Raw genomic sequence first — 57,671 nt, 5'->3', positions numbered from 1 at the left:
TGCGAAAAAGCTCAGGTGGTATGTAAAACCTTTTGCAGGGTGTCTTTGAACTTCCCGAAGCACGGTTCCACCACTCCAATTCAACTCAGGAATATTTACTATGACTGAGGTGCTGTTAACACGAGCTTGTTTAAGTAAACGCTCAACAACCTTGGCATCAACAACCAAGGAAATTGACTCACTACCATTGTGACCGTACAAATTTGCAGGGATTAAACCAGAACGACGCAAAGCATTGGGCTTGCTGCCATCGGGACGCTGCTTACATTCAACTGTGATTGCCATACTTCCACGCTTCAAAAATTAAAAATACGAAATCCCAATCATGGGCAAAACTCCCATTCTACACCTATACACTCAATAATGAAACAGGTGTGCCGTCTGCATGTAATAATGCCCGTTTCGGTCCATGAATTGGATCTTCTAAGATGATAGTCTGATCGCGGCTAGCACCTAGGGAAACGATGGCGATGGGGACTTCCATCAACTCGGCTAGATATTTCAAGTAGTCTTGGGCTTGATGGGGTAACTCTTCCCAGGAACGACAACCAGTGGTTGGTGTCCCCCAGCCGGGTACAGTTTTGTAAATTGGTTGACATTGTTTAAACTTACGGGAACTGGTGGGGAAATGTTCGCATTTTTCTCCATCGATTTCGTAAGCTACACAAACTTGGATTTCGTCTAAGTCATCGAGAACGTCAAGCTTTGTAATTGCCAAACAGTCTAAGCCGTTGATGCGGACTGCATAGCGACCAATTACAGCATCAAACCACCCACAACGCCGTTTACGTCCGGTTGTTGTGCCAAATTCTGCACCTTTGTCGCATAATAACTCACCAATTTCGCCATCTAACTCGGTGGGGAAGGGTCCTTCTCCAACACGGGTTGTATAGGCTTTGGCAACGCCAATTACTCTATCGATCATGGTTGGTCCCAAGCCACTACCTACACAAGCACCACCTGCTACGGGGTTGGAGGATGTGACAAATGGATAGGTTCCATGATCTAAATCTAGTAGGGTTCCCTGTGCGCCTTCAAAGAGGATGTTACGTCGCCGTTGAATGGCATCATAGATTCTGAGTGATGCGTCAACAATATGGGGTCGTAACCTTTCGGCATATCCTAAGTATTCTTGAATTACCTCTTCAGGATTCAGTGGCGGCAGATTATAGAGTTTTTCTAAAATGACATTTTTATAGTTAATAGTCCACTCAACTTGATCGCGCAAGCCTTGGGGATCCATTAAATCTAGGATTCGGATTCCTGTGCGCTCAGATTTATCAGCATAGGTGGGACCGATTCCTCTGCCAGTTGTGCCAATTTTACGGCTGCCCCGACGCTCTTCTGATGCAATGTCAATCAACCGATGGTAGGGCATTGTGACATGCGCTGTTTCCGAGATATATAGATTAGCGGTGGAAATTCCCAGTTGTTCGAGTTGATCGAGTTCGCCGATCAAAACTTGTGGGTCAATTACCGTTCCGGATCCAACAATGCATTCGGTATCTGGATACAAAATACCAGATGGAATCAAATGTAGCTTAAATGTTTGTCCTTTAACTACAATTGTATGCCCAGCATTGACACCCCCTTGGTAGCGAACTACCACATCTGCGGAGCGGCTGAGTAAATCTGTTATCTTACCTTTTCCTTCATCGCCCCATTGGGCACCTATAACAATAACGTTAGCCAAGTTTTTATTTTAAAAAGCTAAGGTTTCCACAAACAAATATTATTTGCAGATAGGGTGACTATTGTCAAGATTATTGAATCAAATTATTAAGAAAATTGGAAGAGTTAAATCTGGAAGTTATTGAATCCTGTGGAGTTGGGGATGAACTTGGAGACTTGAGGCTGGATTATTTAACGATTTGCACAAAAGTGATTTTTATTTTTTGTTCTAGAAAGGTTAGGTAGTGCCCATAATAACATTATCCCATCATTTATAAAGATGCAAGTTTGGAGGATAAATAATTTACGTTTTGGACTAATTGAGTAAATCGATACAGTATGTCTGGACTTGAGTGGTTATTGTTGACTTCCCTGCATTTTTTAGCCAAATCAAATCAAAATATTTTGGCGGATTTAATATTCTCAATGAAGAACTTCTATTTATTGGGGTAGCAACTAGCATCTCATGCGAAAATCCCAAGGAAGATTATGAGACTGTCTTTTACAAAAAAGCTGACGGTGATTTTTTGGTTGATATTGATTGTGATTGTGATGAATGGGATGATTTCCTACGGAAATACAATTACACTAATGCATAATCAGCATTGGGTAATTCGTTCATTGCAAGTGATGACGCAGTTGGAGCGAACTTTATCAGCATTTAATAATACTGAAACTGCACAAAGAGGTTACTTAATTACCACAGGTCAAGTTTATTTGGATGCCTATCTCAAAGGTTTGAAACAGACTGAGAATAATCTCCACGAATTGCAGAATATTACAGATAACCATCCAAAAGAACAAAAGTATATTAAGCTACTTAGTAGTCAAATTTATCAGAGTTTTAAATTATTTCAGCAAGAGGTAGAATCTAGGAAAAAGCAAAATTTACGAGATGCTGCGAATTTGTTTTTATCAGAACCTCAAAGATTAGTAACTGATGATATTCAAAAATTAGTCCAAAAATTTGAAGCTAAAGAACAAAAGCTACTGGAACAAAAAATACGGCAGTCAAAAACTAGTTTTCAGACTGCAATGACAACTTCAAGTATTGCCACATGTGGGGATTTGGGGTTAATTTCGGTGTTGTATTATGTGTTGAGAAATTATTTGACTCGGATTAAGTTGACACAACAACGGTTATCCCATAGTGAGAATAGATTACGGGCAATAATTGATGCTGAACCTGAGTGTATTCAGTTAATTGCCCAAGATGGGACTTTGTTAGAAATTAATGCTTCTGGGTTGATGATGCTGGAGGTAGATACGGTAGAACAGGTTGTAGGTAAAAGCGCGATCGCATTAATTGTACAGGACTATCACAGCGCGTTTTTGTCTTTTCATGACAGCATTTGTCGAGGGTATCGAGGAACTTTAGAGTATGAGGTTGTGGGGTATCGAGGAACTAGAAGATGGATGGAAACCTCTGCGGTTCCTTTGGTAAATGAGTCGGATGGGACTTTTTTACATTTAGCTGTGACACGGGATATCACCACCCGCAAGCTATCAGAACAAAAGATTCGGGAACAAGCAGCATTATTGGATGTGGCAGTTGATGGAATTTTAGTTCAAGATATTCGAGGTAAAATTCTCTATTGGAATAAGGGTGCAGAACGTCTGTATGGGTGGAGTGGTGAAGAAGTTTTAGAAAAAGATGCTTCATACTTATTATACCAGCCAGGTTCATCGCAACTAGAAAAAACCCTTGCCCATGTGATTCAATATGGTGATTGGAAAGGAGAGTTACAGCAGGTTTGCAGTGATGACACCCAAATTATAGTAGAAAGTCGCTGGACTTTGTTACGTGATGAAAAAGGCAATCCCAAGTCTATTTTGACAGTAAATACCGATATAACTGAGAAAAAACAACTGGAAACTCAGCTGATGCGATCGCAACGGCTAGAAAGTATTGGTACACTGGCAGGAGGTATTGCCCACGATTTAAATAATGTTCTATCTCCAATTCTCATGTCGATACAGTTACTACAAATGAAATTGGGGGAAAAAGAACAGCAAAAACTCCTCAAAACCTTGGAAAATAACGTCAAACGAGGTGCTGATTTAGTTAAACAGGTGTTATCCTTTGCCAGAGGGATGGAAAGTAAGCGAATAGTTGTTGACGTGAAACAACTAATTGCCGAAATTGAGCAAATTGTCACCGAAGCTTTCCCCAAATCAATTGTTTGCCAAGTGAAGATTGCCCCCACATTGAATTATGTCTGCGGTGATACAACCCAATTGCACCAGGTACTGATGAATTTAGTGGTGAATGCCAGGGATGCAATGGAAAATGGTGGATATCTCCGGATTTCTGCCGAAAATTTTCTAGTGGATCAAGAGTATGCAAAGTTAAATCTTAACGCTTGTCAGGGTACTTATCTAAAAATAGTCGTCGAAGATACAGGTATTGGTATACCCCAATCAATCCAAGAACGGATTTTTGAGCCATTTTTCACCACCAAGGATATCGGTAAAGGTACAGGTTTAGGACTTTCTACCACCATAGGAATTATTAAAAGTCATGGTGGTTTTGTCAATGTTCATAGTCAAGTGGGGAAAGGAACTCAGATTCAGGTTTATTTACCTGCTTGTGACTATGGTGATGTTTCTAGCCCAACTCCAGAAGTGGCAATTTCTCCGGGGAATGGGGAGTTAATTTTGGTAGTGGATGATGAATTAGCTATACGTAAAGTTACACAATCGACTTTAGAAGCCTTTAATTATCGGGTTTTAACAGCTAGCGATGGAGTAGAAGCGATGACAGTTTATGCTCAAAACCAACAGGATATAGATTTAATTTTACTCGATATGATGATGCATTCGGTGGAAGGTGCAATACTCCCAGGAAGTCACTCCGTGAATGCTATTCACACTCTCAAGCAAATTAATCCGGATGTGAAAATTATCGCCATCAGTGGTTTGCTATCCAACCACAACGTTAATCAAGCGAAGGAATTAGGTGTAAAAGCCTTTTTGTCTAAACCCTGTACTGCGAATGAGTTACTAGATGTAATTCAGCGTAAATTAGTTGATAGTTAAAGCAAGCTGAATAAATCTAGAAAGTTTTCAGTTAATATCACAATTTGATGGGTGCCACCAGTGCTAATTTTGGCTGTGTTCATGATTTAGATCCTCTTGTTCCGCTTGAGGAATACAGACTGATAGCTGCAATCTTCTTGCTATCTCTAAATTATTGACTTCATAAGGGTACTCCCTTGGTGTCAGAAGTGCATCGTAATTCTGTGAAATAAGGTGCTGCCGTTGTTCTGCTACAAATTCTGAAATATCTTCGATGTTCATAATCCATTCTTGCGAATACTTGATACCAGTTTCACCCTGCAAACCCAACTGAATTGCCCGACGCTCAACTTTTTCACCTGTTGGAGTGTGGTCTGGATCCCATTGTAGACGCACATCAGACCTTTTGACTGCTTGGCTCCATGCTTGCTGATTCTGATAAATCTCAGGAATATACTTTGAGTGAACTGCTTGAGCTAGGATCGTATCAAATGCAGAACGCTGAATACGAATTGCTAACGTCACTTCCTGATCTTTTTTTGTCCCCCACCCAGAACGGTACATCATCCAAAGAAAATTCGGCTTAATCCAAGTCATCCGCGACAATTTAAAGTCTCCACCAAAATAACCATGCTGTGCTGCAAAGTGTCCAATCGAGGGACGATAAGCTTGGTAAACAACGATTGAATCTACATCATACTGAGCCAGAATTACTTTGCCTCTCGGTTGCCAACGCTTTTTTTGATTCAGATATAGCTCAGTTTTTAATTGCATTACTTACAAATCGTTTTTTAAAGTATGGGTATGGGATGTTTTCAAAATAGAGCTACAGCATGACATAACTTCAGGTTTTACCCGTTTGTAGTATAACAAGAGAATTTGAGCGATGAGGGATTGAATTTGAAGAATATAGCCACACTACTTTTCATTAACTTTTCCATTCCCCGATCATCTGTTTTAATTCTTCTAAATCTAAATAATCATAGATAAATGCTTTTCTTAGTAATGGAAAAGGAACAAACTCGTCATATTTGTTAATCTCTGGGGCTTCAGTTTCACTTACTAAATGTTCGGGAATTATTCGCTGATTGCACAAGGCAGTTATCTCAGAATAAACATCATCAATTTTATCTTGGGGCAATTTTAGCAACAAATAGTATGGGTTTGTTCCACCAATACTTTTAATTTGTAATGTGTCACGGCAAAAGCTATTGATTAATCGCTCTAATGTTCGATATGCTACCGTACCCATCCAAGGAAAAATACAACATTTACCTTTTCCTAAATCAAAAATATTCTTTTGAACAAACCCTTTTTCCTGTGCTAAATTACGTACTTCTTGCAAACGCTGCGAAGCTTTTTTACTCAAATATACATATTCAGTTTCCTCACCTAAAATCTGTCTCATTTTTTGTAAAACCTGACTGTGAATCACTCCACTTCCACCACGCCAAGAAATTCCCGCTTGTCCTTCTACTGCTTCTACAGAAACAGCTTTTTTGCGAAAATCAACTTCTAAAACTCGCCATGTTCTCCCAGCTAAACCAAACTGACTGCCAACACTTGGCATCATAGCGATACTTCCAATGTCTTTTCCGGCGTGTTTGACAGCAAACTCTAAATTCTCTGGAAAAACAGCATAAAATTGGAAGCGATTGACAATTTTTTCACCGGCTAAACCTAAAATTAATTTACTTTTATCAGTTTTTTGAATATGGTTAATGTCAATCAAGTAGTTTAAAAATAGTTTAAAATCATCTTGAGAAATAGATGAAAACGTCGATAAAGTTAATATCTGTTTTGCTAATAATGCTGGAGAAATTTCCCCTGTCGCTGCAATTATGCTCATAGTTTGGTGATACAATAAGCTCAACGGATATTTAACTGGTTTAAATGGTTCAACCCAGCGCTCTTCCATATATAGTTGAATAATTGCAATACTTTGTAGTAGTTGCCAAGGTATTTGTTCTGGAAGCGGTGTTTCTGAAGAAAAAACATTTTCTGCACAAACAAATCTCATATCCGCAGCTTCTCCGCGTCTTCCTGTTCTGCCTAATCGCTGGAGAAAACTGGCTACTGACATTGGTGATTCTAGTTGGATAACTCGTTCTAAATTACCAATATCAACTCCCAATTCTAATGTGAGAGTTGCTGCTGTTACGGCTGGTTTATTTTTCTCACGCATAGCACTTTCAGCTGTTTGACGTAAGCTAGGGGAGATACTTCCGTGGTGAACATGATAAATATCTGGTTCCTGTTCATCTGTCGCAATTTGACGCAATGATGAAATTACCGATTCAGTTTTTGATTTATTATTGGCAAATATTAGGCATTTTCTAGCTTTACTAAGATTAAATACATGACGATAATAGGGAGAATCAGAGACTAAGCTATCTTCGGTTTCATAGTCATAAAAATGTTCTATAGATAGCTTGATCTGGCGTTTTTTTGTTTCTACCAGAGGTGTAATCACTCGCTTGTTAGTATCTGAAGATAGCCAAGCTTCTGCTAGGGAATAATCTCCGAGAGTTGCTGATAAACCAATTCGACGGTGTTGCTTCCCGGTAATATTTGCTAATCTAGCCAACTGACAAAGCAGTTGACATCCTCTTTCTGTACCTAAAAAGGTATGAATTTCGTCGATGATGACAAATCGCAAATCACCGAATAGTCTAACTAGATCATGATTTTTATTAATTAAAAAACTTTCTAAAGATTCTGGGGTAATTTGTAAGATTCCTCTGGGACTTTTTAATGCTTTATTTTTGGAACTTTGGGAAATATCACCGTGCCAAGGAAAAACTGGAATATCTGCTTCCTTTAAAAGACCATTTAAACGTTCAAATTGATCATTAATTAATGCTTTAATTGGACCAATATAAATAACACCAATACTTTGGGGTTGCTGTTCCTGTAGTACTGTAATCACCGGTAAAAAAGCCGCTTCAGTTTTACCTTCAGCGGTTGCAGCAGCAATTAACAAGTGGGCATCTGTGTCAAAAATAACTTCACATGCAGCTAATTGAATTGGTCTTAATTCCTGCCAATTATGACTATAGATATACTCTTGGATAAAATTTGCTAGTCGAGAAAAGGTCATACTTGATTAGGCATCGAGGAAAGTATGGGATTATACTTGATTTTGATTTACAGCAATTTTAATGTATTTGAATCACGAATAAATATCAAAACCTTGTCTAGACGTTCCGCCGGAACGTCTCTACGTGTGTCGCGCTGTTCTACTTACACTAATCAATATCAACAAAAACTGTGACTGCTGCCACAGCCATTAACATATCATCGTTTTTATCTGCGAGTTCAGGAATTGCCCTTCCGGCTACTACCATTCCCCCCGATTCTAGTTTTAAGGTTTTGCGACCAAAAGGTAATACTGCTAAGACTTCCTCGCTGCGGACTTGTTCGGGATATGGGACTGCAACCTGGACTTCAATAATCATTTCATCAGGATGACTTAATCCTGCGACTTCCCATATTCCTAATAAAGCATTGTTTGCGATCGCATTCCGCACGGCACGGGCTGCTGCTATGGTGGGTTCTTGTCCATGTTGATCGATACCCATCCCCATCTCGATGATGAAGCGTTTTAGCGCCACGGCTACCTCTAATTAATTACAACACCCCATCTGATTTTACAACTTTTTGGTTGATTTAACTTAAGCAACAGATACCGCACTACCGGACTTTTTAAGAATAATGAAATTAAGAGAGACGCGATATATCGCGTCTCTACATTGGGATACTAGGAATAGGGTGTATTTATGCCGGGTTTAAATTCCCCACCATACGGCTTGATAACTGTTTCCTGATTTAATTGCCAGTAGCTTGCTGTTTGACGGTATCGTTCAAACTATTCCATGTCTTAACTACAACTTGAATGCTACGTGGGAGACTCTCGCGGGAAATATCATTGTACTGAACTGTACCTTTTCCACTTGTGAGAGTATAAGTTATGTAATCTGCGGCACCATTGGGTGCAGGATAGGTGATGTTTTGGAACTTATTATCCTGACGTGCTAACAGCTTTTGAAACTTCTGGACTTCCTCAGGGGAAACACTGAATACTCTGCGTTCGGAGTCATTTGCATCACCTTCAAGTGTTTGAATCAAACGTCCATCCTTGAGTAGTACTACTTGATAAGTTCTACCAGCGAATCCACCACTACTAATTTGTCGGAAGATAACACCATCGGTTAAAGCTTCTGGTAATTGGTTGCTGGGAATTTTTACACCATCTACTGTAGCTACGTTTCCGTTGATTTTACTCGCAGCAATATTTAGCTTCGCTGTGGACTTATCATCGGTATGATAGATTAAGCGATCGCGTCCTGCCGCAACTGTCACTTTCCAACCATCAACTATTTTCTGACCACAGGTTCCCTCTAAACCAAGACACAGGGAACTCCACTGTACTTTTTCTGCGGAAATAATATTTTTGCGAGATAAGGTAATTTTAGCTTGGGTGCGTTGTCGAGCATCTGTCAAAACCGCATCAATGAGCGATTTTGGCATACTTGCCACTGCTGCATATTCAAACCGAGAACCATCTTTAACTAAATTGTAAATCCAATTTTGCCGACCGTTGGATACTGTGACTTGGGAATCAAAATAACCTTGGGGACGGTTACAATTGCTGCCATTTGCACAATCATCAACCCAATAATCTAAACTTTTAATTTCAGTTACGCGCAAACTGGTGAGGGAAGTCTTTTCCCTTAGGCGTTTAACTATATCTTGCTTAATTACTTTTGCTGCGTTAGCTGACAACGCTGGAGTTTTATCGATCACAACGATTTTTTTGTCGCTGCTGACATTATAAACCCAAGGGTTGAGTCCACCATCGACGGTGACAATCCAACCGGGAGTTGGTTGATATTTGCGGTTACAAATCGGACTATAGGTTAATAAACAAGGATTTGTCCAGGTTGCTTTTTCTGCCTTGACAATTTTTAAGCTATTGACATTTAATCCCGACCATTGGGAGGCATCTTTTAATACTACTTGAGTTATGTCTTGAGGAAGATTGACATTTGCAACTGGAATATTACTAATTCCACCTTGAGCTAACTTTAACTGTGAACCATTGCTATCTGTCAAATAAATCCAAGATTTACCACCATTATAAGGTTGTAGAGTTACTTCCCAACCGGAAATATTAGTCGGTTTGCACAAAGCACCCGCAGGAATATTTTCACAACCAAGGTTCCATTCTTGACGCTTGTAACCAACAAGATTCAGGTCTTTTTGGGGTAAACCAGATGCTTGAGAAACTTGGGACAGTACCGCACTATTGACTTTTTGGGGTAAACCTTTGGCAGATAGTTGTAACTTAGTGCCAGTATCATCGCTCCAATATGTCCAGCTAGTTACCTTATCACTAACTGTAACTTCCCAACCATCAATTTGGTTACTGGTAGATAAACAATCAACATCGGGAGGACAATAGGAATAGGAATTCCAAGTTTGGCGTTGATGCTTGATAATAGAAATTCCACGTCGTGGTAAACCTGAGATTTTACTCACTTTCTCAATTACCGCATTACCAACTTTCTGCGGCAAATTCTTGCCTCGGATTTGGCTTTCCCCTTCGTTAAGGCGCAACACCGAACCTGTACCATTAACGTGATAAACTAAAGCTTCTTCCTGGGAACCAACAACTACACGCCAACCAGGGACAATTGCTTGCGAACAGATTTCATTAATATCACCAAGCCCTAAACAACCATCACTCCAACTTTGTGATTCTGATTGAATAATATCGACATTAGTTGGTAGTATGCCAAGATGCTTGGTTGCGGCTTTGAAAACAGCATTTTTGACAGACTGGGGTAAATTTTGAACTTTGCCGCCATTATTGGAGTTAGTACTACTTGCTAACCGTAAAGAACGCCCGTTATTATTACTATGATAAACCCAATTCTGCTTACCATCAGTCGCTACAACCCGCCAACCAGGAATTAAAGCCTGTGTGCAAAGCTCACCTGATTTGGGTAATTCTAAGCAACCGTTGCGCCAATTTTTTTGGGTATATTCAGTAATATCTAGATTATTAGGTAGAATTCCTTGTTGACGCGATATATCTTTAAAAATCGCATTTGTCACCTGTCGAGGTAAACTTCTAGTTCTGCCTCTTAAATTAACTGGATTAGAAATTTGTGAATTTCCATCTAAAGGTAATGCTAATGCACTTTGGATTAGTGTCATTCCACTTCCAACCGACAACACACCAGTTAATAGCAAGGCGGTCAACACTCTCGCTTGGCTTGTGGTAGTATGATATCTGAGAACGTTTTTCATAGTATCAATTACAAAATAGTTATTAGTCAACAGTCGTTAGTCAACAGTTATTAGTACGAGGAGAGATGCTAAGAGCTGTATAACTAAGAACACCAATTACCTTCATCCCCACACTCCAACAATCGGGATGAAGTTTACAGTCTGCCCTGGTAGATGAGCAGATAGACGTAGGTACATCGATTTTTTGTTCCTTCACTTTTACACAGATTTCATCAGCAGCAGTTAAACTTCACCATATCTAAATAACACACAGAAGCCAATTGGTGTAAAAATGCGCTGATAAATCTCCTCCAGGATGAAATCAGGAGTTTTTTGAGCGATTCAAATGCGTCGTTGCGTAGCTTGCGTCTACCTTACGAAGACGCACACGCTTCAGCAGCTTTTCGTAAACTAGTACAGCATCGCGGAAATAAACCTACCATCGCAACCAGACAAAAAGCTTGTTTTATGGGCTTTATTCCTTAGTTTCCTCTCCGCAGTCGCTACAACGGGGGGAACCCCCGCAACACGCTGCTCTCTCTCTGCCTACTTACTTCTGCCTTCTTGTACTAGTAATCTCAGCATGTTGATGGAAAACCACAGTAGCAAATTCACACAGAAGAAAGGCATTAGATTTAAAAGTTTGTGAACCTGATGGTACTAAAATAAACCTAAACTCTTATCTAGCTTCGTGACTGGGAAAGTATTCCCACAGGTTCCATCTGGGATAAATCTTCTGGAGGCACTCAAGATGAAAATTCCTTTCACCGCTTCCTACTCACTGATTTCCAAAGTCTGGTTATGAAATTATGAAACTACAACGAACAACACTGATATTGATATTCCTAGCATTTGGCTTAGGTGGTTCAGTCTATCTTTATGAACAAATCAGCGCTAACCAATCCCAAGAAACAAAACGCAAGGAACAGCAACTTTTCTCATTTCAAAAAGATGATATCCAAGCTTTAAGTATTAAAAAAGGTAATACCACTATTAACTTGGAACGTAACATTAATTCTGAGCAACCAAAATGGCTGTTAAAATCACCAATATCTGCAACAGCTAGTGATGCTTCAGTATCATATTTAACCGATTTATTAGTTCAAGATAAAATTAATCGTTCTATACCCCTAGGAAATAGCCAACTGAATGAATTTGGCTTAGAACCACCCCTAGCAACAATCGAGATTAAATTAAAAAACCAGAAAAGCTATCAATTAAAATTAGGTGCATTGGATTTTAGTAATACTTTTTTGTATGCACAATCAGCATCTCTTTCACAACCCGATACCAACACTAATATATTACTTGTATCCAAAGACTTTACCAATGCGGTGAATCGAGAACTATCGGAGTGGCAAGAAGTAAATACTAGCAGTCCTCAAAAATCATCCCCACTACCTAGTCCCACATTCAATGTTCCTAAACCCCAAAAATAAAGCCTCATTAATCAGCAATTTCCTGCTTTTGGTATGATTTGTTAATTGGTTTCAGTTCGGGAAATTCAATCAGAAGATCAATAACTTCTTTATGCCTTTTATGAAATTTCAATAATTCCAAGTAGGCAAAGGGAATGACAATGGGCCACATAAAGGTAGCAATTATTAAAATTATTCCCGAAAAATAACGCTGATGTAATGACATATCTTGATCTTCAAAAAAGAAATGTAACCATTCAATAAAAACTAATATTGATATTAATAAATAAAATGTAATTAGAAAAATGATCATTGAATTAGTCCGCCATAATTATTATTTAAACAAAGAAAATAAAGCTGATTTTTATTTACCAAATAAAAAAGAAAAATTGAGAATCTATAGTCCATATTTTAGCTGGTTATGATGAATACTCAAACTGTAAATTACTTTATCCTCGACTCAAATTTAGAATCCTAATGTTTAAACTTTACACATCAAATGAACAGTCTGTAGTAAAAAATACTACCTTTTAAAAATAAAATTGTTACTGGCTGTTCAGTTTACAAGAGTCAACTAACTGATTCTGGAAGAAATATTTACAGTAATGGCTTTGTGTATAAAATCAAACAAAATATACAAATTACTTATGTTGTGGTTGCACTCAATAGTTAATACTTATATAGCAGCATCATAAGATTCCTGAGCTTAGTTGTGAGAAAATAGAGAATGTTAACTATCAATTGACTGTTTTGTGTAAGTGAAACTAAGTCTCAGCCTACTTCTTGATAAAACTGTTAGGGAAGATGAATATAAATATTTGATGAATTATATACATAAGTTTTATTATTGATAATTATTAAAAGACATGTTTAATGCTTGTGATTAAAATAAATAATTACTTTAGTAAAAATACCACAATGTTTATCAATAGTAAGGGGTTTAATACCCCTACTGCCTTCTTCAATTAATTTCGACGATAACTGAAATTTTGAATTTTCACAACTGTGAATTCACTTCCAATATGCAGCTTTGTACCTTTTGAATTTGAATATGACAAGCCCTACAGCGACTTTATTAATTTCTTGCCCAGATCAAAAAGGTTTGGTGGCGAAAATAGCTAATTTTCTTTATGCAAATGGAGGAAATATTATTCATGCAGATCAACATACAGATTTTGCTGCTGGCTTATTTTTAACAAGATTGGAATGGCAACTAGCAGGGTTTAATTTACCCAAGGATTTAATCGCACCAGCCTTTAATGCCATAGCGCAACCATTGAATGCCGATTGGAAATTACATTTTTCGGATGCTGTACCTAGAATTGCGATTTGGGTGAGCAAACAAGATCATTGCTTGTATGATTTAATTTGGCGATATCGTGCCCATGAATTTGCCGCAGAAATCCCATTAATTATGAGTAATCATCCCGATTTAAAAGTTGTAGCAGAGCAATTTGGGATTGATTATGTGCATATTCCGATTTCTAAAGAGAATAAAGCAGAACAAGAAGCAAAACAACTAGAAGTGCTACAACAATATAATATTGATTTGGTAGTATTGGCGAAATATATGCAGATTTTGAGCAAGGATTTTGTCCAAAAGTTTCCGCAAATTATTAATATCCATCACTCATTTTTACCTGCTTTTGTGGGTGCAAATCCTTACCACAAAGCATTTGAAAGAGGTGTAAAAATTATTGGTGCTACTGCACATTATGTTACATCCGATTTAGATGCCGGACCAATTATTGAGCAGGATGTGGTGCGGGTGAGTCATCGTGATGAGGTGGAAGATTTAATTAGAAAAGGTAAGGATTTGGAGCGGGTTGTACTGGCTAGGGCAGTGAGGCTACACTTACGGAATCGTGTGTTGGTATATGGCAATCGAACTGTAGTGTTTGAGTAGTAGGGGTAAATGGGAGTATGCGATCGCATATCACCCATAATCATCTATTTTGGCACCATTTAGTTAACCAAATAACTTCGCCAAACTGTTTCACCGTCACCTTTTTCTGGTTGCAGTAAACGCCAAGTTTTACCTTCTTTTTGCAACTGCATATAAATATCAAAAGGCTTTTTTTCGGTGGTTAGCTGACGCTTGGGAAGTTTTAAAACTAGATCATACACACCCTGAACATGATAGGCAGGCAAATTCTGTACAGATTTACTTTGTAGCTGACGAATTGCCAGATGTTTAATTTCAAATCCTTTAATATCTAAATCTAATTGTTGAGTTAACTTTGCCTGAGTTTGTTGAACCTGAATTGCTACCGCTTTCTTTGCTAGGTTATTATTGGGAGTATATATATTGTTAGAACACCCATTCAGGAACAAAAAAAGTACTAAGAGAATAATCACTCGTCCCATCATCAATTTTAACCTCGCTTCAACTCAGCTAATTACCATCCTATTGGCAAAATTGATCAAATGGATATCCTAGGGATTAGCCTAGGGTCAAAATCTACTTTTACTTTGGTTTTCACTTCACTATGAGCGCAGCAGGACTCGAACCTGCGACCGACAGATTAGAAATCTGTTGCTCTATCCAACTGAGCTATGCGCCCGGTCAAGGGCATTCCTATCGTTAGGACATAATTATATCTGCTTTTCCCACAAAATGCAACCATATAGGTAATAATCCCAACAGATTTGTAAATATAATCATCAAAATAAGTTAAAAACTTACCATAAGTGGCAACAATTATGTATATATATTGTGTTGCCTCAAGTCTACATAGGTCAAAAAAACTTAGCCGTTTAGAGTATAAGCTTTCTCTGACTTCGTAAATGTACCAACTTATCGGCAAAATGTTCAACTTAATTGCTTACCACAAGTTAGACTAGGTAATTGGTAACAATACCAATTTTCATGGTGCCCTGTCAGAAGTTATTCTTTGTTTGTCATGTTCATTCTTAAGCGACAGGATGTTGAAATATCGACGATTCAGCACCCAAAGCGAGATCAGCAGTTGCCGATTCTCTATTATCAAGGGCAGAGTTTTCGGTTGATTAGCGTTTTTAAGGCTAGTCAGGAAGAAGAAGCCAAAGCTGTATGGAGAGAACTTACCGATAACAGAGGCAAAGCCTGTGTTTTATTAGAGGAACCGGAACGCTATAGCGTTTGGGGTAAGATTCGTTTGGATCAACTCAGTAGTAGCGATACAGATGGTGGACAACGAACAGAAATCCTCTTACAAGCAGCGATCCTGTTGTTGCAAAATACATATATGGATATTGAAGAATATCTAGGTACTCGACAAGCAAATTTATTTGAAGAGGCTTTAACACAGACTTGTAGCCAAAGACAGTTACCACAGACAAATTCATCAGCAGTAATTAAACATCTACTAAATCTAGATCCGCTTCAAGCATTGCAATTACCGCATTGGCAAGAAAACCATGTGCTTGTGTTTTTGGAAGAATTGCATCGTTTGGGAAAAGAGTACTTCGGAAACAGTAACTTTGCCCGTTCAGTAGCTGATAAATTACAGGATATGCCAGAAGGCGATCGCTCATTTGTAATGATGTGGCTAAAGCAATCATCAGTAAGTAAAATGTGGCATTAATATCTAGTTATTTTACTGACACTGAAGTGATATGTTTTTGTATTCCTATGACTAAAATGTAGTCAAGGATATACTTTAAAGCAGTCAGCAGCTAAAAAAAATAACTAAATTACATTGACACAATAAAATACTATGAGTAACATCTACAACAAATCCTATGATTCTAAACCGCTATTTTCAACTCAAAACCTGGTATTAGCCAACATCAGTTGGGGCGTGCTGGCACTGTTGTACTTTCTGCTGTTTAGTGCAAAAATACCAACGGCAACAACAGAGGGTGTCCAAGAACTACGTGCCCAATGGTATCTCATTGGTACAAACGTTTTTGAAGCAGTAGCCTACCTAGGTGCAGGAATTTTATGTTTGAGAAACTGGCGTAGCTCACAAATTGTTAATAGTCACAACGTTTGGCTGGCAATTGGCGGGGGTATGCTTTCTTATTTTTTTGGAGGGATCATCTTTGGATACATGGAAATTGTCTTGAAGCAGGAACCCTTCCCCTCAGTTGCGGATATATTCTTTGTAATTACTTATTTGTTAATTGTTCCAGGAATGGTTTGGGCAGTAGCATCAAGACGAATCAAACTAGAGATATGGCAATGGATAGTCACTTTAGCAATTGGTATATTTAGTAGTTCCCTGGCATGGTTGATCTCCAATACAACACCATGTGAGGAAGAAGAAATTGCCGCATGGGCAGTCCAACTGGCACGAATTTTGAACTGGTTTTATGTTGTCAGTGATGTACTTTTATTAATCATTGCAACTGCCTTGTTACTAGCTTTTTGGGGAGGACGAGTTTCTCAATCTTGGCGAATGATTGCAGCCGCTGCGTTTTCCCTCTATATCGCAGATATGTGGCAAAAATTTGGCACAACTTTATGTAAATACCAAAGTGGAGGGATACTAGAAGTATTCTTTGTATTGGGTGGAGTGTTATTCGGTATGGGAGCCGTTTTAGAGTATGACGCATCTTGGAATCGTTCGCGCCGCGAACGGGGAAGAAAAAGACCATAGTCAGAGAGATATCGCCGCACAACGACGAGGTTTCCAAGACAGCTTTCTGAGGCAGCTTTCCGGAGGCAACTACCCCCGGAAAGATTGTTTAGTTAATGTCTCTAGGAAATTGCCATTCTGGCTTCGTGAATATATCTGGTGTCTACCGTGAGAAAACTAACCGAATCTGATAAGCAGGAAATACTTCAGTTGTATCGAGAGACTGCCGAAACAACTTCAACTTTGGCAGAACGGTTTGATGTCAGTAACTCGACTATTAGCCGTTTGCTTAAAAGTACCTTAGCTGAGGATGAATACGAGTATCTCGTATCATTGAAGCGGGCAGCTCGAACTCCTGAGGGTAGAGCACAAGTTAGCTATGAACAAAAGCCAGAATTTGTACCAACAGATGTGGCAACTGAAGAAATAGCCCCAGTTGTGAGCTTTCCGGAAGAGAAAGAGCAATTAAAGCCGCAAAAACGAGTTAAAGCACCAATCAAAGCTGCTGACAAGGAGGAAAAACCAAGTTCTGTAGTGCGAAGAGTGCGGAGGCGATCGCTTGATGCCGAAGATGCACCAGAACCCACCGTTCAGCAGTTGGAATTATTGGAGCAAAAACCCCAAGAAGCTGTTCGTATTCCCACTCCTGCGGTGGAAAAAGTTCGACTGAATCCAATTCCTCTGCGAGAACAATCTGCTACCATTGCTGAGTTTTTCGGTGATGATTTACTCGGTGAAGGTGATGATGAACTCGATGATGATCTAGATGATGATGATCTCGATGACCTCGACGACGATGATGATGATGATGATGAATGGGAAGCACCTCGTCCATTAATGACGCGATCGCGTTCTGATGATTCATTAATAAATGTGTTACCGCTGTCGGATGCCAGTCTGCCACGAACCTGTTATTTGGTCATCGACCGTTCGGCTGAACTCATTACTCGTCCCCTCCGGGATTTTGGCGATTTGGGACAAATTCCCAATCCCGAAATCCAGCAGCGAACCCTGCCGATATTTGATAACCATCGTGTGGCAAAGCGCTTTTCGACTAAACGCGATCGCGTCATCAAAGTTCCTGATAGCCGGATGCTGCATAAAGCCCGTTATCATCTCCAAGCTAAGGGAATCACACGATTGTTAATTGATGGTCAAGTGTACTCATTATCTCAGGTTTAACCGTTAGCTTTTAGCGATTGGTATATCAGAGATTATTGGGATGAGCAACATTCTTTAAGGGTTGATCGTGACATCAACGCCGCGATCAACCTAAAAAGGCTTGGGCTGGGCATTTTCCGAACCAGAAAACGCCTTAGTGGGAAGTTACCCTAATTGGAACACTGACCTGCAACTTTTGTTTTATTGACTCGTTCTTAGGCTCTAACTTGTAAGTGAGTAGTAGGAAAATCGCTTACATGCTTGACGGTGAAGAGAACTTTTTTCCATCGTGACTGCCTGGGAAACCTGACTTTGAGGCTCCGCGTTCTATCCGCACTGGAAGCGGAGCCTCCAACTTTCTATTCCTTGCCACAGACAGCTATTTTCAGATAAATAAGACTTGCTGAATAACTATAAAACATTTATTTATCAACACTTTCGGGATTTTTTCTCAGGGGAAAGTGCAAGAAAATAAGGGTTTTAGGTTTAAAAAGCTTGCATTCAGATTCATTGGAATACGAAAAAACAGAAAAAATAAAGGGAAAACTGTTAAGAGTTCCCTACCCCCACTAAAAGACTTTTACAGCTAACGCTGCGCTACGCGTTTCTTGGATGCCCGAAAGGGCTATACAGCAGACCCTAAATAGACCCTACAGATGGGCTAATGTAGTTCAATTAGTTGAAAACTACTGTAACAATAATCAGCATTTCTTAATATGTACTGATTTTAATTGTTACATTTACTAAGCTAGTAGCATTTAAATGTAGTCATTTTTATACGTACAAGTGATCATAAAATTACGTATCAACAATGAATTCCTGGCTTAATTAATTATCTCTGTTCGCGGTTAAATGACACACTTTATTTTTATAAAACACTTAGACATATTATTTTTCAACGAACAATAAATAAATTTGAAACATCTGCATCCCTAAAATAATTATACTTTTAAGGGGTTGTATCCTGTAAAAATTTAATGATCAACTATCGGGAAAAGATACTGTTGTAACTCAAATACTTACAGTATATACACTGACCTATTTTGTAGATTTGTACTTTAATTAATATAAACTTCATAAATATTTCACTGTATTTTTAAAAAATAATGAAATCTTGTCCCGATAGCTATATACACTGTGAATTGAGATTAAAGTGTTCCCTATTAACTCACGACATGAGCATCTGCAATCTTGAAATTTATAAAGACCATGCATAAAAAACAAATTGAAGAAGTTCTCAAAGCAATAATTGCTGGCAAGTACTCCTGGGCTTGTGTGTTGATTCTACGTTTTAATGGATACGAGCCTCATCACTATATTCCCTATCGAACTTATATCCGGTTACTAAAAGAAAACTATCAACTTGATGGAGCAAAACACATTAGCTAAAACACTTTTTAACGAATTATTATCCAATTCAAAAACAAGTTAATCTTCCCCTGAGTCAGTTTAGAGTTTTCAAATATTTCATTTTTTTAATCGTGAATTTTTTTCAGAAAAAGTGAAAAAACATTACGTAGATATTTTCTGAAAGATCATTGTGTCTGAGAGTACAATCACGATATCCTGAAAAGGTGGGCTACAAACCCACCTTTTTTATTGAAGCCGATTCCAGGCAATAACTGACTAAATACCTATGAATTCCAAAGAATCTGCCAAAACTCGGAAAATACCAAATCAAGCAATTGGAGCTAAAATATTTCATTGGATTAATATTGTGAGCTTATTTCTGATGCTCACAAGTGGATTACAAATCTACAATGCAAATCCAGTGTTCGGTGGTAGAGAGGGTTTAAGTATACCTCCCATATTTACGCTTGGTGCTTGGTTAGCTGGTGGTAGACATTGGCATTTTGCAGCAATGTGGTTATTTTCTCTCAACTTACTAGGTTATGGCATTTATATTTTCATAACTCGTCGCTGGAAGCATAGATTTGTTGGTGCTAATGATATTAAAGCCCTACAAAAAAGTCAAAATCCTAAACGTTCGACTTATGCTTGGCACCGCATAATATACACAAGTATCATCCCCATTTTACTGTTAGCAATTTTTACTGGCATAGGAATGTATAAACCCGCGCAATTTCCGCTAATAGTGAGTTTTTTTGGTAGTTGGCAAGCTTTGCGGATTGTTCATTTTTCTTCAGTTCCCTTGGTGATTACATTTGTAATTATGCACTCACTTTTAGGGCGTAAAGCTGGTGGAACAGAATTAACGGAATCAATGTTTTGGTAAATCTCAAGTATTTGCTTTTATGGTTAATTAATAACTAGATAAGTCACAGAATTATGAATCTAAATCGTCGGCAATTATTGCAAATTTCTGGATTGTCCGGAATAAATTTACTCTTAGCTGGATGTGGAACACAAGCATTTGAAGATGTAGTTGGTGTCCTTTCCGAACCGATAAACCAAAAAGTAGAATCCTTAATATTTAACCCTCAAAAGCTAATTCCCGAATTTTCTCTAAGTGATATTCAACCCAAAGAGCTAATTGTAAACAGTTTTAAGGGAATTCCCCAAATTGATATCGACAAATATAGATTAGTGATAGAAGGAGAAGTTAATAATCCCTTGAATCTTAGCTTCAAAGAAATTCAAGCTTTACCATCTACATCCATGATCATCCGTCATGTATGTGTAGAAGGATGGGCAGCAATTGTACAATGGGGAGGTGTACGTTTGCGAGATTTAATTGCCCTTGCTCAACCAAAAGCAAACGTCAAATTTGCTTATTTTGTTTCAGCAGACACCTATTACTCTAGTTGGGATTTAGCCTCATCTGTACATCCGCAAACTTTATTAGCCTATGAAAAAAATGGTGAACCTTTGCCTGTGGAAAATGGCGCACCTTTACGTTTAGCAGCACCAATCAAGTTAGGCTATAAGCAAAGTAAATGGGTAACAAAAATTATCTTGGTTAGTCAGTTGTCACTGGGTAAGGGTTACTGGGAAGATCAGGGTTATGAGTGGTTTGCAGGATTGTGATTATTGGTAAATTAGTCTGAGTGCTTTATTCAGACTATAGATCGGTTTTGTCAATATCACTAATAGTTGTAAGTAACTTTCCCACAAGAGAACCTGTTAATTTTGAATGCTTTCCTCTAGGCTTAGGCATTTCGACAATTACCCCGTCATGCAGTTCGTAGCTTGCTTCTGAGTTTTCTGGATACCATTCGATAAATTCATCAAAGGTGTATAATTTAGTTTCGGTTTGTGCTTGGGTCATAAGTTATCACCTCTCAAGTTAGTTTTGCCGTCTTAGAAAAAAATAAATAATACCTAGATGCACATTTTAGGTTATTACTAATTAAGTGAGTAACCGTCATCGAGAAACGCGAAAATGCCTCGCATACCCACTTTAACTTTCGATCGTGGCACGTTAATTTTGCATCCACCACCACGGGGTAAAGCTTGGACAGATTTTGTGACGTGGGATGATCGTGTGGAAAAATTCCGGATTCCGGCGATTCAATATCGGGCTTTGGTGGAGACATTGCAATCGGAAAATGTCAGCTTTACAGATGAAGCAAAAGCTTTTTACCCAATTGAACTGGTGGCAGCGATGGAAATGGAGCCGTACCAGCATCAGAGTGAGGCACTAGCAGCTTGGAAATTGGCGGGTAGGCAGGGAGTGGTTGTTTTACCGACAGCAGCAGGAAAGACTTATTTGGCGCAGATGGCGATGCAATCTACACCGCGTACAACAATGATTGTGGTACCCACTTTGGATTTGATGCATCAGTGGTATGCACATCTGTTGGCTGCGTTTCCAGATACGGAGGTGGGTTTATTGGGGGGAGGTTCGCGGGATAAAACACCGATTTTGGTGGCAACTTATGATAGTGCCGCAATACATATTGAAACCCTGGGAAGCTTGTACGGGTTGCTGATTTTTGATGAGTGTCACCACCTGCCAACCGATTTTAGCAGGGTGATTGCCGAGTATGCGATCGCGCCCTACAGATTAGGCTTATCTGCTACCCCTGAACGTACTGATGGGAAACATGCTGATTTAAATATCCTTATTGGTAGGGAAGTTTATCGTCAACGTGCCGAAGATTTGGCAGGGAAGGCACTAGCTGAACACGAAATTAGACAAATTAAAGTAAAATTGGCACAGCAAGAACGAGAAAGATATAACGAACTAATTCAAATTCGCAATAACTTCCTCAAGGAATCAAAAATATCTTTGGGTAGCTTAGAAGGGTGGCAAAAATTTGTCCAAATGAGCGCCCGTTCGGGAAATGGTCGTAAGGCGATGCTGGCGCACCGAGAATCAAAAGAGATTGCTTTGGGAACTGATAGCAAGTTAAGGATTTTGGGTGATTTATTGGCACAGCATTATCCCGAAAGAATTTTGATCTTTACAGCAGATAATGCCACTGTTTATAAAATTTCTCAATCATTTCTAATTCCGGCAATTACACACCAAACCCCGGTAAAGGAACGCCATCTCATATTAACTAAGTTTAAAGAAGGTACCTATAAATCTTTGGTAGCATCCCATGTATTGAACGAAGGTGTGGATGTACCAGCCGCTAGCATCGCCATTATTTTATCGGGGACTGGTTCAGCTAGGGAATATATCCAGCGTTTAGGTAGGGTGTTGAGAAAAGGTAATATTCCCAACAAGCAGGCGATTTTGTATGAAGTGATCGCCGAAAATACTAGCGAGGAAGCAACTTCAGCCCGTAGACGAGGAGTGGAAACAGAAAACTCAATCAAGAGAAATGTCAGTTACGGAACTAATCAGCAACGAGGTTATCGAGCGGCAGAACAAATGGAAATAAACTATTCAGTAGATGATTCTGTGAAGAAAACGAATCCTGATAGTCTTTTTTAACATCGACAGTAACAAGCTTCAATTTCCAGAAATATACTGATTTGGGGGAGAAAAACAAGAATGATCAATTTTGAGTCTACTGGTGAACTGCAAAACCCTCAGTTCTAGAAAAATTCACGTTTATCATGAATCTAGCCAATATCTCTCAAGAATAAGTAAAAATATGTCTTAAGAACAGAGCCAAAACGAATTCACTGATAGTATAACTAATAGGTCATGGCAAAGCAGTCAGTCCATAGCTTGTAGTCAGGGAAATTTGGATGGCAGCTTTTGATAAACACATTAATTGGCTTGTGCAATCTCAAAAACCCGAAAAAATCGACTTTAACAATCAGTATCCCTGTCCTTGTCGTCGTCAAGGGCAGCTAGTCCCGATTACTTTAACTGAAGCATTCGGTTGCGATCGCTGTCAACAAATTTTTGTTGTCCCAGAAAACACCAACGTCCTAGAACAGCTTTCAACCACCTATCCCTATAAACGGGCTTGGCGCTGGACAGGCACGACTTGGGTTGTGATCCAACCACGTTTAGCAGAAAATTACTTACCAGTAGCGCTGGGGGTGATTTTCGTGTTAGTCATAGTATGGCTACCACTAGCTTTGCGTTTAGCAGGCGGTCGTAATATTATTGCTTGGGCTGTAGTGGCTGTGCTGTTAGCAATTTTACCAGCACTGATGGTCTGGCTAACCTACAGACGTTAACTCGATGAGTGTTGATGCATTTGATGATACTTCGGAATTGATTGCTATCCCTAGACGAGCTTATGAAGCATCGTTAAGATTGGCAACGACAAAAGGTGTAGATCGTTCTCGCACAGTTTTAGCGATCGCTAAAGCCATAGAAAGCGATTTTGATTTGATTTTGGAGGCAAATACCCTAGATTTGGAAGCCAGCCGCGAAATGGCAATTCCAGATCTAATTTTGGATTGGTTAAAGCTAACTCCTGAACGCTTAGAAATGACTGTAAAAATTTTACAGCGTTTAGGTGAGTTGTCTGATCCTCTACGACGGGTGAGAAATGCCGATTATCAATTGGAAGATTCCCAAACCTATTCCCAATTAATGCCTTTGGGTGTAATTGCTTTTATTTATGAAGCTTTTCCTGAATTAGGTGCAATTGCGGCGGGTTTATGTATTAAAAGTGGCAATAGTATCATCCTCAAAGGAGGTACCGAAGCGAGCCATTCCAATCTTGCCATATTCAACGCGTTACAGAATGCGATCGCAGAAACTGGTTTCCCCCCAGGATGCGTCGAATTAATTACCGCTGAACATGGTGCATCGATTCGTGATTTGGTGACGCAAGACCAATATATAAACTTAGTTATTCCCTATGGACGTTCCAGTTTGACTCAGCAGGTGGTAAGGCAATCGACCCCACCCGTATTAAGGTCGGCAATGGGGAATTGCTATTTGTATTGGTCGCTCAATAGTAGTCTGGAAACAGTACGCTGGATTATTACAGATAGTCACCAAAGCGAACCAGATCCAGTTAATGCCATTGAAAAAGTATTGATCCATCGTCAATCTTTACCCAACTCCCTGCTGACCCTGTGTAATAGTTTGAAGGAAAAAGGCTTCACAATTAAAGGAGACAATGAACTAGTAGAAGCTTTTCCCCAATTGCAGTTAGCCAAAGATAACGAATGGGGAATCCCCTACTTAAATCGGACAATTGCCTTCAAATTAGTGGATAGTTTGGAAGATGCGATCGCTTGGATTAACCAATACAGTAGCGGTCATGCTGATTGCATTGTCACAGAATCATACCAAGAAAGTAGGCAATTTGCCCTAGGTGTCAACAGTGCCTCAACATATATTAATGCTTCTCCCCGCTTTTATCGCATTCCTTCACGGGGTGATGCGGTATTTTTAGGTATGTCAAACCAAAAAGGGCATCGACGCGGTTTAATTAGTTTAGAAGCCCTCACAACAGTCAAACATATTGTTCAGGGAAACGGGCGATTTTAATTCCAATCACCCTAACTATGGATGGGCAATAATCGCAAAAATCGTAATTATTCCTTGACCAGGACCATAATACCAAAAAATTCTCCAAGCACCAGGAGTATGATTTTCCACATAAGCTGTAAATATCTCCTTATTATCAATAGTACGAAGAGATTTATACTTATGAGTTTGCAGGCTGGGATGACGTAGATTATCTTCCATCAATCCTAATATTTTTCGCACTTTTTGGTACTTATCAGGATCTTGACACTTAAGACAAACTAACGTCTGTTCTGCTTCAAGTTGAAATTCCAGCCGGAACTGCACTAATTTCCCATCTCCAACACTGCAAATTAAGAAAAATCACCCAAATAGCTTCCTTTACTAGCTTGTGCTTGTTGCAGTCCACGTTCTAGCGAAGCCCAAACTGCTGAGTTTTGCCATACCCACAGTTCTTCCTCAGGAATCTCCTCTGTAATTTCTACCATGAAACTGGTCTGCCGTCGCAATTGGAACAGAATTTTTCCAATTTCGGTAGATTCTGCATATACTTGTTTGACAAAACCCACCGAATCTTCAGCATTAAAAACCTCAGCAGCAAACTGAGTCAACTTCTCCTCATCAATTTGTGTAGAGTCCAAAACATCGGTAGCTGAAAACCACAAGCGTTCACCTTTATCTTCTAAAGTGTAGCGAGCAGAATGATATTCTTGCTCTAAAGGTGAATATTGTTTGACAACAAAGGCAAGTTTGGTGATATTCTCTAGGAAAGTTTTACCAATTTCATTAATCTGGTTTTGTAAATCAGATGGTAGTGGTTTTTCCAAACGCATCAAGGCAGCTAGGAAAGCTTTGAGAATTACAGTGTCGCTTGAATTCATTGATGTCAGTTTATTATCTTGATTATGTTGTAAATATTGCCCAATTTGACGGTCGATGATTTTATTTTTACTTAGATTGGCGGTTATCATCATACTCACTTTGTGAAGCTATGACTCTACTAACTCAGTAATTCTTAATTCTTTGGATGTTTACTCCAAGTTAAATAAAAAGTCTTTCACAAAGTCACGCTATCTAATATGGATCAGATGAAAATTTAGCGTCACTTGCTAGTGATTTGTATAAACCTCGTCTATCTTGATGAATGTAGTTTTCCATAAAAATTTTAAAATTACTGCCTGACTACTCTTCGTTGCTTGCTTCTGCAAAAGGGTGAAACCGTCCCGCATCTAAACAATGACGCATTTGCATCCCTAAAGAAAAACTCCCAACTTTATCATGGAAGATGTTAAAACAGACAGCTATCGTGTTTTATGCAATCACTGTAGCCATCAGAACCAGATCGAATGATATTTTTTCTTAAGTAAAGTGAATTATAAGTTGCAAATTTCATTGACCATATTAATCTATCCATCAGTAGCCGATATGATAAAAATCGGTTCTTCGTCTTAACGTACAATTTTACCCAGAAAACTAATCTCTCCGAAAAATACCTCAAGCTACTGACTCAACTACCATAGTGAATGAGTAAACAAAATATTTTCATCAAAAAGGGAGGCTACACCTCCCATAATTATTATGTCACTTTCGGGACTATATAAACAATCAAAGCGAACGGTTATTTAATTTCTTTCACTTTAGCATCATATGTATAGGAGACAACTTTGCCTTCATCAGGGACATAATGACATTCTATCGCTGAACGCCAAAGGGATTTCCAAATTGGTTCATCAGACTTCCGGAAGTATTCACCCATCACAGGTTTAATTGCTGCGGTTGCTTTGAGTAAGTTGTAGTGAGGAATATTTAGGAAAATATGGTGGGCAACGTGAGTACCGATATCATGATGAATATGGTTAATCAAACCATAATCCCGGTCAATTGTGGAAATTGCACCTTTAAGAAAAGTCCATTCATCCCCACGATACCAAGGGATACCAGGTTCAGTGTGATGTAGAAATGTTACTAAGTCTAACCAAACAACAAATACCAAATATGGACCCAAATAGTATTTAACAAACCACATCAAACCCCATTCATAGGTTCCAAAAGCCAAGAAAGCTGCCATTGCCCACCAGCAAACTGCACTGGTAATAACATCCCACTTTTCTGATGGCTTAAATAGGGGACTATTGGGATTAAAATGAGACCCTTCTTTTCCTGGAGAACGTTTGAACAAGTATACAGGATAAGCTAACAAGAATAGATAGTGACGACCTATTTTTTGTTCTAAGGGCATCTTTCTATATTCTGATTCACTTACAGGATACCAACTTTCATCGTTCTCCAAACTGGCTGTATTTTTGTGGTGTGTGCGGTGGCTAATCCGCCAACCGTGATAAGGTACAAGAATTGGACTGTGGGATAAATGTCCAACCAAATCATTTAGCCATTTATATTTGGAAAACGATTGGTGTCCGCAATCATGTCCAACTACAAATAAAGCCCAAAACATTGTTCCTTGCATTACCCAAAATATTGGGAAGAATAACCAAGAATCAAAGTGATGGGCAACTGCATATAGTGATGCAATAATTGCAATGTCACGAAAGAAGTAAAATAGTGATTTCACAACACTTGGTTGAAAACATTCTGGGGGGATTGCTGCTTTCAAATCTCCTAAGCTGAAGGGTAGTGTTGTAACTTCATCAGGTGATGCAGTGTTTTGATGGTTGTTGAAACTAATTGTATTCGAGTTCACTTTATTCAGATGTTTTTTAGAATCAATGTATTTTGGCAGTCCAAAATAATAATGAAAGGGAAATCAATATCGACAATGGTAGCTGGCAAATAATTCAAATAAACGACTCATTTTTTTTGCATTTACTTGCATACTAACGATTTTCATATTACCAGAAAAATCAATACATTAAGGCAGAAGATGAAAAAGAGGATTACACAAGCTTTTTAGCATCATGAAATCCTAGATTTATTTCTGCTATCTTGTACTAGTCCAATAAGTATGATTTTCACGACATTACCTATTAGCATAAAATTAGATAATAGGTGTAGGTTTACTTTCAGAAAATTATCATGGGAGATTAATTTACCTTTAGTCTTTGTAACATTAGGCAGGTAAAATTACAAATCAATGGTTTAGATTCATTTTACCTGAGACTAAAATTACCTATTACCTAAACACTGAAAACTTCCTGTTTTTGATTCAAAGTTATCTCAGGAGTTGAACCCAAGACTTTCAAAAGATGGTAGTTCTCATACAGGGCTTCCCCTATGGTTGGATAAAAATTATATTTGATTCCAAACTCTGTACAAACTTCATCTACAATTGGAGCAATTTTAGGATAGTGAATATGGCAGATGTGGGGAAATAAATGGTGAATTACTTGATAATTCAAGCCGCCTAAATACCAGTTGAGAAAGGCATTTTTTGGTGCAAAATCGACTGTTGTTTTAACTTGAGAGATTGCCCATTCATCATCTACAGACTTTGAGATTGGATCTATTTCTATATATTCTGCTGGTTCCATAACGTGAGCCATCATGAAAACATTACAAATTAAAAAGCCATAGGTCATATTTGTAATTGTAAATCCAATGAAGGCTGTAATTGGTGAATAACCAACTGCAATAGGAATACCTAGGAAAATACCTAGCCAAGCTAATTTTCCTGCTAACAGGACTAAGATGTCTTTAGTTTTGACTGGTACGATATGTTCATGATATCTCCGCTTAAACAGGATTATATGAACATCAGCAATAGACCAGTAAAAGGGAATAATTAGATATACAACAGGCATGAACAAATGTTGAAATTTGTGATACCACTTATGTTCCATATATGGACTCATACGAACTAATCCATCTCCATGGATTTCCACATCATGGTCTAAAATATTTGTATAGGTGTGGTGAAGATAGTTATGACGAAATCTCCACAAATAACTAGATAAACCAATAACATCATAAATTAAACCGATGGCACGATTTACTGATGTGCGATTGGAGTAACCTCCATGGTTAGCATCATGTCCAACACTAAAACCAATTCCTGCGATTCCTGCACCGAGTGAGATACAGCCGATAATTTTCATCCATAATATTGATGGACCAAAAACAGTAAAAGTCCAGCTAGAAATTACCCATCCAAGAATAACTGCTGTTTTTAAATACATTGCCGGATTATCACGTTTGGCAAGGTTATTCTCTTGGAAATATGCGTCAACTCGCTGGTTGAGTCGCTTTTTGAAACCAATACTTTTACCAAAGGTGACTTTTGTTGGGGTTTGTGTCATGAAGCTAAATAATTTGGTAAGTTGTTCATAAGAATTTGGAATCCATTACCATTCAGGTGGAAATGAAAACACTAGAAATCTTTCCTGGGTTACAGTTACATAGAAGATTAACTAAAATAACTGTTGCAACGTTGTGAAATCCCAAGCTACAGTAATTGAGAAGCTATTTATAATTTTGAAAGTATTGTTGGGTTAAGCTATCCTAACCCAAATAACAAAACTGCGATCGCTACTGCTTGCTAGCTTCGTATTCTTTAAAGGTCAGATAACCGCTATCTTCTTTGTATAACTGACATTCATCTGTTAGCTGCTTCATTAAAGACCACGAGAAGTTTGATTCATCATGCAGGTATTGCGACCAATTTTCTTTAATGCTGCTGTAGGCTAATCGCAGATTGTAGGAAGGGATTGCTGTAGATATGTGGTGGGGAACATGAACATTGATATCATGGCAAAGAAATTCTACCCAACCTGGATAATTACAGTGAATGGTACCAGACAATTGCGCGATCGCTTCATCCCATTTATTAGCTTTTTTAAAGGGAACGTCTGGTGCTGTGTGGTGAACATAAGTAAATGTACTCATCCAAAAATGGTACACTAACCAGGGTAACAACCAGAATTTCACAAATCCCCAAATCCCAGTTGTGATAATTAAAGTCGGGAAAACAATCGCGGCAAAAATTGCCACTACTGTAATTGACTGTTTGATTTTTGGACGATCTTTTTCTAAAAAATTATTCGGATCAAAATGGATTAATGCCCAATGACCTACTGAACCAACCCACCAAATTTTATTGGTCAGAAAGGTTTTCAAAACCACTTGCCATGTTTTACTACTATTTTCAAACATTTCTGGGCGAATTGGGTGCCAAGCGTTATCATAGTCAAGTTTATTTGTATGCTTATGGTGATAATTGTGACCAACTCGCCAAGCATGAAATGGGTAAATTAACGGTGCAAACACTGCGTGACCCACCAAATCATTGACCCACTGACGCTTGGAAAATGAGCGATGTCCGCAATCATGTCCCACCACAAAAAAACCTGTTAAAGCCGTACCTGTGAAGATCCAGGCAAGAGGTAAAAGATACCAGGGTGAAAAAACTAAGCTCAGATATCCCAATGCCACCATTAAGATATTAACCGCGAGTATTGTCCAGGCTTTGGTGCTATTTCTCTCAAAACACTCCTTTGGCAGTGATTTGATAATATGCTTGAGTTTCAAACCTGAGTCGTTCAAGGTTGTGGAGTAACGACTAGCATCGTCTCCACCTAATTTACTGCTCTTTACTATTGATGTCGTCATGAATATATGAAAAAAACACTCCCCGTAACCAAGTCACCAAAATTTAATAAAACATTTGGTGAGTTTCTGTAAAGTTTCGTAACAAACATTAACGTATCCGCATTATATCAACATTGAGATACCATTCCACATTTAAACTGATATTTACTCAAATAGTGAAATGGCAAATAACATTTATACGGTTATGCTTTTTTTGTCTGGCAGCTTGACATTTGTTGCTAAACCTACTAGTTGCAACAGTTGAATTGTCATCCATGTCAGATCAATTTCCCACCATTTCATGCCATGACGCGCTGAATATTGGAAAGCATGGTGATTATTGTGCCAACCTTCACCGTAAGTTAGTAAAGCTACCCACCAACAATTGGTGGAATGATCCTTAGAATCGTAAGTTTTGTAACCAAATTTATGAGTAGCGCTGTTGACAAACCAGGTACAATGCCAAACGAAAACTAAACGAACAAAAATACCCCAAACGACGCATGACCAGCCACCAAATAGGAGTAAAGCTGCACCTAAAGCAACTTGCAGCAAAACCATATTTTTTTGCAAAAACTTGTAATATGGGTCGTCGTAAATATCTTTGGTATAACGAGGGACTTCAGCAAAAGCTGGTGATTGGTGCAGCATCCAACCAAAGTGACTCCACCAAAAACCACGGTTAGAATCATGTGGGTCTTGTTCTTGGTCAGAGTGTAGGTGGTGGATACGATGTAAACCAACCCAATCAATTGGTCCACCTTGGCAGGCTAAGGTACCACAAGTAGCGAGAAAATATTCTAGCCATTTGGGAGTTTGAAAACTCCGATGGGTAATGAGACGGTGAAATCCGAGGGTAATCCCTAGACCACCAGTAATCCAATAAAGCAGTAGGGCAGCACCTACGGCTTTCCAGCTAAAAAATGCGGGAAATAGGGCAAGTAATGCTCCAAGATGTAATGGTCCGAAGAACCCGATATGAAACCAATTTCTAGTTGGTTTTGCGGGTGTTGTCGCAGTTGTCATGCAATAACCTGAATGAGATTTATTTTGTCGAAATCATTTAGCCTCTAACGAATCCACTGCCAAACATGGGATGCTGACCTAATGAATTCGCATTTTTTTTGTAAACGAGGGAATAGATGGATAGCTTGAAGCAACTGCAAGATGCAGAACAAGCACTGTTACAGATTTTTTCTGGAATTGACGCTCAGGTCAAGCAAAATCTTCAAAGAGTTTTAAATGCCTTTCGTCATTATCGCGTTGGCGCGCACCATTTTGCAGGGGTGAGCGGATACGGACATGATGATTTAGGACGCGAAACCTTGGATCAAGTTTTTGCTGAGGCAATGGGGGCGGAATCCGCAGCTGTACGCGTACAATTTGTTTCTGGGACTCATGCGATCGCTTGTGCTTTGTATGGTATCCTCCGTCCTGGTGATGAGATGTTAGCAGTTGTTGGGGCACCCTATGACACCCTGGAAGAAGTTATCGGTCTAAGGGGTGAAGGACAAGGCTCCCTTATAGAGTTTGGCATAAGTTACAGACAATTGGAGTTGACTGAGGAAGGAAATATTGACTGGGAAAATCTCAGCCATGCGGTTAGGAAAAATACCAAACTGGTATTAATCCAACGTTCTTGTGGGTATTCCTGGCGTTCAAGTTTGTCGGTGGCAGAAATTGAAGAAATTATTAATTTAGTCAAGAAGCAAAATCCCAATACTGTTTGTTTTGTTGATAATTGCTACGGCGAATTTATTGAAACCCGTGAACCTACGCATGTAGGGGCGGATATTATGGCGGGTTCGTTGATTAAGAATCCTGGGGGAACGATTGTGACGGCTGGGGGCTATGTGGCAGGGCGAAAAGATTTGGTGGAGATGGCTTGCTGTCGGTTGACGGCTCCGGGAATTGGGAGTGAAGGGGGGGCGACGTTCGACCAGTTAAGGTTGCTATTTCAGGGTTTATTCCTGGCTCCGCAAATGGTGGGGGAGGCGATGAAGGGAACACACTTGACTGGTTATGTTTTTGACAAGCTGGGATATCCGGTGAATCCGCCACCTTTGGTACCACGTCGAGATGTGATTCAAGCGATTAAGTTGGGTTCGGCTGAGAAATTAATTGCTTTTTGTAAGGCGATTCAACAGAGTTCTCCCATTGGTTCCTATTTAGACCCGGTTCCTGATCAAATGCCGGGGTATGAGAGTCAAGTGGTGATGGCTGGGGGAACGTTTATTGAGGGGAGTACTTTGGAGTTTTCGGCTGATGGTCCTCTGCGGGAGCCTTATGTGGTTTACTGTCAGGGGGGGACGCATTGGACTCATGTGGCGATTGCGTTGGAGAATGCGATAGCTTCGCTGACTTGTTAGTTCGCGCTTTTGGGGGAGGCTGAGAAAAAGACAGAATAAAAGAGTTTTAACGCAGAGTGGAAGAGAGGGAGTTTACTAATAGTCTATCAATTCTTTTCCCCCTGCTCCCTGCTCCCTGCCCCCTTGCCTCTTAAGTGGGGACTAGTTCTCCTGGACGCAGTTTTGCCCATTTTCCAGTTTCTTGTTTGAAGCTGAGGCAACCCACTACATCCCATTCCATTTCGATGGTGTCTTGGTTAGTACGGATGTTGACGTTGATGGAGGGTTCGTTGGGTTCAAAGTCTGGTGTTTCGCTGAGATGGGGTTGTTGATGCTGTGTTTCGACTGCGTTGTAGGTGACGCAGCGGTCTACATAGTGGCAGTTGATACAAACGCACATAGAATCATCTCCATGAACCTTTATTATTAATCTAGCTTAATTTTGGGGTTTGTTAAACGCTCTTTGGGTTGATTTTTATGAATTTTTTGGGCAGAGGATTCAGGCAACGGAAATGATTACTAATTTCATAACTCACCTTAGCTTTGCTAATCACTCATCGATTCAAATATTTATCTTATCCAATTATCAAAAATTTTCTTCGTAGATTTCGCATAAAGTATCATGAAATCCGCATCCCATGTCTGATGTGTCTAACATGATTTTTCGACAACGTTCCCGAAATTCATCTTCTAATCCAGCTTTGATAATAATTATTACAGCCTTTTCGTACATTCCTTCCATGCTCATATAAAAAGACTCATTTATCTCTCCATAGGCATCAGTAAATTTCACTCCCTGTTCTACATAAAACAGCATTGCATCAATCAAATTACTATCTGCTTTACAAAGTTTTTTGTATTCGGCGATAGCTTTCTTGGCTGCTGCAAGTCTGATTTTACCCAAGCCTCTAGATGGAAAAAACTCATGCTCAATACTCTTTTTACACTTAGCAATAAGCTCTTTTTCATTTTCAGGATAAACTTTGATTTGATAATAATCTTTTACTGGTTGAATTTTGCTAAAAAGTTCAGTAATATCTTCGATTAATTCTATAGGAGAGCGATTTTTTAAATATTGTTTGAGACTATGAATGTTGAGTTTCTGCTGTGTCATATAAATGTATCTTGACTATCAAAACTTTTCCGATATTTTCTGTCCACTTGATTACACTCTAGAATACCTTAGCGAAGGTACGCGATCGCATACTCTACCAAAAGTAGATCACAAACGCTATATTTTGACTTGTATCTCCTATCAACCCCATGAATCTCACTGCTTTATCTCCCGAAAATTATCCTTTTGATTTAGATTTACTCCCCGAATCTGCTTATTTGGTTGGGGGTGCGGTGCGGGATGGAATTTTAGGGAGGAAACGGGAATATTTAGATCTTGATTTTGTTATGCCGGGGGATGCTGTGGGGGTAGCACGGAAAATTGCCCAGCATTACCAGGCAGGTTTTGTGTTGCTGGATGGGGAAAGGAATATTGCACGGGTGGTTTTTGCAGAGGGGACTGTTGATATTGCTCAACAAGAAGGTGATGATTTAGAAACGGATCTACACAGAAGGGATTTTACGGTGAATGCGATCGCTTATAATCCTCGTACCCAAAAAATCGTTGATCCTCTCCACGGTTATGCTGATATTCAAGCTGGGATTTTACGGATGGTATCAGCAGCAAACCTCCAAGATGATCCTTTACGGTTACTGCGGGGGTATCGTCAAGCTGCACAGTTAGATTTTAAAATTGATAGTGGTACTCAAAAAACTATTCGGGAATTAGCACCGCTGTTGGGGAATGTTGCTCCTGAAAGGGTGAGAACTGAGTTAAGCTATCTATTGGCAAATTCTGCGGGTACGAAGTGGATTGTTCAAGCTGCTGAAGATGGTTTGTTAAAATGCTTCTTTCAAAGTATCACCGTTGAGAAATGCTTACAGCGAAGCGGTTCTCTTCGAGATCGCTTACTCAAAGTAGACTTGATGATGACTCAAGTTACCACCACTTGGCAACAGTTGGAGGTGGAATTAGGGAAATATATCCGCGATACAATTAAAACTACTTGGTTAGGTATCGCTAAGTTGGCATGTTTGGTAAATCAACAACCAGAAGTCGCAGAAATTGAGTTGTCACAGTTAACTTACAGTCGTGCCGAAATCAAAGCTGTCACCACAACTTTACGCTTGTCTCGGCAACTAGAAAATTTACCAATGAGTTTACGACAACAGTATTTTTTCTTTCAGGAAGCTGAGGCGATTTTTTTAGCGATCGCAATCTACTCTTTAGCCAGTAATGCCAGCATAGATCAGATTGAACCCTTAATCGCCCGCTACCTTAACCCTGATGATCTGGTTGCCCATCCCACTCCACTATTGAATGGGAAGGAAATTATACTAGCATTAAATATTGCTCCATCACCATTAATTGGCGAATTACTTACGGAGATAGCTGTTGCACAGGTTGAAGGCAGAATTTCGACACCAGATGCAGCTATTGAACTGGCACGAGAGATAATTAATAATTGACTGTTAACTGATAACTGATTGTGGATATTGACACTCTTCTCCAACCTTTCGCCCGATTTGGTATCCGTCTAGAATTAGAACGGATGCAAAAACTACTATCTCACCTCAATAATCCTCAAAATCAAGTACCTTTCATCCATGTTGGAGGTACCAATGGGAAAGGTTCTGTTTGCGCTTATTTATCGGCAATCCTCACAGAAGCAGGTTATCGCGTTGGAAGGTATATTTCGCCACACTTGGTTAATTGGAACGAGCGCATTTGCATCAACGAACAGGAGATATCTTCAGAAAAACTAGGGGAATTAATTACCCAAATCCAAGCTGCAATACCTCCAGGAACAGAATCACCGACTCAATTTGAAGTCATTACCGCAGCCGCTTGGTTGTATTTTGCCCAATCTCAGGTTGATATTGCTGTGATGGAAGTGGGTTTGGGAGGGAGATTTGATGCCACCAATGTTGCCGATCCCTTAATATCAGTAATTACATCAATTAGCCGCGAACATTGGCAACTATTGGGAGATACCATTACTGAGATAGCTGGAGAAAAAGCGGGAATAATTAAAGCAGGTCGTCCGGTAGTTGTGGGACAATTACCACTAGAGGCTGAACAAGTTATGCGATCGCGTGCTGAAAAACTTGGCTCTCCTTTGTACTTCCCATCACCCTCCCGTCAACTAGCTGATGGATATGCAGAATACTTGGGAGAAAACCATTCCTTCCAGTATCCCTTACCATTAGCGGGACAAATTCAACTGGCAAATTCAGCTTTAGCAATTGCCACTTTGCAGTTACTTCAGCAGCAGGGATGGGACAAAATCACCATCACAACCATTGTTGATGGTATTGCCAAAACCAAATGGTTGGGAAGAATTCAGTGGACAACTTGGAAAAATAAAAAATTACTGATTGACGGGACACATAACCCAGGTGGAGCGAAAGTTTTCCGCGATTACGTAGATACACTGAATCAAGAAAGTATCACTTGGGTCATGGGAATGATGGCGAAAAAAGACCATGCTGACATCTTCCAAATCCTCCTCAAACCAGGTGACAGAGTACTTCTAGTTCCTGTACCCCATAGCGACAGCACGGAACCCAGTTACCTCGCGCAACTTGCTAAAGAAACCACTCCACAACTCCAACTTTCCCAAGCAGAAGAAGATTTAGAGTCGGCTTTAGATCATGCTTTTTCTGTCTCCGACAACTTAGTAATACTTTGTGGTTCACTGTATTTAATTGGAGACTTCTTAAGTAAAATTAGTATCGAAAAATATAGTACTCATATTTGATTTATGAAACACACGTAGGGGAGTCAGGACTGTTGGTGGGTTCCCCGACATAAGGTGACTGGCGTTGTGTGATCACGAAGTGTAGCGCACCGTCTTCTGGATTTTGGTGCGCTAGGCTAAAGCCATAACACACCCTACATATACTTAAATTTTTAAGTGCAAAGCACAGGCTACACCAACAATAATCAAATCGGATTCCTATAAAGTTTTGATATTTAGAGAAACACACTAAAATACTCGCTACAGAATTTGAGTTAAATCCAAAATAAATCCTGGCAAAACATCTTCCCCAGACAAACTACTGGGATTTTCTAATATTTCCACATCTTGGTGAGGACGATAAATTTCAACTCGTTTATTTTTCCTATCGATTAACCAACCCAAAGCAGCACCATTTTGAATATATTCCTGCATTTTCCCTTGCAATTCCGTCAGGGAGTCGGTTCTGGAACGCAATTCCAACACTAAATCAGGACAAATAGGGGGAAATTTCTCCCTTTCTTCTGGTGTGAGAGCGTTCCACCGTTCAATTTTCACCCAAGAAGCATCAGGAGAACGCTTTGCACCATTAGGAAGCTTGAAACCAGTTGAAGAGTCAAAAGCTTTACCAAGATTATTTTGACGACTCCAGCCTTGGATTTGATAAGCTATTTCAATATTGCTATTACCTGTTTCTCCCCCCGTCGGTGGCATAATTTGCAATTCCCCTGATGCTGTACATTCAAATTGGTAGTCACGATTATTTTGACAAAGCAGCCAAAATTGCTCGTCGGTTAAATCTATTTTTAATTCTACAGTTGAAGTTGTGGTGGTTTCTAATGATTGCATGGTATTATCCCAGCATCAGCAATGATTATTTATTAGTTTAGTTGCTTTATAGCGGTTCCCGGTCTAGTGAAGTACACTTTTAAAGTCTACTCTTTTGCTATTAAAGATTAATCTGTGCCTCACTTGCTTGGGAATGGCTATAAATTTAAATCTCAGTCAAAAGTAGCACCTGACTCGAATGCGATCGCATTCCCTCTAAGATGACTGAAAGAGGCATACTTATTATTTTTCACCTTCGTTGTTAATCTTCCTGCTGTAGCATACCGCATAGTCGCTCATGCCTTCTTCGGCAAAGGCAGCGTCTTCATCCCATGTATTATGTGTTTGCAAAGCCTCGACGATAATCTGGAGCGGTTCGGCAAGAATCGCTGGAAAACCAGCCTCTTCAGAAAACTGAATCTTAAAACTAGGAAAGTCTATACCGCGAAAATTATGAACAAAAAATTTATACTATCACTCTTAGCTAGTCCCACTATTTTTACACCTTTGATGTCAGTAATCGGGATTGTAGCCCCAGTCCAGGCAATTACACCCATCATTCGTTTGAAAAATGGTACTGCTTGCATCAAACATCCTCATGTTAGCTATGACCAATTTGTTTGTACTAAGGTTGCTAGACTAGATCCTCGTTACTCAACTTCATCCAAATTCAACGCAGCTAATACTTCGAGCGACAGGGTTACATCACTGGATTTTTCCGAGAGCGAAAGTAATGAAGCGATCGCAGCTTTTGGTTGCGATTGTCCTTATTGTCAAAATGTTCTAAAAGCTTTACGTAGTCAAGCACCAATGGTTTATTAAATCTCTCTAATCTCAAACCTGTAGGTTGTGCTAACTAACTCAACCTACAGTAGATGACGTACCTCTAAATTAACTAATAAGGTGGATAGGCAAAGTCATCATCATCAGAATAAACATATGAATTAGACACAGTTCCCACCACTGCCATTTTGCTGCTTGTCTCGGTTTTTGGCTGTTCCTTGCCAAATTCCTTATACTCTTCAAAGCTTTTGGCTATGAGTTCAGATTCACGAGAATCCGATGCGATCAAATATTCGGTGAGGGTAGAAACAGTTGGGTGTTTGTAGTCTACCGTTGAAGCTACTAAAACTGTGTTGGGTTGGATTCCCCGTTCTTCACACTCAATGATTGGGCAAAATATGCCGTGAGCATGAAACAAAGCGCCTTTGGGAGTAGATAACTGTTTACGGTAAGCTGCATAGGCACGTTCTAACTCCACAACAAAACCACCTGATGGTCTTCCCTGGCTATATTCGCAATAGGTTTTACTAAAACTTGCGCCAGCAGCACCATGTAAAGTTAACTGTAAGGGAGATTGATGTAGAAACTTTTTATCTTCTCCCACTAGAAAAACTAAGTAACGGGTAAAAGTTTTAAATTTAAGTTTGTCTGCTAAAAAAGCATCATAATTATCTCTGAGGGTGCCAAGCTTAACTCCAGTTTCTCGATCCTTCACCGAGAGAGGACCTCGACGCATAATTGCCAAGCGTGGTGTGGTTGTTATGTACACCGTCTCGACTCCAGAACTAAATTCATGTTCGACTTGCAACCAACTATTATCAGGTTGAAAACCTACTGCTTGGGCATTATCTATTTTGAGCGCCAAACCATAAGATCCAACCCCGTCAGCGCCGTATCGAGGGTTAATCATCTGACACCAAGGGATGACTTGAGAAGGCAGTGCGTTGAACTTTTCGTCTTCAAAGTCGAATTTTGCAGATGCTTTCATCGTTTCTGGCTAAGTTCTATATTGTGTTGTTCAGCAAGGTGAAATGAAAATGAAGGACAGGCAATTTAAAGTCTGTCAGGAGGTTGGTTTTGAGATTTTTCTCTCTGCATATCTTTTGATTAGATTACCTTGAGTTTTTTAAACAGTATTTGGTCATGGATATTCAACAGCATTGAGTAGTATGCTTGTTTCTATTTTTATCATTTCTTGGATGTCATACTCACATTGTGAAGCAGATTTTAATGATTTTTGGTGGCAATCTTTAAATTAGGTCTGGTGGAATATAAATAAAGCCCGCAAAAGCGGGCTTTGGCTGAATTATGAAAAGTAAATATACTTACAATTGGGATAAGCGCTGTTGAAAGCACTCAATAATTTTGTCTGTGACTTGACTAATATTCAAGCCATCAGTTTGTACCTCAATTGCATCATCAGCTTTTTTTAAAGGGGAGACTTTCCGAGTGCTGTCCTTCCAATCGCGTTCGGCAATATCTTTTTCTAGCTGCTCTAGCTCAACTGGGGGTAAGCCTTGTCGTTCAAAATCTTGTTGACGACGACGCGCGCGTTCACCAGTTGAAGCTGTGAGATAGATTTTAACTTCGGCATCGGGAAAAACATGAGTACCGATGTCTCTCCCTTCGGCGACTAAGCCACCTTTTATGCCCCACATTTGCTGTTGTTTTACCAATGCTTGGCGAACTGCGCTTTGGGCGGCAATCGCTGATACTTTGGCTGTGACTTCTGGAGTACGGATTTTTTGGGTAATGTCGTGCCCGTTGATGTAAACCTGAACTGGGGATTCTAGATTTGAACTGGGTGCAAGTTCGAGAATAGACTGTTCGACTAATTCTGCGATCGCGCAATCATCATCAAAGGCAATATTTTTTTGTTGTACCAGCCAGGTTACAGCGCGATACATGGCACCTGTATCTAAATACACTAATCCTAGCTTTGCTGCCACTTGGCGAGCAACGGTTGATTTTCCGGCACCAGCAGGTCCATCAATAGCGATAATAGGCTTGCGATCGCGTAGCAGCGTATTATCAATTAAACGTGTAGACCCAAGACGAGCTGCGATCGCTAACATTCCTTCCTCCTGAATTGTTTCCAATGACATCAAAGTTGTCGGTTCAACTAACTCAATATATTCCACATTCACAGTGTTGACTTTTGCTACTTCCTTTTGTACGAGGTCAATTAGTTTGACTGCATTATATTCGCCAGCACGAAATGCAGATTCTGCTTGCTGTAAACCTCGATATAAAACTGCTGCGTCCTCTCGCTGTTTTGAACTCAAGTACTGGTTACGAGAACTCAAAGCCAGACCAGATGCTTCCCGCACTGTTGGACAAGCAACAATTTCAACTGGCAAACTTAAATCGGCAACTAGCTTTTTGATAATCCCCAGTTGCTGACCGTCTTTTCGCCCGAAGTAGGCTCGGTCGGGCTGCACCAAGTTCAAGAGCTTGGTAACAATTGTTGCCACACCCTGGAAATGACCTAGCCGATCACGACCACACAAGCCTGATATCATAGCAGACGGAGGGATAACCTGTGTAATTTCCGATTCTTGTATATTCTTCGCAGTTATTCCCATTTTTTCCGGAGTCGGTGCAAAAATTGCATCAACTCCTGCTTGCTTGCATAGCTGTCGGTCTTGTGCCAACGTCCGAGGATACTGTTGATAATCCTCGTTAGGACCAAATTGGAGCGGATTCACGAAAATACTCACAATGACTGTAAAGTTTTCGGCTCTCGCTCTTTGAATTAAACTGAGATGCCCTTGATGTAATGCTCCCATCGTTGGCACTAAACCAATAGCCGTCCGGATAGTACCAGTTATCTCAAATTGTAGCGACTCTTCTAACTGTAAAGTCTGATTTTCTAAATGGCGTTTTTTTAAATAGCAACGTAAAGCTGCAACTGTCGTCAGCAGACGCACAAATATCTCCCCTTGTCAATTGAATTCTCCCCGTCAGCTGATCGCCGCAATTGCTAGATCATAGAAAGCCTCTGACTTCGTGAAAGTTAGCTGGGACTAGGGAAGCTGGGGAAGATAATGGTTTAAAATAAGTCGATAATTGCTAATTTTAGGAACTATTACTCAATTAGCACCCTTTAATCAACCATACAACTATAGCAGTCTTGCAAAACAAGATCCCCGACTTTTGTCAAAAGTCAGGGATCTAAATTTGTGAATCGATTTTCAAGTTTGAAATCTACTTTCCTAAAACCTCAACCGTTACCGGAGCAATACCATTACTAATCATGCCAATTACTCTGGCAGCACCGTAGGAAAGGTCAATCACTCGACCTCTAATAAAGGGTCCACGATCGTTGATTCGCACAACGACCGAACGACCATTATTGTTATTAGTAACGCGAACTCGCGTACCAAAAGGTAGGGTACGATGTGCTGCTGTCATTGCCTCTGGGTTAAATCTCTCACCAGTGGCGGTTTTATTGCCAGAACCATCGTAGCCATAAAAAGAAGCTTTTCCCCGCAGGGTAAATGTCACCGGACCAACAGCTACTTTTGTTGGTAGTTTTGGTGATCCAATTCCAGGAATAGTAATTGGTGATCGATTTGGCATATTTTCGATCGTTGTCAGGGGTGATGCATTGCCCACCAAGCGACGTAAGCGATTTGTAGCTTGGAGTGCATCTTGGGCAGGATTATTGGTGGAATCTGGCAGACGGGTATTACCATCAATGCGAAGCAGTTCTTGACCATCAAATTTGATTACGTAGCTACCTTTTGTTGCTGATTGGTCAGATAAGTTCTTATCCTGCCAGGCATTAGCCACTTCAATAGCACCATTGCGTTGCCAACTAACGGTAATTTTCTTGGCATCAACTTTTTGGCGGATTAAATCATTGATGCGAGATGCAGCTACAGTTGCTTTCTGCACTGCCACATCTTCATCAGAATTTGCTGGATTTACAGTTAAATCTCCTTCAATTCCGACTGTTGCTACCTTGGTTGTCTCCATAGCACTAGGGGCATACATTTGTATGCCCCCGACGTTATTGACTGTACCAATCTTGGTTTCACCACTACTTACGGCTTGTTCCTGACCAACAAAAGTCAGCAAAGGAATGTTGCGAAGATAAACCGTTGCCGCCTGTTTTCCTGCCAAGCTGTGAGTGTGAATCTCCGCAGCTGTCACAGAGCTATTTACCTTGTTTTGGTATTCGCCAACTTTTACCGCATCGTTTGCTGGGGATGGGGTAGCAGAGGCAACAGGAACCACTTTCGCAGTGGATGTCTGACTGCGACAGGATAATGGTGTTCCGAGAATAGCGCTCAACAGAGCAACAACAGTCCACAAATGTCTTTGATTCATGCGTCCGAATTTAATGCGACATCAAAAGGGTTGTTCGACTCATGTATTCACAGTATGCGAATCATTGATTAATCGTATAAAACCTATGTGAAACATTTTTAGTTGCTAACTCGTCTTGTTCACACATTTAACTTTTGACTGCAACAGACTAACACGAATTTCTATGGTTGGGGATCAGGGTTTTAGCGTAAATCTTAGTTAGTTTTGCCCTCTTAAATTATTTTGATAGGCATCAAACCCAATCATCAAGAGACTTTAAGGCATGTAACAATTTAATAAAAAAATACTGATTTTTATGATCGAAACTTAATATTTTAGGGCAAATAAATTAAGTTTACTAGAGCAAATATAATTTTATCTTATGTGAATCAAAAGTGATAATGCATGTATTCTCAAGGCATATAAACTAATTTGCATGGCAAACAACAAACATCAAAATGGCTACTGATAAAGCATTTACAATTTAAAAATATCTGAGTTGTGACAAAGTGACTAATAATATAAGCTGTAGTAATGTATAGGTTTAAGTCGATGGTTTCTATTACTAAAGAGAACTGAAACTAATTTTGTATGAGACTGCGCGAAAATGCCTGCAAGCTAGAAGCCTAAGTTTACACCTAATAAAGTCTAGGAAAGTGAGTTAAATTCGGCACATTTGGCTCAACAAATTGATATGGGAGCAAAATAAAGTCATTTTTGGTTGACTGTTTAATTTTTTGTGTTTTCAGTTCCGATTTTTGATAAACGAGGTTTAGTTGTTGAACTAAAATTTACAGTTGGCAATATCAATATTCACGAAACTCGTCGTTACTTAGGAAGTGTTTGCTCGTGTGTCTGAACCAAAAATTATCTGTATACTCCCTTGTACTGAGTTATTTAGGCTTCACCATTTACCAGAGTAAATAAAATTTTTGTTGTGATTACTGATTGTGAAAGGCAGCTAAATGTGGTAATCGAAATAGTAGTTAATTACCGAAAGCATAAATGTAGTATAAATATTGCCAAAATATATTGCCAAAATATCTAGGGTTTAAATAATAAACTGCTGATGTGAGTCAAATGCTGAAACAGCTAAAGCTTATGATTAGAGCGAAGGATCAAACCTTTGATATTTATTGGTAATTTTTAACCTATATCAGGCTTGCTAAATAATTAACTACCAAACCGAAGTATTTTATTTTGAGAACCAGCTAATAAATTCATGAAAAACGCAGGAGATGTAGAAACAGGTTTATCAAGCTTTGAGGAGTTTTTGGGGGAATTGTATCATAAGTATAAATCGCTGCGTGATGGTACAGTTGCCAACTACATTCCTGAACTAGCTAAGGTGAATCCGGAATTATTTAGTATTTGTATTGTGACGGCAGATGGTAGGGTTTACGAAGTAGGCGATCGCACTCACCTATTTACCATCCAATCTATATCAAAAGTCTTGGTATATGGGTTAGCTTTGGAAGATAGGGGTCGAGATTATATGTTGACGCGGGTGGGAGTGGAACCCACTGGAGACGCATTCAACGCAATTATCTTGGATGAGTTGTCCAAACGACCCTATAATCCCATGGTAAATGCAGGCGCGATCGCTACAACGAGTTTAATCAAGGGTACAGGTGCAACCGAACGTCTCAACCGCTTATTAGACATGTACCGCCGCTACGTAGGGCATGATGTATTCGTTGACATCTCAGTATTTACCTCCGAACGCAGCACCGGACACCGCAACCGGGCGATGGCACATTTGATGCTGAATTTTGGTATGATTGATGTCCATATCGAAGAAGCTTTAGATCTATACTTTCAACAATGTGCAGTCATGGTCAACTGTCGTGACTTAGCAGTCATGGCTGCAACTTTGGCAAACAGAGGGATTAACCCGATAACGGGGGAAAAGGCAGTTGATAGTACCTACATTAAGGATATTCTCAGCGTGATGTACACCTGTGGAATGTACAATTTTGCTGGAGAATGGGCATATAAAATCGGGATTCCGGCAAAAAGTGGTGTTAGCGGCGGAATTATCGCCGTAATTCCCGGATATATGGGGATTGCCGTATTTTCACCACTGTTAGATTCACGGGGTAACAGCGTCCGTGGGGTGAAGGTATGCGAAGAACTATCACATAAATTTGGATTACACATGTTTGATTGTGTACAACGCAACCTGGAAAGTATTCCTGAGTCTTGATTCTTTTAATAAGAAATAAAATTCAAATGAAATCTCAAAAACTTTATTTTTATTTTGATATTGTTGGAATTTTATTATTTTTCGATTAAGTATTTGTGTTGTTTGTGATTATTTAGCGACAATAGTTTATTCTTCTAAGAGGATAGGTATAGTTACCAGTATCCTTGGCTTTGTGTCTTTAAACTTTGTCAATAGTATTACTGATTACAAAAGTAAAATATGACAATTGTGTACTTTGAGATAGAAGTTAAACACTTAAGAGTTAAGAAACAGGTAAATTTATAAATGATTCTGTGCAAAATTTAAATTAGACCAACTATTCCCAAGATTAAATTCATGGATTCTTTATTTATTAATTCATTACTTGAAGATTTGAAAAACCCGGATGAATCTGTTCGGGAGCAAGCGACTAGAAAGCTTTGGCGAATTTGGTTTCAGCAAAAGGGGGTACAGGGATTAGAAATGATCGACCGTAGTCAAAAGCTATTGGATGCTGGTAAAACTACTGAAGCAGAGGTAGTTTTAAGTAAACTAATTGAGATTCAACCAGACTTTGCAGAGGCTTGGAATCGGCGAGCATTTTTATATTACACAATTAGTGACTACAAAAAGTCGTTGTTAGATTGTCAAAAAGTTATCCAAATTAACCCCCATCATTTTGGTGCTTTACATGGCATGGGTTTATGTTATGCGGCATTGGGACAATATAAACAAGCGATGAAGGCATTTCGTCAGGCATTAGAAATTCAACCTTATTCATTAGTTAATCAGAAGTTGATCCTAGAATGTACGGTGAGGTTGAGTTAAAAGACGATAACTCAGTATAAATGAACAAGGTAGTTAAAGTCGGCACTGAGGTTATTGATGAGCGAATAGTGGAATAAAAGAATACAATGTTTTTCTATAAAACTTGTAGTTACTTGTAATTATATGAAGACAAGGTATTTAGCAATAGGTAATCATCTCAACCGTCGCCAATTTATTCAATATGCTTCTTTGTTTTTAGGTAGTAGTATAGTGTCAGCTTGTACTCAGCAAAAACAGACAACCACAAATACTGAGAAAAAATTGGATAAAATCAGTTTTGGAACAAACTGGTTAGCACAGGCTGAACATGGTGGGTTTTATCAAGCGATCGCTACTGGCATCTATCAAGATTATGGCTTAGATGTAACCATTAAAATGGGAGGACCCCAGATTCCTAGCGGAACTCAGTTGTTACTGGGGGGTGCAGTGGATTTTTTTATGGGACAAGGAATTGATGCAATTAATGCTATTGCTGAGGGAATCCCTAAAATTACCGTCGCGGCAATTTTTCAGAAAGATCCTCAATGTATAATTGCTCATCCCAATTCTGGGGTCAAAACCCTAGCTGATTTAAAAGGAAAGCCAATTTACGTTGGTGCTGGGGCTAATGTCACTTATTATCCCCTACTGAAAGCTAAGTACGGATTTACCGATGAGCAGAAACGTCCCTACAATTTCAACCCAGCACCGTTTTTAGCTGATAAAACCTCAGCCCAACAGGGTTATATTACATCTGAGCCCTTCGCAATTGAAAAACAGGGTGGATTTAAACCTGTGGTGTTTTTATTGGCAGATGATGATTACACTACCTATGCCACTACAATTGAAGCTAAGAAAGAACTAGTTGATAAAAATCCCGATTTGGTTCAAAGATTTGTGGATGCTTCCATCAAAGGATGGTACAGCTACTTGGAAAATCCCGAACCAGGGAATAAATTAATTAAAAAAGATAATCCAGAAATGAGCGACGAGCAAATTAAATATGGTTTGCAAAAGTTGCAAGAATATGGCGTGATTCTATCTGGAGATGCACAGAAGCTAGGAATTGGGGCAATGAGTCAGGAGCGATGGCAATCGTTTTTTGCCAAGATGGTGAAGGTTGGAGTATTCAAACCGAATCTGAAATATCAAGATGCATTTACTTTAAAATTTGTCAACAAAGGTGAGGCAGCATATAAAAAGTCTGTTTGAAATAGCGATCGCTTTTAGCGTCAAACGCCTATAAGAAAAAGCTGCAAAAAATAGTTTTTTGCAGCTTTCAGTGTGATGTGAGGATCTTGACTACTTACAATGATAAATCCGATCTTTGGGTCACTACTGTCCTGTAACAGTTTTGGTAACGAGATTTTTGGAAAAATCCACCACTCCTTGAAAATAAAAAGCCGTGGCAAAAAAATCCACGACTTTCAGAGTAATGTGAGAAGCATAACTACATATAAAGATATAAGCATTAGCATCACAGAGAATCCTGGTAACAGTTTTGGTAACGGACATTAGAAAATGACCAATTAGTGCATTCTTGCTTGATTTATGCTGTTCCCTAGATGAAGCCTCGTTGTTGTGCTGCAAGGCTTGATTCTACTTTGGCAAAATTGGAACAGCAACAATCAACAAATAGAGTCGAGTTAAAATAGTTTTCTATGGGATTCAATTTAAGACAGACTACTAGTTAAGACGCGTCAACATTATTCGATATGGGAGATAAAATTAGTTGATGAAAGATAACAGCGAAGGATTTAAAGTTATTACTGACAATCGGCAAGCCCGCTTCCTGTACGAGATTCTCGAAACCTATGAAGCTGGAATTCAACTTGTCGGAACTGAGGTAAAGTCTATTCGGGCAGGAAAAGTTAACCTCCAAGACGGCTATGCCCTAATTCGGAATGGAGAAATATGGCTGATCAACGTTCATATTTCACCCTATAACCAAAGCAGCGAATATTTTAACCATGAACCTCGGCGTACCCGTAAACTACTATTACACCGCCAAGAAATTCGCAAACTCGTTGGGAAAGTGGAACAACAAGGCTTAACCCTTGTACCTTTAAAGATGTATTTTAAACGCGGTTTAGTCAAAGTGAGCTTTGCTCTGGGTAAAGGTAAAAAACTTCACGATAAGCGTGAAGATCTCAAACGCCGACAAGATCAGCGCGATATTCAACGGGCAATGAAGCGATATTAGATATTAGATATTAAGCCAAATAAACAAGTAGGCAGAAATAAACCTAACTTCTTGAAAACTATTTGGGAGGCACAGCCACCCCAAATGTTTTCGCTTACCTCTACTCACTATTAGCTACTCACTACTCACTCCCCACAACGACAATTTTCAACACTGAACTATTTAGTTGGAAGGTATAAAAGTTATTTAAGTATTAAAAAAATGCTTGTGACTGATGCAGCTAGTCCTAAATCTGGGATAATTTATTTTTGGTGTTCCCTTGACAAAATAGCCAACTGTGGCGTAGTTAACTAGCAAATAAACCTTAGTTGCTTCAGGGTAATAAGAATGACAAATACACCTCCAACAGACCCCAATTCACGCGGGGGAAGCAGCCTGGATTTTGATGAGTTTATGGGTGTTCTCGTGGCATTTGCCACAATTGGAGCAATTCTATTCTGGTCTTTTTCTCGTAAGAGTTCGAGTTGGAACTTTAGCGATTTGCTATCTTTGTCTCCAGCACCTACATCCGCAGTCAAACCTGCTGCGAATCTCAATCCTTTGGTTGATTCTGGCAAGTTGCCATCGGTTTTACCTTCAAGTCCCTCTGAAAATCCAGAACTTGAGCAAATTAAACCAAGCAATCAGCAGCTTCCAGAAGTGATTCTCCCACCTTTAGTTCCTGTGGTTCCAATTGTAGTTGAGCCATCATTAACTCCGGTGGTACCATCGGTGACAAACTCACCATCTAGCTCTTTTAAGGTGGCATCTCCGGTAGCGAAAATGCCTGTGACTCCTCCGGCGAAGGGGTTTACTGATTTACCGCCTAATTTTTGGGGACAGAAATTTATTGATGTGCTCTCGTCGCGCAATATTATTAAGGGTTTTGAAGATTCTTCCTTCCGTCCCAATCAACCTATTACTCGTGCCGAATTTGCGGCAATATTACAGCGGGCTTTTAATGAAAAAGTTGGTGCAAATCAGTTAGCCTTTACTGATGTACCAGGAAGTTATTGGGCAATTAAAGATATTAACGAATCCATTGGTTCTGGTTTTCTCAAAGGGTATCCTGATAAAACCTTTAAACCCGATCAAAAAATCACCCGTGTTCAGGTGCTGGTGTCGTTGGTTAGTGGACTAAAGTTAAAAGGTTCACCAACGATTCCTGCTGATAAGACTATTGGCATTTTCAAAGATGCTAAGGATATTCCCAAGTATGCTTCAGATAAAGTAGCGATCGCAGCTCTAAACAAGATGGTAGTAAACTATCCTGATGTCCAAGCATTTGCTCCTAACCGTGAAGCTACTAGGGCTGAAGTTGCAGCTATGGTACACCAGGCTTTAGTAAAAATGGGGAGAATAAAACCAGTTAATTCTCCCAACATTGTCAAGGTTCCATAATTAAACCTCGTCTATTTTGAGAATCCTAGTTTATAACTCCAGATTATGAGTAGGCGTAGCCAGCCGCTTATGCGACTCTGCGTAGCTTGCTTCTCCGGAGGACTGAAGTCGATGCAGTGTCTACCTTACGTCGCAAGGGTATTACGAATTGCGTAGCTTGCTTCCCGCGATAGCGGATATTGCGACTTGTTTTAATTGGAAGTCCCTAATCTCCTTGAAAATCTCCTTAATCTAAAACCCTACGAGTGTTGTTCGTAGGGTTTTTGTTCTTTAATGACAGATAGTAGAAGTTACAAACTTGTTATGGATGAAGTTTGATACCTCAGCCTAAGAATTACCTTTACCGACAACTTGTGTTTTTAAGGTGGCAATTTCGGTAGTTAACTCTTTTCTGGTGGAAGATTTGAGCAGATAACGATAGACAAACCAAGCAGAGTAACCAATACCGATCAATTCAAAGGTTGGTGCTACTAAAGGAATATCATTTAAAGCATCCAAGATTGCTAAGACGACTTTGAGGGTGACAATCGCTCCCACAATCAAACCAACTACGGTTAGAGGCTGCTTGTATTTATTAAAAATAGTTCCTAAGTACTCAGGCAGAGAAGCAAGAAAGTTGGAAACCATTTCCCCATATTTTGCCAGTTCGTCTTGGGGTTGTGATGCTTGAATTGTGGTTATGGTTCCGGTTTCGTTATTGATTTCTGTCACTTTTACCTCTGAAGATTGGGTTTCCATGATGTTTGGCTCCTGTATTTAGCTTCTATGATTTTGATATTTGTGTATGGGCTGTTCGGGGAAGTGTAACCGCTGGGCTACCAACTGAAGAATTGACTATGACAGTTGCCGAATTGGGGACATTTACTGGGTTGGGGAAAGAAATCAAAATAATTCTCTCTTCCATTAGAATAGCCCTCTTCAAGTTGGAATTTATCAACTCCAAGGTAGATAATGCCTAGTTTACCGTTTGCCAAGTCCCCTAAGATGTTTTTGAATGGATATCCTCGTTTCATTTTGATGATGTTGGAGGCTTAAGTCTATATTTATCCTAAAGTTAGTCATTTACAAGTTATCATGCTCCTCACAATCTGAACTCTAGCAAAATAAATTCGCTCACTTTATCTTTTATACAAGTCTAAATGCAAATTTGATTAGACATTAAGCTATGTTAAGCCAACAGACTAAATTCGAGAAGAGGGGTGGGAAATTTACTCATCTATAGAGTGGCTGATCTTATAAATAAATTAGTCAATTAAATTACCAAATTAGGCTAATTTCGATTGAAATTCAAAATATATTCAAAATATATAGTTGTATGTCTAAGTAGTGACATAGGTGTTAGACCTGTTTGTTGCCTTATTACATCGAAATATACGTATTTATGCCCAAAGGTTAGGGTAAGATAACATCGCAACTTAATAGTGACTTGAAAAATGACTGCGGATAACTCCCAAGAAGGAAGTATCTGGGAACGGCTAGAGAAAGGTAGACAAAAAAAGGCTGCTCTGGGTGGCTATGCGGGTTACGGCTCACCACCATTTGGTCAAATTTCGTTGAATGGCGAACTTGTTGACGATCCTAAAGAGCAGACTGTGATTCAGTTAATTCGGGAACAGCACGAATTAGGCAAATCTTTACAGCAGATTGCCGATTGGTTAAATGCAAATAGTTACACGACTAAGCGAGGTCAGCAGTGGAAGAGGATTTCGGTGAAACGAGTTATCGATCGCCTTCACAGTCGATGTTCTGAGTCCCGTGAGGTTGATATGCAGCATATAGGGGGGGATTAAGAGTTACACCGCCAAGCGAACCTGTGAGCCTTGCTGGGTTTTATTCACCTCAATTCTTGCTTGAAAAGCTTCTTTGAGGTGAGGCATGTGGGTAACGGTAAGAATACAGGCAAAGTCGGGGGCTATGGCATTGATTGCCGCGATTAAGCGATCGCATCCTTCGTTATCTTGGGTACCAAAGCCTTCATCCACGATTAATAACTGCAAGGCTGCACCGGCTCGCTGTGCTAGGAGTTTCGCCAAGGCAAGGCGAATGGCAAAGTTGATTCTAAAGGCTTCACCTCCTGAATATGTCTCGTAAGCCCTTGTACCCCGTGCATCGGCGATGAGAATATCGAGAGTATCGATTAATTTAGTATTTTTCTTGGTCGCCTTGCCGTTACGCCCATGTTTTTGAGTAATAAATTGTACATGTAGTTGGTTGGCACTCAATCTAGCTAAAAGCTTGTTGGTTTCGGCTTCCAATTGGGGAAGTACATTTTCAATCATCAATGCTTGGATACCATTTTTACCAAATGCTTGGGATAGCTCCTGGTAAATACGGTGTTTCTTTTTATTTTCTTGGAGTTCTTGAAGATTTTGCGCGTATTGGATTTGGAGTGTATCTAGCTGATGCGCTTGTTGTTCCAAACGTCCTAACTGTGCCAAATATTCGTCAAGTTGGCGGCGACGGGAAAAAATTTGTTGTTCTAGGGCTTGAATTTGGGCGATGGGGTTGGCGGTTTGCTGTAGTTGAGAAATGATTGCCTGAATTTGGTTGTGGAGTTCCTTTTGCTGGCTAATTCTTTCTGCTAGGGAGGTTTGCAAATCATGCGATCGCTTAATCAATTGAGGATGCTGTTGTTGCGCTCCTTGTAGTTGTTGATACTTAAGCTGCCAACCTTGATTATTACGTACTGCCACACGAATATTTTGGTGTTGGCTGGTGTCGTAACCAATTTCTGTGATTTGGCTTTCTAAGGTGGCAATTTCCACAGCTAACTGGGAATCGGTGGCTTCTTTTTGAATTTGCACTTCCAACTCAGCAATTTGGGCTATCAATTCTGGTTTCCTTGCTGCTAGCTGTGCCTGACGCTTCTTCGCATCCTTAATTTGCCCCTGTTTAATTTCAGCCCAACGCCATCTTTCAACTTCATTCCTGGCTAAAGCGTGATCCTGTTCACTGTAACTGAGTTGTTGCAGATGTTCATCTAGTTGTCGTAACTCAGCCTGTTGTTGGGGTGCATAATCTCCCAAATACAGAGCTTGTTCTAAATGTTCTTTTTCCCTTGCCAATTGCTGAAGCTGCTCTTCTGCATCCCCTGATGATTCTAACTGTGCAGCTAATTGTCCCCGTTGTTCACGCAAGGTATCATAGGGGGTCAATTTTTGAGAAATATCCCGGTATTCCTGCCGTAAAACCTGAATTTCTCGGTCAGAAACCGCCATTTGTTCCCTAAATACCCATAACTGTCCTTCGGTGTCGTGATACTCTGTTTCGGTTTTTTTGATAACTCGATTCCAGTGGTGTTCATCTAGGGGACGTTCACACAAGGGACAAACTGCATCAGGAGTTCGTAACATTTGCAGTTTCTGTTCCAATTCCCCCAATAACCGCTCATATTCACGTTGCTGTGCTTGGAGACGCTCGATAAAATGGCGACGTTCTTGTCCTTTTTCTTGGACTCGTTGCAGGTAAACCCGTGTTTTCTCCAATTCTTGAATTTGGGTGGCAACTGCTAACACTGCTTGTTGGAGTTGGGGTTGACGTTGGGATGATTGTTTCAGCTTACTTTCAGTATTTACCAACTGTTCCAAGCGGGCTGCTAAACTAGCATGGGCGCGATCTAATTGACTTTGTAATTGTTGGCGTTGCTGTAATATTGGCGTAACCCGCATTTGCAATTCATCTAAGTTAATTAACCTTGCCCTGGCAGTTGCCAATTGTTCTAAAGCTGCTTCTACTTCTGGTAATTTCCCCAGGGTTTGTTGTACGTCCCGTTCTTGTTGCTGCAAAGCTTCTAGTTGTGCTTGTGCTTGTTGCAGTTGACGTTCACGAGCATGAATTTGTTGATTGAGCTTTTGTTGTTGTTGTTGTCGTAATTGTTGAGCTTGAGTGTATTTTTGAAACTTCGCAGATAGTTCTTCTTCCTGGGTGTGTAGCTTTTGGTACTGTGAATACCCAGCTTTGATTTCTGATTCTTGGGTGAGTATTTGTTCTAGTTCCGACAATTGTGTTTGCAGATTTAGCTTTTCTTGCTTTAAGCGATCGCAATCTTGATTCAGATGGCTAAATTGCTGCCTCACGAATCCTAATTGTTCTTCCCAATTTTGCCGTTGGTGTTGGACAACCTGTAAACTTTGGAGTTGAATTTGGTCAAATTGTTGTGTTTGCTGAAGCTGATTTAGTTCAGTTTCCAAATCTACCCTTTGTTGAGCGATCGCGTCTCGCTGTTGCAGTTGATTTTGCATTGCATCTAGGGATTTTTCAATTTCTTCACCCCTAACTTTGCAATTACGCGATCGCTCTTTTGCCCGATCCTCTAATTCATCGTACTGATTTAACTTTAATAATTCTGCTAATATTTCTTTCCGCTCACTAGGACGTTTCAACATAAATTCGTCCGCTCGTCCTTGACGTAAATATGCGGAGTTAATAAACGTATCATAATCCAGCTTCACATGCTGAAGAATTAAATCCTGTGTTACTCTGATTCCTTTGCCAGTAATTGCTTTAAAACCATTTTGAGTTTCTATTTGTAACTCCAACCCACCGCTACCACCACGCTGACGAGTCCGAATTACTTTATAAACCTGTTGATTTACCCCAAAAACAAAATCAACTCGAACTTCTTTTGCTCCAGTATTGATTACATCATCTTCTGCTGCGGCTCGACTTTCACCCCACACAGCCCAAGTCATTGCTTCTAGTAATGAAGATTTGCCAGCACCATTGGAACCCGAAATACAAGCTGTGTGCAAACCACGAAAATCAACTGTTGCATCACAATAACTAAGGAAATTTTTCAGAGTAAGTTGGATAGGAATCATCGAAGATGAAAAACCACACTTTTTTAATTTTTTGAGTTAATACCAATTTTAAAAAAGAATGCGACAGATGAATTTTGTAGAGACGCGATATATCTAGTCTCAGATTCTGAATGCGTTGCAAACATTTTTTGAATCGGGATAACAGTACAAACATTCTTGTTGTTAGTTTAGCTAGCTACAATCAATGTTTCTAGTGTTTAATCGGTCATTTTTACAATTGTTAACATTATGCAGTAAAAAATAACTGTTTTTTTGGCGTTTCTGATTCGATATCATAGTGTTTTTCGGTTGTATCCAGTACGCCGACCTAACCCCCAACCCCTTAAAAGCAAGGGAAGGGGAGCAAGATCAACATATTTGACTCATCTGAAAACCGCTATATCAAAAATATTTTGCGTAGTTTTGAAATGCTGGGAAGAGACAATGTATTACGTCCCTACATTTTAGATTGAATAAAAAAAATAACCCCAACTTTTCCCAAAAGCTGAGGTCTTCAAAATCAATTCTGAATAGTTTTCAATTAATTAACGGAATTTGTCGGGGTTGAGGCGATTACTTGTAGGTTTAACTTGTGAACGGTTGATGCGGACTCCATTTTTCAGGCTGGTAGCAGTACCACCATCTGCTTTATCTAGGAATGGTTTGAGGCTAATGGGAGATTTAGATGATGAAACTGGTCGTTTTTTACCACCAAATATTGACTGACCAGCATTATATATTTGTTCAATTTCGCTACCATCAGCACGACGATTAGTGTAGGTACTAACACCAAAAGTTTGTTCTCCACTATCAGCAGTAGTTAGATTTTGGAAAACGCTGTTGCGGACAGTGTAGGGGTCTTTTTCGGGTGGAATGGTAAGAACAATGCGGCAACCGGAGTTGGCTTCGGTGGTAGCACAAATCACATTTTGATTATTTTGTACACCTGTTTGCAGTTCTAGCAAACCATCACGACGGTATAATTCAAGGCGTTGGGCAATTGTTTGACAACGACGTGCCGTATCCCAACCACCACCCATCGTCCGGGGAGTTGCCCAAGCATAAAATTGTCCTGGACGGCTTTGGGGCTGATACATAACGGTGTATTCGCCGTTTTGCTGTTGACAAGCAAATCTAGCGTTGCTATCTGCGTTAGTTGAGCCAGATGAGGTGTTAATGTTGCCAGATGGGTAGTTACTTCCGGTATTTCCAGATGGATAATTACCACCATCTGATGTCGTCGGGACTACAACATCACTACCGTTAGTAGACTGAGCCATCACAGCAGAGTTTGTTAAGCACAAAGATAAACCAATAGTTCCAAATAATAGAAATTTTAAAGGTTTGAACGACATAGATCAATCATCCTCACTGATTATCACTAAACGGGCTGTTGATCGTGATGACGGATTATTTAGGATTTTGATTCTGCTTTGGCGGTAATATTTTTCATAGGGTTTTAAAATCTAGAATAGACTCTTGATGCTGTAGACGCGATTCTTAAAAATAGCCACTTTTAAACTATGCCACCATCCACCATTAATCCCCAAGATACAGCAGCTATTCAAGCAGCATATACTCAAGTTGCTTTATGCGATCGCACTCACTGGGGACGCATTCAAGTTAAAGGTGACGATCGTCTGCGTTTCCTTCACAACCAAAGTACCAACGATTTTCAAAGTCTCAAACCTGGGGAAGGTTGTGATACTGTTTTTGTAACTTCTACCGCTAGGACTATTGACTTAGTAACAGCTTATGTATCAGAAAACGAAGTTATTCTACTGACATCTCCAAATCGCTGCGAATTTCTCTACAAATGGTTGGATAAATACATATTCTTTGCCGACAAGGTGGAATTGCTGGATATATCTTCCACCACTTGCACTTTGAGTTTAATTGGAACTGATAGTGATGCAGTAATCCAAAAAATCGCGGGGGGAGAATTAATTGGAAAACCCCAGGGAAGTCACCAACTATACAATTTACATGGTGCGAATCAAGTTGTACGAATTGCAGTTGGTAGTGGTTTAGCTTTACCTGGATACACCTTAACTTTTTCTAATCAAGATAAAACTGCCATTTGGAACCAACTTGTGGAAATGGGTGTAGTGGAAATGAGCCAAAAAGCTTGGGAAATATTACGCATTACCCAAGGTCGTCCAGTTCCCGAACAGGAATTAACTGATGATTATAACCCTTTGGAAGTAGGATTATGGCAAACGGTTTCCTTTAGTAAGGGTTGCTATATTGGGCAAGAAACCATCGCCCGCTTGAACACATATAAAGGTGTGAAAACATACCTTTGGGGAATTCGGTTAAATGCTCCCGTGGAAGTAGGAACAGCAGTGACAGTAAACGGGGAGAAAGTTGGTGTCATCACTAGTTTTGCGGAAACCACTGATGGTTATTTCGCACTTGGTTATATTCGCAGCAAAGCGGGAACTGTGGGTTTGCAGGTACAAGTTGGGGAAAGTCAGGGGGAAGTGGTGGAAGTTCCTTTTGTCTCTCATGCATATCCAGAAATGTAGATTCTTTCAGGAGGCAGTCACGATGAAAAAATTTTTTCACCATCGTAGTATGTAAGCGGTTTTCCCCTACTCACTACTCACTTACAAGTCAGGAGAAATCCCCTTTTTAACAAAATCTGGGGGTTTGATTCCCCAGCAATCAATAACACAACCTCTTAGGACGTAGCCTTAACTCGCTCAAGTTCTTGTTGTAAAAACTTAGTCCACTGTGCTGCTAAGGGTATTTCCGTAAAAGGAACGCGCACCGATTTTGTTTCTTCTAACAAAGAAAACTCCAAAGCGATCGCTTTTCCTTTTTGTGGAAGGTTTTCCGTATCAATCATCTTGTCATCCACCAAAAGATGGATATTTTCCACATCCTTCAAGGAAAAACTTTTGAGATCTACCATCTCCTTAGTTGTGGGCTTTCCCCAGGTAATCAGGTCATCTTTTTGCCCTAAAACGGCGTAGATATCGTACTTTGCCCGCTCGAACTGTTCAGCCCAAACTCGATATGCTTCAATTTTTTGATATTCCTTCGCACCTTGACGGGCTAACCAGAAAAATGCCACCAGTAAAGGCAACCATAATAAACCGTGGATCATAAATTTTAGTAATCAACTAGAAAATAAAAAACTCAAGATTCTTAACAGATTCCCCAGTTTTGTCAACTTGCGTAGGTATAAGCTATGTTTAGTAAACAACTGGCTTTCACTAATAATAAGTTGATATGAGAAGGCTAATACTAACTTGCTTATTTACACTGGGATTGGGCTTTGCCTTGACAATGTTTATCAATGTCCGGGGATTAGCAGCCAATGGGGAATTTGAGACAATTTTGCTGGACTTCAAAGAAAGCATTCCTCAAGAAATATTACAGAATGAGTTAAATGCGATCGCAACGAAGTACAACGTTACTCCCCAACTAGATAATAAATTTTCGGCTAAAGATCACGTCTATATTGTCAAAGGTGATAAAAACAGACTTCAGGAATTACGAAAATCAGTCTTTGCCAAAGATACCGAATATATCGAACCTAACTACATATACAAAATTCCCAAATTGGGGGAAATTGCCAGAGAAGCAGAATATAGTCCACCACAACTAGAGGAAGAAGCAGAACTTCAGCCCAAATTGAATGCTCCCAACGACCCTTTGTACAGTAAACAGTGGCATTTGCATAATATCAATGTTGAAGGCGCTTGGAAACAAAACAAAGGTAAAGGTGTGACAGTTGCTGTCATCGACACCGGAATTAGTC

51 protein-coding genes, 1 tRNA gene and 1 pseudogene (2 of these 53 cut by a window edge) are annotated in these 57,671 nt (G+C 39.7%); 26 read left to right on the top strand and 27 right to left on the bottom strand.

Going from position 1 to position 57,671, the window contains the following annotated elements:
* Window positions 1-285 carry the 5' portion of a 50S ribosomal protein L25 gene (rplY, locus tag CAL6303_RS07105; RefSeq protein ID WP_015197168.1) on the bottom strand. 15 nt of this gene lie to the left of the window's left edge, so the window shows 285 of its 300 coding nt (coding positions 1-285); the start codon lies at window positions 283-285; the stop codon falls past the left edge of the window.
* A gap of 64 nt (window positions 286-349) precedes the next feature.
* A complete protein-coding gene (locus CAL6303_RS07100; protein ID WP_015197167.1) occupies window positions 350-1,693 on the bottom strand; it encodes an adenylosuccinate synthase in 1,344 nt (447 codons plus the stop codon).
* Window positions 1,694-2,160: 467 nt separating this feature from the next.
* Here CAL6303_RS07100 and CAL6303_RS07095 point away from each other — a divergent pair, with 467 nt between their 5' ends.
* Window positions 2,161-4,710 (top strand): PAS domain S-box protein, encoded by a 2,550-nt coding sequence (locus CAL6303_RS07095; protein WP_015197166.1) that lies wholly within the window; start codon window positions 2,161-2,163, stop codon window positions 4,708-4,710.
* Between the two features lie 63 nt (window positions 4,711-4,773).
* On the opposite strand, the gene CAL6303_RS07090 is transcribed toward CAL6303_RS07095, so the two are convergent.
* The 4 genes from CAL6303_RS07090 to CAL6303_RS30700 form a co-directional block, all read right to left on the bottom strand.
* Window positions 4,774-5,463, bottom strand: coding sequence for a DUF4291 domain-containing protein (locus CAL6303_RS07090; RefSeq protein WP_015197165.1), 690 nt, complete (start codon window positions 5,461-5,463; stop codon window positions 4,774-4,776).
* 154 nt (window positions 5,464-5,617) lie between these two features.
* On the bottom strand, window positions 5,618-7,789 hold the full coding sequence (locus CAL6303_RS07085; protein WP_015197164.1) for a DEAD/DEAH box helicase: 2,172 nt from the start codon (window positions 7,787-7,789) through the stop codon (window positions 5,618-5,620).
* Between the two features lie 148 nt (window positions 7,790-7,937).
* A complete protein-coding gene (locus tag CAL6303_RS07080; RefSeq protein WP_015197163.1) occupies window positions 7,938-8,303 on the bottom strand; it encodes a Lin0512 family protein in 366 nt (121 codons plus the stop codon).
* A 214-nt stretch (window positions 8,304-8,517) separates the two neighbouring features.
* Window positions 8,518-11,004 (bottom strand): hypothetical protein, encoded by a 2,487-nt coding sequence (locus tag CAL6303_RS30700; RefSeq protein WP_015197162.1) that lies wholly within the window; start codon window positions 11,002-11,004, stop codon window positions 8,518-8,520.
* A 312-nt stretch (window positions 11,005-11,316) separates the two neighbouring features.
* Here CAL6303_RS30700 and CAL6303_RS30245 point away from each other — a divergent pair, with 312 nt between their 5' ends.
* Both CAL6303_RS30245 and CAL6303_RS07070 read left to right on the top strand, forming a co-directional pair.
* Window positions 11,317-11,469, top strand: coding sequence for a hypothetical protein (locus tag CAL6303_RS30245; RefSeq protein ID WP_158333135.1), 153 nt, complete (start codon window positions 11,317-11,319; stop codon window positions 11,467-11,469).
* 323 nt (window positions 11,470-11,792) lie between these two features.
* The gene (locus tag CAL6303_RS07070; RefSeq protein WP_015197161.1) at window positions 11,793-12,422 is read left to right on the top strand and encodes a DUF4340 domain-containing protein; all 630 of its coding nucleotides are present in this window, start codon (window positions 11,793-11,795) and stop codon (window positions 12,420-12,422) included.
* A 7-nt stretch (window positions 12,423-12,429) separates the two neighbouring features.
* On the opposite strand, the gene CAL6303_RS07065 is transcribed toward CAL6303_RS07070, so the two are convergent.
* Window positions 12,430-12,714 (bottom strand): hypothetical protein, encoded by a 285-nt coding sequence (locus CAL6303_RS07065; protein ID WP_015197160.1) that lies wholly within the window; start codon window positions 12,712-12,714, stop codon window positions 12,430-12,432.
* Between the two features lie 738 nt (window positions 12,715-13,452).
* On the opposite strand from CAL6303_RS07065, the gene purU reads away from it, so the two are divergent.
* A complete protein-coding gene (gene purU / locus CAL6303_RS07060) occupies window positions 13,453-14,307 on the top strand; it encodes a formyltetrahydrofolate deformylase (RefSeq protein WP_015197159.1) in 855 nt (284 codons plus the stop codon).
* A 59-nt stretch (window positions 14,308-14,366) separates the two neighbouring features.
* Here purU and CAL6303_RS07055 read toward each other — a convergent pair whose 3' ends face one another.
* Entirely contained in the window at window positions 14,367-14,768 is a 402-nt protein-coding gene (locus CAL6303_RS07055; protein WP_041740325.1) for a hypothetical protein, read from the bottom strand.
* Window positions 14,769-14,891: 123 nt separating this feature from the next.
* Window positions 14,892-14,965: transfer RNA gene (locus CAL6303_RS07050), tRNA-Arg, on the bottom strand.
* A gap of 339 nt (window positions 14,966-15,304) precedes the next feature.
* On the opposite strand from CAL6303_RS07050, the gene CAL6303_RS07045 reads away from it, so the two are divergent.
* The 6 genes from CAL6303_RS07045 (at window position 15,305) to CAL6303_RS07020 (ending at window position 21,112) form a co-directional block, all read left to right on the top strand.
* The gene (locus tag CAL6303_RS07045; RefSeq protein ID WP_015197157.1) at window positions 15,305-15,967 is read left to right on the top strand and encodes an Npun_F0813 family protein; all 663 of its coding nucleotides are present in this window, start codon (window positions 15,305-15,307) and stop codon (window positions 15,965-15,967) included.
* Between the two features lie 132 nt (window positions 15,968-16,099).
* Window positions 16,100-16,984: a hypothetical protein gene (locus CAL6303_RS07040; protein ID WP_015197156.1), complete on the top strand. Its 885-nt coding sequence runs from the start codon at window positions 16,100-16,102 to the stop codon at window positions 16,982-16,984.
* 147 nt (window positions 16,985-17,131) lie between these two features.
* Entirely contained in the window at window positions 17,132-18,145 is a 1,014-nt protein-coding gene (locus CAL6303_RS07035; RefSeq protein WP_015197155.1) for a helix-turn-helix domain-containing protein, read from the top strand.
* Window positions 18,146-19,333: 1,188 nt separating this feature from the next.
* Window positions 19,334-19,513, top strand: coding sequence for a HetP family heterocyst commitment protein (locus CAL6303_RS07030; protein ID WP_051036620.1), 180 nt, complete (start codon window positions 19,334-19,336; stop codon window positions 19,511-19,513).
* A gap of 247 nt (window positions 19,514-19,760) precedes the next feature.
* A complete protein-coding gene (locus tag CAL6303_RS07025; protein ID WP_015197154.1) occupies window positions 19,761-20,360 on the top strand; it encodes a cytochrome b/b6 domain-containing protein in 600 nt (199 codons plus the stop codon).
* A 53-nt stretch (window positions 20,361-20,413) separates the two neighbouring features.
* Window positions 20,414-21,112 carry a molybdopterin-dependent oxidoreductase gene (locus CAL6303_RS07020; protein ID WP_015197153.1) on the top strand — a complete coding sequence of 233 codons (699 nt, stop codon included), beginning with the start codon at window positions 20,414-20,416 and terminating at the stop codon, window positions 21,110-21,112.
* A gap of 37 nt (window positions 21,113-21,149) precedes the next feature.
* Here CAL6303_RS07020 and CAL6303_RS07015 read toward each other — a convergent pair.
* Window positions 21,150-21,353: pseudogene (locus CAL6303_RS07015) on the bottom strand (Uma2 family endonuclease); the annotation flags it as partial.
* 114 nt (window positions 21,354-21,467) lie between these two features.
* On the opposite strand from CAL6303_RS07015, the gene CAL6303_RS07010 reads away from it, so the two are divergent.
* The 3 genes from CAL6303_RS07010 to CAL6303_RS07000 all read left to right on the top strand — a co-directional run bounded on the left by CAL6303_RS07010 (window position 21,468) and on the right by CAL6303_RS07000 (window position 24,941).
* Window positions 21,468-22,970: a DEAD/DEAH box helicase gene (locus CAL6303_RS07010; RefSeq protein ID WP_015197151.1), complete on the top strand. Its 1,503-nt coding sequence runs from the start codon at window positions 21,468-21,470 to the stop codon at window positions 22,968-22,970.
* Between the two features lie 293 nt (window positions 22,971-23,263).
* The gene (locus CAL6303_RS07005; RefSeq protein WP_041740323.1) at window positions 23,264-23,671 is read left to right on the top strand and encodes a hypothetical protein; all 408 of its coding nucleotides are present in this window, start codon (window positions 23,264-23,266) and stop codon (window positions 23,669-23,671) included.
* Window positions 23,672-23,675: 4 nt separating this feature from the next.
* On the top strand, window positions 23,676-24,941 hold the full coding sequence (locus CAL6303_RS07000; RefSeq protein WP_015197149.1) for a glutamate-5-semialdehyde dehydrogenase: 1,266 nt from the start codon (window positions 23,676-23,678) through the stop codon (window positions 24,939-24,941).
* Window positions 24,942-24,956: 15 nt separating this feature from the next.
* Here the strand turns inward: CAL6303_RS07000 and CAL6303_RS06995 are convergent, their stop codons facing one another.
* The 6 genes from CAL6303_RS06995 to CAL6303_RS06970 all read right to left on the bottom strand — a co-directional run bounded on the left by CAL6303_RS06995 (window position 24,957) and on the right by CAL6303_RS06970 (window position 31,487).
* Window positions 24,957-25,247 carry a hypothetical protein gene (locus tag CAL6303_RS06995; protein ID WP_015197148.1) on the bottom strand — a complete coding sequence of 97 codons (291 nt, stop codon included), beginning with the start codon at window positions 25,245-25,247 and terminating at the stop codon, window positions 24,957-24,959.
* Between the two features lie 26 nt (window positions 25,248-25,273).
* Window positions 25,274-25,894, bottom strand: a complete 621-nt coding sequence (locus CAL6303_RS06990) for a hypothetical protein (RefSeq protein ID WP_015197147.1) — start codon at window positions 25,892-25,894, stop codon at window positions 25,274-25,276.
* Between the two features lie 644 nt (window positions 25,895-26,538).
* On the bottom strand, window positions 26,539-27,621 hold the full coding sequence (locus tag CAL6303_RS06985; RefSeq protein ID WP_015197146.1) for a fatty acid desaturase: 1,083 nt from the start codon (window positions 27,619-27,621) through the stop codon (window positions 26,539-26,541).
* Between the two features lie 433 nt (window positions 27,622-28,054).
* Entirely contained in the window at window positions 28,055-29,173 is a 1,119-nt protein-coding gene (locus CAL6303_RS06980; RefSeq protein WP_015197145.1) for a fatty acid desaturase family protein, read from the bottom strand.
* A 229-nt stretch (window positions 29,174-29,402) separates the two neighbouring features.
* On the bottom strand, window positions 29,403-30,482 hold the full coding sequence (locus CAL6303_RS06975) for a fatty acid desaturase (protein ID WP_015197144.1): 1,080 nt from the start codon (window positions 30,480-30,482) through the stop codon (window positions 29,403-29,405).
* Between the two features lie 174 nt (window positions 30,483-30,656).
* Window positions 30,657-31,487 (bottom strand): acyl-CoA desaturase, encoded by an 831-nt coding sequence (locus CAL6303_RS06970; protein WP_015197143.1) that lies wholly within the window; start codon window positions 31,485-31,487, stop codon window positions 30,657-30,659.
* Window positions 31,488-31,603: 116 nt separating this feature from the next.
* Here CAL6303_RS06970 and CAL6303_RS06965 point away from each other — a divergent pair, with 116 nt between their 5' ends.
* On the top strand, window positions 31,604-32,830 hold the full coding sequence (locus tag CAL6303_RS06965) for an aminotransferase class I/II-fold pyridoxal phosphate-dependent enzyme (RefSeq protein WP_015197142.1): 1,227 nt from the start codon (window positions 31,604-31,606) through the stop codon (window positions 32,828-32,830).
* 130 nt (window positions 32,831-32,960) lie between these two features.
* On the opposite strand, the gene CAL6303_RS06960 is transcribed toward CAL6303_RS06965, so the two are convergent.
* Entirely contained in the window at window positions 32,961-33,209 is a 249-nt protein-coding gene (locus CAL6303_RS06960; RefSeq protein WP_015197141.1) for a Ycf34 family protein, read from the bottom strand.
* Between the two features lie 186 nt (window positions 33,210-33,395).
* Window positions 33,396-33,923 carry a DUF6155 family protein gene (locus CAL6303_RS06955; protein WP_015197140.1) on the bottom strand — a complete coding sequence of 176 codons (528 nt, stop codon included), beginning with the start codon at window positions 33,921-33,923 and terminating at the stop codon, window positions 33,396-33,398.
* Window positions 33,924-34,072: 149 nt separating this feature from the next.
* On the opposite strand from CAL6303_RS06955, the gene CAL6303_RS06950 reads away from it, so the two are divergent.
* Window positions 34,073-35,332, top strand: coding sequence for a CCA tRNA nucleotidyltransferase (locus tag CAL6303_RS06950; RefSeq protein ID WP_015197139.1), 1,260 nt, complete (start codon window positions 34,073-34,075; stop codon window positions 35,330-35,332).
* A 20-nt stretch (window positions 35,333-35,352) separates the two neighbouring features.
* Complete coding sequence (locus tag CAL6303_RS06945; RefSeq protein ID WP_015197138.1) at window positions 35,353-36,624, top strand: bifunctional folylpolyglutamate synthase/dihydrofolate synthase; 1,272 nt, start codon at window positions 35,353-35,355, stop codon at window positions 36,622-36,624.
* A gap of 240 nt (window positions 36,625-36,864) precedes the next feature.
* Here the strand turns inward: CAL6303_RS06945 and CAL6303_RS06940 are convergent, their stop codons facing one another.
* A complete protein-coding gene (locus CAL6303_RS06940; RefSeq protein WP_015197137.1) occupies window positions 36,865-37,452 on the bottom strand; it encodes a Uma2 family endonuclease in 588 nt (195 codons plus the stop codon).
* Window positions 37,453-37,884: 432 nt separating this feature from the next.
* Between CAL6303_RS06940 and CAL6303_RS06935 the strand changes: the two genes are divergently transcribed.
* Window positions 37,885-38,253, top strand: coding sequence for a hypothetical protein (locus tag CAL6303_RS06935; protein WP_015197136.1), 369 nt, complete (start codon window positions 37,885-37,887; stop codon window positions 38,251-38,253).
* A 73-nt stretch (window positions 38,254-38,326) separates the two neighbouring features.
* Here CAL6303_RS06935 and CAL6303_RS06930 read toward each other — a convergent pair whose 3' ends face one another.
* The 3 genes from CAL6303_RS06930 to CAL6303_RS06920 form a co-directional block, all read right to left on the bottom strand.
* Window positions 38,327-39,202, bottom strand: a complete 876-nt coding sequence (locus CAL6303_RS06930; protein ID WP_015197135.1) for a DUF5895 domain-containing protein — start codon at window positions 39,200-39,202, stop codon at window positions 38,327-38,329.
* A 337-nt stretch (window positions 39,203-39,539) separates the two neighbouring features.
* Entirely contained in the window at window positions 39,540-41,144 is a 1,605-nt protein-coding gene (locus CAL6303_RS06925) for a bifunctional pantoate--beta-alanine ligase/(d)CMP kinase (protein ID WP_015197134.1), read from the bottom strand.
* 277 nt (window positions 41,145-41,421) lie between these two features.
* On the bottom strand, window positions 41,422-42,549 hold the full coding sequence (locus CAL6303_RS06920; RefSeq protein ID WP_015197133.1) for a septal ring lytic transglycosylase RlpA family protein: 1,128 nt from the start codon (window positions 42,547-42,549) through the stop codon (window positions 41,422-41,424).
* 1,201 nt (window positions 42,550-43,750) lie between these two features.
* Between CAL6303_RS06920 and glsA the strand changes: the two genes are divergently transcribed.
* The 3 genes from glsA (at window position 43,751) to CAL6303_RS06905 (ending at window position 46,732) form a co-directional block, all read left to right on the top strand.
* Window positions 43,751-44,734, top strand: a complete 984-nt coding sequence (gene glsA / locus CAL6303_RS06915; RefSeq protein ID WP_015197132.1) for a glutaminase A — start codon at window positions 43,751-43,753, stop codon at window positions 44,732-44,734.
* A 336-nt stretch (window positions 44,735-45,070) separates the two neighbouring features.
* Window positions 45,071-45,541: a tetratricopeptide repeat protein gene (locus tag CAL6303_RS06910; RefSeq protein WP_015197131.1), complete on the top strand. Its 471-nt coding sequence runs from the start codon at window positions 45,071-45,073 to the stop codon at window positions 45,539-45,541.
* A gap of 123 nt (window positions 45,542-45,664) precedes the next feature.
* Complete coding sequence (locus CAL6303_RS06905) at window positions 45,665-46,732, top strand: ABC transporter substrate-binding protein (RefSeq protein ID WP_015197130.1); 1,068 nt, start codon at window positions 45,665-45,667, stop codon at window positions 46,730-46,732.
* A 123-nt stretch (window positions 46,733-46,855) separates the two neighbouring features.
* Here CAL6303_RS06905 and CAL6303_RS30240 read toward each other — a convergent pair whose 3' ends face one another.
* Entirely contained in the window at window positions 46,856-47,035 is a 180-nt protein-coding gene (locus tag CAL6303_RS30240; RefSeq protein ID WP_015197129.1) for a hypothetical protein, read from the bottom strand.
* A 220-nt stretch (window positions 47,036-47,255) separates the two neighbouring features.
* On the opposite strand from CAL6303_RS30240, the gene smpB reads away from it, so the two are divergent.
* Window positions 47,256-47,723 (top strand): SsrA-binding protein SmpB, encoded by a 468-nt coding sequence (gene smpB, locus CAL6303_RS06900; RefSeq protein WP_015197128.1) that lies wholly within the window; start codon window positions 47,256-47,258, stop codon window positions 47,721-47,723.
* Window positions 47,724-48,050: 327 nt separating this feature from the next.
* Window positions 48,051-49,103 carry an S-layer homology domain-containing protein gene (locus tag CAL6303_RS06895; RefSeq protein ID WP_015197127.1) on the top strand — a complete coding sequence of 351 codons (1,053 nt, stop codon included), beginning with the start codon at window positions 48,051-48,053 and terminating at the stop codon, window positions 49,101-49,103.
* 327 nt (window positions 49,104-49,430) lie between these two features.
* On the opposite strand, the gene CAL6303_RS06890 is transcribed toward CAL6303_RS06895, so the two are convergent.
* On the bottom strand, window positions 49,431-49,841 hold the full coding sequence (locus CAL6303_RS06890) for a CAAD domain-containing protein (RefSeq protein ID WP_015197126.1): 411 nt from the start codon (window positions 49,839-49,841) through the stop codon (window positions 49,431-49,433).
* 5 nt (window positions 49,842-49,846) lie between these two features.
* Between CAL6303_RS06890 and CAL6303_RS06885 the strand changes: the two genes are divergently transcribed.
* Both CAL6303_RS06885 and CAL6303_RS06880 read left to right on the top strand, forming a co-directional pair.
* Window positions 49,847-50,062, top strand: coding sequence for a hypothetical protein (locus CAL6303_RS06885; RefSeq protein WP_041739189.1), 216 nt, complete (start codon window positions 49,847-49,849; stop codon window positions 50,060-50,062).
* A gap of 474 nt (window positions 50,063-50,536) precedes the next feature.
* A complete protein-coding gene (locus CAL6303_RS06880) occupies window positions 50,537-50,893 on the top strand; it encodes a recombinase family protein (protein WP_041739187.1) in 357 nt (118 codons plus the stop codon).
* Window positions 50,894-50,896: 3 nt separating this feature from the next.
* Here the strand turns inward: CAL6303_RS06880 and sbcC are convergent, their stop codons facing one another.
* On the bottom strand, window positions 50,897-53,923 hold the full coding sequence (sbcC, locus tag CAL6303_RS06875) for an exonuclease subunit SbcC (protein ID WP_015197124.1): 3,027 nt from the start codon (window positions 53,921-53,923) through the stop codon (window positions 50,897-50,899).
* A gap of 524 nt (window positions 53,924-54,447) precedes the next feature.
* Window positions 54,448-55,257 carry a COP23 domain-containing protein gene (locus tag CAL6303_RS06870; RefSeq protein ID WP_015197123.1) on the bottom strand — a complete coding sequence of 270 codons (810 nt, stop codon included), beginning with the start codon at window positions 55,255-55,257 and terminating at the stop codon, window positions 54,448-54,450.
* 168 nt (window positions 55,258-55,425) lie between these two features.
* On the opposite strand from CAL6303_RS06870, the gene CAL6303_RS06865 reads away from it, so the two are divergent.
* On the top strand, window positions 55,426-56,430 hold the full coding sequence (locus CAL6303_RS06865; protein WP_015197122.1) for a YgfZ/GcvT domain-containing protein: 1,005 nt from the start codon (window positions 55,426-55,428) through the stop codon (window positions 56,428-56,430).
* 155 nt (window positions 56,431-56,585) lie between these two features.
* Here CAL6303_RS06865 and CAL6303_RS06860 read toward each other — a convergent pair whose 3' ends face one another.
* A complete protein-coding gene (locus tag CAL6303_RS06860; protein WP_015197121.1) occupies window positions 56,586-57,014 on the bottom strand; it encodes a hypothetical protein in 429 nt (142 codons plus the stop codon).
* Window positions 57,015-57,139: 125 nt separating this feature from the next.
* On the opposite strand from CAL6303_RS06860, the gene CAL6303_RS06855 reads away from it, so the two are divergent.
* A protein-coding gene (locus tag CAL6303_RS06855; protein ID WP_015197120.1) for a DUF5942 domain-containing protein crosses the window boundary here: on the top strand, window positions 57,140-57,671 show its 5' end (the start). It continues 1,319 nt past the right edge of the window; the window shows 532 of its 1,851 coding nt (coding positions 1-532); it begins with the start codon at window positions 57,140-57,142; its stop codon lies beyond the right edge, outside the window.

The organism is Calothrix sp. PCC 6303 (assembly GCF_000317435.1).
In the GTDB taxonomy this organism is placed as follows: Bacteria; Cyanobacteriota; Cyanobacteriia; order Cyanobacteriales; family Nostocaceae; genus PCC-6303.
Note: the sequence above shows the minus strand (reverse complement) of the source record. Positions and strands in the feature narration are given on the sequence as shown.

What these genes read in the sequence shown, in the direction of transcription:
- CAL6303_RS30240 (WP_015197129.1), bottom strand. Translation starts at nt 47,035, where the DNA reads ATGTCCGTTACCAAAACTGTTACCAGGATTCTCTGTGATGCTAATGCT.
- CAL6303_RS06935 (WP_015197136.1), top strand. Translation starts at nt 37,885, where the DNA reads ATGAACAAAAAATTTATACTATCACTCTTAGCTAGTCCCACTATTTTT.
- CAL6303_RS07000 (WP_015197149.1), top strand. Translation starts at nt 23,676, where the DNA reads ATGAGTGTTGATGCATTTGATGATACTTCGGAATTGATTGCTATCCCT.
- CAL6303_RS06870 (WP_015197123.1), bottom strand. Translation starts at nt 55,257, where the DNA reads ATGTCGTTCAAACCTTTAAAATTTCTATTATTTGGAACTATTGGTTTA.
- CAL6303_RS07085 (WP_015197164.1), bottom strand. Translation starts at nt 7,789, where the DNA reads ATGACCTTTTCTCGACTAGCAAATTTTATCCAAGAGTATATCTATAGT.
- CAL6303_RS06955 (WP_015197140.1), bottom strand. Translation starts at nt 33,923, where the DNA reads ATGACACAGCAGAAACTCAACATTCATAGTCTCAAACAATATTTAAAA.
- CAL6303_RS06950 (WP_015197139.1), top strand. Translation starts at nt 34,073, where the DNA reads ATGAATCTCACTGCTTTATCTCCCGAAAATTATCCTTTTGATTTAGAT.
- CAL6303_RS06990 (WP_015197147.1), bottom strand. Translation starts at nt 25,894, where the DNA reads ATGATGATAACCGCCAATCTAAGTAAAAATAAAATCATCGACCGTCAA.
- CAL6303_RS06930 (WP_015197135.1), bottom strand. Translation starts at nt 39,202, where the DNA reads ATGAAAGCATCTGCAAAATTCGACTTTGAAGACGAAAAGTTCAACGCA.
- CAL6303_RS06940 (WP_015197137.1), bottom strand. Translation starts at nt 37,452, where the DNA reads ATGCAATCATTAGAAACCACCACAACTTCAACTGTAGAATTAAAAATA.
- CAL6303_RS06910 (WP_015197131.1), top strand. Translation starts at nt 45,071, where the DNA reads ATGGATTCTTTATTTATTAATTCATTACTTGAAGATTTGAAAAACCCG.
- CAL6303_RS06895 (WP_015197127.1), top strand. Translation starts at nt 48,051, where the DNA reads ATGACAAATACACCTCCAACAGACCCCAATTCACGCGGGGGAAGCAGC.
- CAL6303_RS06975 (WP_015197144.1), bottom strand. Translation starts at nt 30,482, where the DNA reads ATGACGACATCAATAGTAAAGAGCAGTAAATTAGGTGGAGACGATGCT.
- CAL6303_RS07065 (WP_015197160.1), bottom strand. Translation starts at nt 12,714, where the DNA reads ATGATCATTTTTCTAATTACATTTTATTTATTAATATCAATATTAGTT.
- smpB (WP_015197128.1), top strand. Translation starts at nt 47,256, where the DNA reads ATGAAAGATAACAGCGAAGGATTTAAAGTTATTACTGACAATCGGCAA.
- purU (WP_015197159.1), top strand. Translation starts at nt 13,453, where the DNA reads ATGACAAGCCCTACAGCGACTTTATTAATTTCTTGCCCAGATCAAAAA.
- CAL6303_RS06980 (WP_015197145.1), bottom strand. Translation starts at nt 29,173, where the DNA reads ATGACACAAACCCCAACAAAAGTCACCTTTGGTAAAAGTATTGGTTTC.
- CAL6303_RS07055 (WP_041740325.1), bottom strand. Translation starts at nt 14,768, where the DNA reads ATGGGACGAGTGATTATTCTCTTAGTACTTTTTTTGTTCCTGAATGGG.
- CAL6303_RS06970 (WP_015197143.1), bottom strand. Translation starts at nt 31,487, where the DNA reads ATGACAACTGCGACAACACCCGCAAAACCAACTAGAAATTGGTTTCAT.
- CAL6303_RS07090 (WP_015197165.1), bottom strand. Translation starts at nt 5,463, where the DNA reads ATGCAATTAAAAACTGAGCTATATCTGAATCAAAAAAAGCGTTGGCAA.
- CAL6303_RS30700 (WP_015197162.1), bottom strand. Translation starts at nt 11,004, where the DNA reads ATGAAAAACGTTCTCAGATATCATACTACCACAAGCCAAGCGAGAGTG.
- CAL6303_RS06960 (WP_015197141.1), bottom strand. Translation starts at nt 33,209, where the DNA reads ATGTGCGTTTGTATCAACTGCCACTATGTAGACCGCTGCGTCACCTAC.
- CAL6303_RS06860 (WP_015197121.1), bottom strand. Translation starts at nt 57,014, where the DNA reads ATGATCCACGGTTTATTATGGTTGCCTTTACTGGTGGCATTTTTCTGG.
- glsA (WP_015197132.1), top strand. Translation starts at nt 43,751, where the DNA reads ATGAAAAACGCAGGAGATGTAGAAACAGGTTTATCAAGCTTTGAGGAG.
- CAL6303_RS07070 (WP_015197161.1), top strand. Translation starts at nt 11,793, where the DNA reads ATGAAACTACAACGAACAACACTGATATTGATATTCCTAGCATTTGGC.
- CAL6303_RS06865 (WP_015197122.1), top strand. Translation starts at nt 55,426, where the DNA reads ATGCCACCATCCACCATTAATCCCCAAGATACAGCAGCTATTCAAGCA.
- CAL6303_RS06890 (WP_015197126.1), bottom strand. Translation starts at nt 49,841, where the DNA reads ATGGAAACCCAATCTTCAGAGGTAAAAGTGACAGAAATCAATAACGAA.
- CAL6303_RS07010 (WP_015197151.1), top strand. Translation starts at nt 21,468, where the DNA reads ATGCCTCGCATACCCACTTTAACTTTCGATCGTGGCACGTTAATTTTG.
- CAL6303_RS07040 (WP_015197156.1), top strand. Translation starts at nt 16,100, where the DNA reads ATGAGTAACATCTACAACAAATCCTATGATTCTAAACCGCTATTTTCA.
- CAL6303_RS06920 (WP_015197133.1), bottom strand. Translation starts at nt 42,549, where the DNA reads ATGAATCAAAGACATTTGTGGACTGTTGTTGCTCTGTTGAGCGCTATT.
- CAL6303_RS06965 (WP_015197142.1), top strand. Translation starts at nt 31,604, where the DNA reads ATGGATAGCTTGAAGCAACTGCAAGATGCAGAACAAGCACTGTTACAG.
- CAL6303_RS07020 (WP_015197153.1), top strand. Translation starts at nt 20,414, where the DNA reads ATGAATCTAAATCGTCGGCAATTATTGCAAATTTCTGGATTGTCCGGA.
- CAL6303_RS06880 (WP_041739187.1), top strand. Translation starts at nt 50,537, where the DNA reads ATGACTGCGGATAACTCCCAAGAAGGAAGTATCTGGGAACGGCTAGAG.
- sbcC (WP_015197124.1), bottom strand. Translation starts at nt 53,923, where the DNA reads ATGATTCCTATCCAACTTACTCTGAAAAATTTCCTTAGTTATTGTGAT.
- CAL6303_RS07045 (WP_015197157.1), top strand. Translation starts at nt 15,305, where the DNA reads ATGTTCATTCTTAAGCGACAGGATGTTGAAATATCGACGATTCAGCAC.
- CAL6303_RS07030 (WP_051036620.1), top strand. Translation starts at nt 19,334, where the DNA reads ATGCATAAAAAACAAATTGAAGAAGTTCTCAAAGCAATAATTGCTGGC.
- CAL6303_RS07025 (WP_015197154.1), top strand. Translation starts at nt 19,761, where the DNA reads ATGAATTCCAAAGAATCTGCCAAAACTCGGAAAATACCAAATCAAGCA.
- CAL6303_RS07095 (WP_015197166.1), top strand. Translation starts at nt 2,161, where the DNA reads ATGAGACTGTCTTTTACAAAAAAGCTGACGGTGATTTTTTGGTTGATA.
- CAL6303_RS06905 (WP_015197130.1), top strand. Translation starts at nt 45,665, where the DNA reads ATGAAGACAAGGTATTTAGCAATAGGTAATCATCTCAACCGTCGCCAA.